The sequence below is a fragment of the Gordonia otitidis NBRC 100426 genome, assembly GCF_000248075.1.
Taxonomy (GTDB): domain Bacteria; phylum Actinomycetota; class Actinomycetes; order Mycobacteriales; family Mycobacteriaceae; genus Gordonia; species Gordonia otitidis.
Genome location: NZ_BAFB01000123.1, coordinates 1 through 41,328 on the forward strand (window position 1 = coordinate 1; position 41,328 = coordinate 41,328).

Annotated in this window: 39 protein-coding genes and 1 pseudogene; 22 read left to right on the top strand and 18 right to left on the bottom strand. The window is 65.9% G+C overall.

From position 1 onward, the window contains the following. The 3 genes from sepH to GOOTI_RS12815 form a co-directional block, all read right to left on the bottom strand. The coding region (gene sepH, locus GOOTI_RS12805) for a septation protein SepH (RefSeq protein WP_138985275.1) at positions 1-350 on the bottom strand (350 nt) is incomplete at its 3' end. 199 nt (positions 351-549) lie between these two features. Next, positions 550-1,695: a phosphoserine transaminase gene (serC, locus tag GOOTI_RS12810; RefSeq protein WP_007239017.1), complete on the bottom strand. Its 1,146-nt coding sequence runs from the start codon at positions 1,693-1,695 to the stop codon at positions 550-552. Positions 1,696-1,805: 110 nt separating this feature from the next. Continuing rightward, the gene (locus GOOTI_RS12815) at positions 1,806-2,933 is read right to left on the bottom strand and encodes a citrate synthase 2 (RefSeq protein WP_007239018.1); all 1,128 of its coding nucleotides are present in this window, start codon (positions 2,931-2,933) and stop codon (positions 1,806-1,808) included. 176 nt (positions 2,934-3,109) lie between these two features. Here GOOTI_RS12815 and pdxH point away from each other — a divergent pair, with 176 nt between their 5' ends. Beyond that, a complete protein-coding gene (pdxH, locus tag GOOTI_RS12820; protein ID WP_051997966.1) occupies positions 3,110-3,805 on the top strand; it encodes a pyridoxamine 5'-phosphate oxidase in 696 nt (231 codons plus the stop codon). A gap of 29 nt (positions 3,806-3,834) precedes the next feature. Here pdxH and GOOTI_RS12825 read toward each other — a convergent pair whose 3' ends face one another. Then, positions 3,835-4,245 carry a hypothetical protein gene (locus GOOTI_RS12825; RefSeq protein WP_007239020.1) on the bottom strand — a complete coding sequence of 137 codons (411 nt, stop codon included), beginning with the start codon at positions 4,243-4,245 and terminating at the stop codon, positions 3,835-3,837. A 212-nt stretch (positions 4,246-4,457) separates the two neighbouring features. On the opposite strand from GOOTI_RS12825, the gene GOOTI_RS12830 reads away from it, so the two are divergent. The 7 genes and pseudogenes from GOOTI_RS12830 to GOOTI_RS27355 form a co-directional block, all read left to right on the top strand. Further along, complete coding sequence (locus tag GOOTI_RS12830; protein ID WP_007239021.1) at positions 4,458-5,300, top strand: DUF8176 domain-containing protein; 843 nt, start codon at positions 4,458-4,460, stop codon at positions 5,298-5,300. 139 nt (positions 5,301-5,439) lie between these two features. Further along, positions 5,440-6,846 (top strand): hypothetical protein, encoded by a 1,407-nt coding sequence (locus GOOTI_RS12835; protein WP_007239022.1) that lies wholly within the window; start codon positions 5,440-5,442, stop codon positions 6,844-6,846. Positions 6,847-6,851: 5 nt separating this feature from the next. After that, complete coding sequence (locus GOOTI_RS12840; protein WP_007239023.1) at positions 6,852-7,568, top strand: hypothetical protein; 717 nt, start codon at positions 6,852-6,854, stop codon at positions 7,566-7,568. A gap of 53 nt (positions 7,569-7,621) precedes the next feature. Then, positions 7,622-8,911, top strand: coding sequence for an MFS transporter (locus GOOTI_RS12845; protein ID WP_007239024.1), 1,290 nt, complete (start codon positions 7,622-7,624; stop codon positions 8,909-8,911). Positions 8,912-8,968: 57 nt separating this feature from the next. Next, positions 8,969-10,054, top strand: coding sequence for an isopenicillin N synthase family dioxygenase (locus tag GOOTI_RS12850; RefSeq protein WP_007239025.1), 1,086 nt, complete (start codon positions 8,969-8,971; stop codon positions 10,052-10,054). Between the two features lie 244 nt (positions 10,055-10,298). After that, complete coding sequence (gene adhP / locus GOOTI_RS12855; protein ID WP_007239026.1) at positions 10,299-11,363, top strand: alcohol dehydrogenase AdhP; 1,065 nt, start codon at positions 10,299-10,301, stop codon at positions 11,361-11,363. Positions 11,364-11,460: 97 nt separating this feature from the next. Further along, a pseudogene (locus tag GOOTI_RS27355) lies at positions 11,461-11,667 on the top strand (hypothetical protein); the annotation flags it as partial. On the opposite strand, the gene GOOTI_RS12860 reads toward GOOTI_RS27355, so the two are convergent. Genes GOOTI_RS12860 through GOOTI_RS12870 form a run of 3 tightly spaced genes read right to left on the bottom strand, consistent with a single transcriptional unit; the run spans position 11,651 to position 14,364 of the window. After that, on the bottom strand, positions 11,651-12,748 hold the full coding sequence (locus tag GOOTI_RS12860; protein ID WP_039994064.1) for an oxygenase MpaB family protein: 1,098 nt from the start codon (positions 12,746-12,748) through the stop codon (positions 11,651-11,653). The pseudogene GOOTI_RS27355 and the gene GOOTI_RS12860 overlap by 17 nt on opposite strands. Positions 12,749-12,802: 54 nt before the next feature. After that, complete coding sequence (locus GOOTI_RS12865; protein WP_007239028.1) at positions 12,803-13,675, bottom strand: 5-oxoprolinase subunit C family protein; 873 nt, start codon at positions 13,673-13,675, stop codon at positions 12,803-12,805. After that, positions 13,672-14,364, bottom strand: coding sequence for a 5-oxoprolinase subunit B family protein (locus tag GOOTI_RS12870; protein ID WP_007239029.1), 693 nt, complete (start codon positions 14,362-14,364; stop codon positions 13,672-13,674). Before GOOTI_RS12870 ends, GOOTI_RS12865 begins: the two co-directional genes overlap by 4 nt. Positions 14,365-14,436: 72 nt before the next feature. On the opposite strand from GOOTI_RS12870, the gene GOOTI_RS12875 reads away from it, so the two are divergent. The 4 genes from GOOTI_RS12875 to GOOTI_RS12890 all read left to right on the top strand — a co-directional run bounded on the left by GOOTI_RS12875 (position 14,437) and on the right by GOOTI_RS12890 (position 18,850). Further along, entirely contained in the window at positions 14,437-15,381 is a 945-nt protein-coding gene (locus GOOTI_RS12875; RefSeq protein WP_007239030.1) for a carbohydrate kinase family protein, read from the top strand. Between the two features lie 387 nt (positions 15,382-15,768). After that, on the top strand, positions 15,769-17,091 hold the full coding sequence (locus GOOTI_RS12880; RefSeq protein WP_007239031.1) for a citrate synthase: 1,323 nt from the start codon (positions 15,769-15,771) through the stop codon (positions 17,089-17,091). Between the two features lie 46 nt (positions 17,092-17,137). After that, on the top strand, positions 17,138-17,506 hold the full coding sequence (locus GOOTI_RS12885; protein ID WP_007239032.1) for an FKBP-type peptidyl-prolyl cis-trans isomerase: 369 nt from the start codon (positions 17,138-17,140) through the stop codon (positions 17,504-17,506). Between the two features lie 60 nt (positions 17,507-17,566). Then, positions 17,567-18,850, top strand: a complete 1,284-nt coding sequence (locus GOOTI_RS12890; RefSeq protein ID WP_007239033.1) for a cryptochrome/photolyase family protein — start codon at positions 17,567-17,569, stop codon at positions 18,848-18,850. On the opposite strand, the gene GOOTI_RS26805 is transcribed toward GOOTI_RS12890, so the two are convergent. Together GOOTI_RS26805 and GOOTI_RS26810 are read right to left on the bottom strand one after the other, a co-directional pair. Continuing rightward, positions 18,802-19,221: an Lrp/AsnC family transcriptional regulator gene (locus GOOTI_RS26805; protein ID WP_007239034.1), complete on the bottom strand. Its 420-nt coding sequence runs from the start codon at positions 19,219-19,221 to the stop codon at positions 18,802-18,804. The two genes, GOOTI_RS12890 and GOOTI_RS26805, sit on opposite strands and share 49 nt — an antisense overlap. 40 nt (positions 19,222-19,261) lie before the next feature. Then, positions 19,262-19,885 (bottom strand): Lrp/AsnC family transcriptional regulator, encoded by a 624-nt coding sequence (locus GOOTI_RS26810; RefSeq protein ID WP_227921951.1) that lies wholly within the window; start codon positions 19,883-19,885, stop codon positions 19,262-19,264. A 128-nt stretch (positions 19,886-20,013) separates the two neighbouring features. On the opposite strand from GOOTI_RS26810, the gene GOOTI_RS12900 reads away from it, so the two are divergent. Next, entirely contained in the window at positions 20,014-21,477 is a 1,464-nt protein-coding gene (locus GOOTI_RS12900) for an MFS transporter (RefSeq protein ID WP_007239036.1), read from the top strand. Between the two features lie 614 nt (positions 21,478-22,091). Here the strand turns inward: GOOTI_RS12900 and GOOTI_RS12905 are convergent. From GOOTI_RS12905 to GOOTI_RS12925, 5 genes are all read right to left on the bottom strand, one after another. Beyond that, entirely contained in the window at positions 22,092-23,339 is a 1,248-nt protein-coding gene (locus GOOTI_RS12905; RefSeq protein ID WP_007239037.1) for an ABC transporter permease, read from the bottom strand. Further along, a complete protein-coding gene (locus GOOTI_RS12910) occupies positions 23,336-24,238 on the bottom strand; it encodes an ABC transporter ATP-binding protein (protein ID WP_007239038.1) in 903 nt (300 codons plus the stop codon). The genes GOOTI_RS12905 and GOOTI_RS12910 overlap by 4 nt, the downstream gene beginning before the upstream one ends. Continuing rightward, a complete protein-coding gene (locus tag GOOTI_RS12915; RefSeq protein ID WP_007239039.1) occupies positions 24,235-24,867 on the bottom strand; it encodes a hypothetical protein in 633 nt (210 codons plus the stop codon). The genes GOOTI_RS12910 and GOOTI_RS12915 overlap by 4 nt, the downstream gene beginning before the upstream one ends. 3 nt (positions 24,868-24,870) lie before the next feature. Continuing rightward, complete coding sequence (locus GOOTI_RS12920; RefSeq protein ID WP_039994065.1) at positions 24,871-25,221, bottom strand: helix-turn-helix transcriptional regulator; 351 nt, start codon at positions 25,219-25,221, stop codon at positions 24,871-24,873. A 61-nt stretch (positions 25,222-25,282) separates the two neighbouring features. Continuing rightward, a complete protein-coding gene (locus tag GOOTI_RS12925; RefSeq protein WP_007239041.1) occupies positions 25,283-26,455 on the bottom strand; it encodes an NAD(P)-binding domain-containing protein in 1,173 nt (390 codons plus the stop codon). 158 nt (positions 26,456-26,613) lie between these two features. Between GOOTI_RS12925 and GOOTI_RS12930 the strand changes: the two genes are divergently transcribed. Both GOOTI_RS12930 and GOOTI_RS12935 read left to right on the top strand, forming a co-directional pair. Next, complete coding sequence (locus tag GOOTI_RS12930; RefSeq protein ID WP_039994067.1) at positions 26,614-27,345, top strand: enoyl-CoA hydratase; 732 nt, start codon at positions 26,614-26,616, stop codon at positions 27,343-27,345. A gap of 176 nt (positions 27,346-27,521) precedes the next feature. Then, positions 27,522-29,348 carry a purine-cytosine permease family protein gene (locus tag GOOTI_RS12935; protein WP_007239043.1) on the top strand — a complete coding sequence of 609 codons (1,827 nt, stop codon included), beginning with the start codon at positions 27,522-27,524 and terminating at the stop codon, positions 29,346-29,348. A gap of 39 nt (positions 29,349-29,387) precedes the next feature. Here the strand turns inward: GOOTI_RS12935 and GOOTI_RS12940 are convergent, their stop codons facing one another. Beyond that, the gene (locus tag GOOTI_RS12940) at positions 29,388-30,479 is read right to left on the bottom strand and encodes an XdhC family protein (RefSeq protein ID WP_039994068.1); all 1,092 of its coding nucleotides are present in this window, start codon (positions 30,477-30,479) and stop codon (positions 29,388-29,390) included. Positions 30,480-30,533: 54 nt separating this feature from the next. Further along, positions 30,534-31,145: a TetR/AcrR family transcriptional regulator gene (locus GOOTI_RS12945; RefSeq protein ID WP_007239045.1), complete on the bottom strand. Its 612-nt coding sequence runs from the start codon at positions 31,143-31,145 to the stop codon at positions 30,534-30,536. Positions 31,146-31,398: 253 nt separating this feature from the next. On the opposite strand from GOOTI_RS12945, the gene GOOTI_RS12950 reads away from it, so the two are divergent. From GOOTI_RS12950 to GOOTI_RS12960, 3 genes are all read left to right on the top strand, one after another. Beyond that, on the top strand, positions 31,399-32,541 hold the full coding sequence (locus GOOTI_RS12950; protein ID WP_007239046.1) for an MBL fold metallo-hydrolase: 1,143 nt from the start codon (positions 31,399-31,401) through the stop codon (positions 32,539-32,541). Continuing rightward, entirely contained in the window at positions 32,538-35,069 is a 2,532-nt protein-coding gene (locus GOOTI_RS12955) for an HAD-IC family P-type ATPase (RefSeq protein WP_007239047.1), read from the top strand. Before GOOTI_RS12950 ends, GOOTI_RS12955 begins: the two co-directional genes overlap by 4 nt. Before the next feature lie 108 nt (positions 35,070-35,177). Beyond that, positions 35,178-35,471, top strand: a complete 294-nt coding sequence (locus GOOTI_RS12960; protein ID WP_007239048.1) for an antitoxin — start codon at positions 35,178-35,180, stop codon at positions 35,469-35,471. 83 nt (positions 35,472-35,554) lie between these two features. Here the strand turns inward: GOOTI_RS12960 and GOOTI_RS12965 are convergent, their stop codons facing one another. Next, positions 35,555-36,166 carry a DNA-3-methyladenine glycosylase gene (locus GOOTI_RS12965; protein ID WP_007239049.1) on the bottom strand — a complete coding sequence of 204 codons (612 nt, stop codon included), beginning with the start codon at positions 36,164-36,166 and terminating at the stop codon, positions 35,555-35,557. Between GOOTI_RS12965 and GOOTI_RS12970 the strand changes: the two genes are divergently transcribed. Further along, positions 36,144-36,581, top strand: coding sequence for a type II toxin-antitoxin system Rv0910 family toxin (locus GOOTI_RS12970; RefSeq protein WP_007239050.1), 438 nt, complete (start codon positions 36,144-36,146; stop codon positions 36,579-36,581). The two genes, GOOTI_RS12965 and GOOTI_RS12970, sit on opposite strands and share 23 nt — an antisense overlap. 69 nt (positions 36,582-36,650) lie before the next feature. Continuing rightward, on the top strand, positions 36,651-38,549 hold the full coding sequence (locus GOOTI_RS12975) for a VWA domain-containing protein (RefSeq protein ID WP_007239051.1): 1,899 nt from the start codon (positions 36,651-36,653) through the stop codon (positions 38,547-38,549). A gap of 8 nt (positions 38,550-38,557) precedes the next feature. Here the strand turns inward: GOOTI_RS12975 and GOOTI_RS12980 are convergent, their stop codons facing one another. Beyond that, on the bottom strand, positions 38,558-39,463 hold the full coding sequence (locus GOOTI_RS12980; RefSeq protein WP_007239052.1) for a LysR substrate-binding domain-containing protein: 906 nt from the start codon (positions 39,461-39,463) through the stop codon (positions 38,558-38,560). A gap of 93 nt (positions 39,464-39,556) precedes the next feature. Here GOOTI_RS12980 and GOOTI_RS12985 point away from each other — a divergent pair, with 93 nt between their 5' ends. Further along, on the top strand, positions 39,557-40,780 hold the full coding sequence (locus GOOTI_RS12985; protein WP_039994069.1) for an acetyl-CoA C-acetyltransferase: 1,224 nt from the start codon (positions 39,557-39,559) through the stop codon (positions 40,778-40,780). After that, a partial coding sequence (locus tag GOOTI_RS12990; RefSeq protein WP_007239054.1) for an alpha/beta fold hydrolase occupies positions 40,777-41,328 on the top strand: 552 nt, incomplete at its 3' end. The genes GOOTI_RS12985 and GOOTI_RS12990, both read left to right, overlap by 4 nt.

A 41,328-nucleotide genomic window follows, 5' to 3' on the forward strand; every position in this document is an offset into this window, starting at 1 on the left:
GTCGACGGCCCGTCGTGGCGTATCGGATGTGCGAGTGCTCCGAGTTCGGTTGCCCGCTGACGTTCGAGCAACACGGGGTGGGCGAAGCGTTCGATCTTGTCCGTCGGCACTCCGGCGACCGCCGCGACCTCCTGGACGCTCGCTCCCGCACGGATGCGGGACTGGATTTCGCGGGGGCGCAGCGACGATTCCATTTCGATCTCGATCTGTCCGAGGCGGGAGAGGTCACCGCGTGCGGCAGCGCGGAGCCGCTCGTCGGCGTCGAGCTTGAATCGCTCACCGGATTCGGTGTCCTGGCAGATGACATGCGCGCCGTCGACATCAACGCCGACGACCCGAAGTTCACGCATCATCTGCTCCTCCTCTGGTGGCCATGAGTGCGGGCATTGTCGTCAGGTTAGACCACCCATCCGCCCGAGACGGCCGGGACACGCGGCAAATCCGCAGGTCGTACCCGAACGGGGCGTCAATCGCCAAACGCGGCCCGGACCGGCAGACGCGGTCGGTGTACCAACCGCGTCTGCCGACTCGAGCCGCGTTCGGCGAATTTCAGAGCTTGCCTACGACGTAGTCGATCGCGGCGGTCAGGGTGCTGACGTCGTCGGGCTCGATCGCCGGGAACATGCCGATGCGCAACTGGTTGCGGCCCAGCTTGCGGTACGGCTCGGTATCGACGATTCCGTTGGCGCGCAAGACCTTCGCGACCGCTGCGGCGTCGACGTCGTCAGAGAAGTCGATGGTTCCGACCACCTGGCTGCGCAGTGCGGGATCGGTGACGAACGGCGTCGCGAACTCGCTGGCCTCGGCCCAGGAGTACAGCCGCGAACTCGAGTCGGCGGTGCGTGCGACGCACCAGTCGAGGCCGCCGTTGCCCAGCATCCACTGGATCTGGTTGTCCAAGAGCAGCAGGGTCGCCAGTGCCGGGGTGTTGTAGGTCTGGTTCTTCGCGCTGTTGTCGACGGCCGTCGGCAGCGACAGGAACTCCGGGCACCAACGATCGGTGTGTGCGATCTGGTCGACCCGCTCGAGTGCCGCAGGACTCATCACCGCGATCCACAGACCGCCGTCGGAGGCGAAGCACTTCTGCGGCGCGAAGTAGTAGACATCGGTGTCGGCGATGTTGACCGGCAGGCCGCCTGCACCCGACGTCGCGTCGATGGCGATCAGCGCGTCGTCCGAACCTGCGGGACGGATGACGGGGACCGCGACACCGGTCGACGTCTCGTTGTGCGCCCAGCCGATGAGGTCGACGCCGCCGAAGTCGTCCACCGTCAGCGCGGCGGGATCCGGGGCGGTGCCCGGATCGGTCGAGATCACGGCCGGGGAATCCAGGAACGGAGCCTTCTTGGCGACGGTCGCGAACTTCGAGCTGAACTCGCCGTAGGTCAGGTGCAGCGAACGCTGCTTGATCAGCCCGAACGCCGCGGCATCCCAGAAGGCCGTGGTACCGCCGTTGGACAGCACCACCTCGTAGCCCTCGGGCAGCGAGAACAGCTCGGCCAGACCGGCGCGGATCGAGCCCACGACGTTCTTCACCGGTGCCTGGCGGTGGGAGGTACCCATCACCGAGGCGCCGATGTCGACCAGCGACTGCAGTTGTTCGGGGCGCACCTTCGACGGTCCGCAGCCGAACCGGCCGTCGGAGGGCAGCAGTTCTGCGGGGATGGTGATGGATTCGATGGCGACGTCGCTCATGGGCGCAATTCTAGGGTTGTGGCCTCGGCCACTACGCTGCGCCCCTGCTACGCGTGCTGCTGGTGCCTCCGTGCGGCGCGCCGATCTGGCCTCGCGTAAGCCCCTGCTCTCTACAACCCGGGCTTGACCACATCTCCCCAGCCCTCGACGTCCTCAGGTCGACGCGGGGCTGCTCCGGTGTAGAGCGCGGCGGGGCGGACCAGTTTGCCGAGGCGCTTCTGCTCGAGGATGTGCGCACACCACCCGGCCGTGCGGCCGCAGGTGAACATGGCGGGCATCATGTGCGGCGGGACCTCGGCGAAGTCGAGGATCACCGCAGCCCAGAACTCGACGTTGGTCTCGATCGCGCGGTCGGGTCGACGTTCGCGCAGTTCGGTCAGCGCCGCCTGCTCGAGTGCCGAAGCCACCTCGTACCGCGGAACGTCGAGTTCGGATGCGGTGCGGCGCAATACGCGCGCTCGCGGGTCCTCGGCTCGGTAGACGCGATGCCCGAAGCCCATCAGCTTCTCTTTGCGGTCGAGGATTCCCCTGACCAAACCCCTTGCATCACCGGTCTTTTCGACCTCTTCGATCATGGGCAACACCCGTGCCGGTGCGCCGCCGTGAAGCGGTCCCGACATTGCGCCGATCGCGCCCGAGAGCGCGGCTGCGACGTCGGCTCCGGTCGATGCGATCACGCGCGCGGTGAAGGTCGACGCGTTGAGGCCGTGCTCGGCAGCGCTCACCCAGTAGGCGTCGATCGCGGCGATGTGTCTGGGGTCGGGCTCGCCCTTCCAGCGCGTCATGAAACGTGCTGTGACGGTGGGGCACTCGTCGATGATGCGTTGCGGGACGGCGGGCTGGTGGATGCCGCGTGCCGACTGCGCGACGTACGACAGCGCCATCACCGATGCTCGCGCGAGGTTGGCGCGGGCCGTGGCGTCGTTGATGTCGAGCAGCGGCTGGTAGCCCCAGATCGGAGCGAGCATGGCGAGTGCGGCCTGCACGTCGACGCGGACGTCGCCGGTATGAATCGGCAGTGGGAAGGGTTCGGCGGGAGGCAGGCCGTCGCCGAATCGTCCGTCGACCAGCAGTGCCCAGACGTCGGCGAAAGTGACGCCGTTCTCGACGAGATCCTCGATGTCGACGCCGCGATACCGCAGGTTGCCACCGTTCTTGTCGGGTTCGGCGATCTCGGTCGTGAAGGCTGTGACGCCTTCGAGGCCGGGTACGAAGTCGTCGGGGATTCTGCTGGCCATCTCTAGCCCACCTCTCTCCACACCACACCTGAGGCGCCGGGCGCGGGCGCCGTCACCTGCACTCTAGGGCACCCGTGGGTGCCGGGCACCCGGGCGTCTGAGCCATCGGTGGGAGACGGGATCGTCTCCGGAGTAGCGTCTGCAGGGTGGACAACGACCCCATCGACCTGCCCGGAATGCGCGTCGGTTACGGCGGTGGCATTCCACCCAATGTCGGCGACGGTGATCGCGCGGCAGGCGCTGACGGTGTGCGCGACAACCTCGATCCGAGCTGGCTCGAGGGTGACCCGCCCTGGCTGGAGTTGTTCATGGTGTGGCTGCGGGAAGCCGTCGCGGCGCGCATCCCCGAACCCAACGCGATGGTCGTGGGCACAGTGGACCTCAACGGACTTCCGGCGACGCGCACCGTGCTGTGCAAGGGAGTCGACGCCGAGGGCGTCGTCTTCTTCACCGGATACGACTCCGACAAAGGTCATGATCTGGAGGCCAACCCCTTCGCTGCGGTGACATTTCCGTGGATCGCTCTGGAACGGCAAGTGCATTTCCGGGGGCCCGTCAACAAGGTGAGTGACGCCGAGACGCTGGCGTACTGGAACAACCGACCGCGGGGATCACAACTGTCTGCATATGCGTCGGCGCAGTCGCGCGAGATCGACAGTCGCGCCGACCTGGAGGCGAAGGCTGCGGCAGTGGCCGAACAGTTCGGGGGCTTCGACGACGGCGATCCGGTGCCCGTGCCCGAGAACTGGGGCGGCTACCGCATCGAGCCGGTCTTCGTGGAGTTCTGGCAGGGCCGCGCGAATCGTCTGCACAATCGCGTGCGCGTGACGATGGTTGACGGCTGTTGGCGGGTGGTTCGGCTGCAGCCGTAGCGGTTGGCTGGTGAGATGCTGCGGGTTGCTCAGCGCGGCTGGTTTGCGTGGCGGGTTGTCTTCTTGAGGTAGACGGTGCCGGTCGGGATGCCGCCATACGCGAATTGGCGTCCGACGTAACCGTTTCGAGTCTTGCGAAACTCCGTGCGGGTGAACCACTGTGACGCCGGATTGGTGTCGCCATACGAAATTATGCCGCCATTCTTGGTGGAGGCTATTCCGTAGGTGTAGGTATTTTGCGGCCCCACGCCGTAGTAGTCGGCAAACAGCTTGTTACCCACCACTTTTACGTTGGATTCGGGGGAGGGGACTGCACCGTAGACGATTGTTTGCATGACGTAGTGACCTGGCTCGATCTTGGCTTCGGCGTGACCGGCGCCGAGTCCGAGGCCCATGAGCGAGGCTCCACCGACGAGGACGCCTGCGATGATCTTCTTCACAGGAAGCGGAGCGTAGCCGATAGGACGACGAGAGTGAAGCCGCGTCGGCAATCCAACCGTGTCCACATGAGCAAGTTCTTCGCATGCGTTAAGCTTCCCGTCAGCATGACGGGGATGTCAGACTTCGGCGGTCCCACGCACCCTGATGGGCGTGGCTGAGGGGATCACGGCACTCCGACGAATCAGGCGCGCGCGCGGGGAGAGGAGGCCGATTGAGCGAGAGTGATGTCGAGCAGTGGTTCGCCGACCTCCCGCCCCGGCCTTCTCCGGGCACCACCCCCATGCATGATCTGGCCCGCGAGTCCTCCCGTGCGCTGGTGGGATCACACGCCGTTGGTCGAACCGAGTGGCCTGCCGAAGTTGCGCCGGACGCGCAGACGACCCGGCTCAGCGCAGCGACTCCGCAGCCGTCGGCAGCATCCCCATCGGGCGCTGATGATCTCGACTCGTTTCTCGACTCACAGGCGGAGCTCTGGCGCGAGAAGACCCGTCAGAAGCGGAAGGACTCAGATGTTTCGGCCGCTTGGCACACCAGGCGGGGAACACTCGTTGCGGCGGCCGCAGCGATTGCCGCGGTTGCCGTCGTTGCCACGGTCCTCGCTGTCACACTTTCCGGGTCCGACCCGTCCGAGTCGACCGTCGCGCAGCCGTCCTCAGTGGCGCCCACGCAAACCGGTTCGGCTACGGCGAAATGTCCCTCTTCGGTGAGTGGCTCGGTCACGACGGGTGCGGATGCGGGCGGCCAGACGTCGGGCCCGGGCGTGATCAAGGCGTTCAACTACGCGTATTACGTCGAGAGGTCTGCGGCGAAGGCGAAAGCGGTCACGACACCGAATGCGGTTGCCACCGAGGACGTGATGCAGAAATTCATTAACCAGCGCGGGGTGGGAACCACCCACTGCCTCTCGATCGCCGACCGTGGAAACAACACTTACGGTGTGACACTCACGGAATCGCCGCCCAACGGCGGGGCACCGATCGTGTACCAACAGACCATCAGTACTGTGCAGGCCGGTGGGAAGTACTGGATCTCCTCGATCAAATCCGAGAACTGATCGTCAACGCCACCAGGGGCTTCCCGGTCTTGGGGCCGGGAAGCGGAACGAAAGGGACAACACGACGATGACACGGTCGGCAAAGAACCGCGCTCGTGAGACGGCGGTGGACGTACGTCGGCCTTCGATGAAGGCGGCCATGACATCCGCGGTTCTTGTGGCCTCCATCGCAACGGCGATGGGAGCGGGCTCGGCGGCGGCTGTCGAACAAGGCGGCACCAACCCCAACGACTCCGCACCACAGCAAGGTGGCACCGCGCCGACGGACACTGCGCCTCAGCAAGGCGGCACAGCGCCCACTCCCGCCCCAGAGCCTTCGGAGCCTTCAGCACCGGCCTACGTTCCCGGGCCGGGATCGATTCCCGCGCCTCCTCAGGAAGCGCCGTACCAGCCGTACACCGCTGCGCCGCAGTACGAGGAGTCCGGCTACTCGGATCCCGGATACTCGACCTACTACAGCCCCGTTCCGGACGCTCCGTTGCAGGCTCCGAAGCCTGTTGCGCCGGTGCGTCCGATTGCGCCGCCGCCCAACAAGATTCGTGTCGGCAACTTCGTCACCGACATTCCGAAGGGGATGTCGAACAAGGACGTCAACTCCATCAACGCGTGGTCGGCCTACGGCGAAGCGAAGATCGCACAGAACCTGATCGCACTCGGCGTGCCCAAGGACAAGGCGTCCCGCCAGGCGGCTGCGACGATCATCGGTGTTGCACTCGGTGGCGCCACAGGTGCCGCGGTTGGCGCCGTGCCGGGTGCTATCGCCGGGGTATTGCCCGGTGCGATCGTGGGCGCGGGTGCTGGTGCAGGAATTGGCTTTGTCGTCGGTGGTGGCCTGATATCTCCACCTACCGCCGCGACCTCCACTGCTGGCGGCGCGCTCATCGGACTCGGTGTCGGTGCAGTCGGCGGAGCCGCGGCCGGCGCCCTTGGCGGCGCCGCACTCGGCGCAACGATCGGTGGCACGATCGGTGGCATCGCCGCGTACACGCTCGGCGCGGGCGACCCCGGTGCTCATCCGCAGGAACCGTGGAAGCTCGACGAGAACGGCAATCCCAGGCAGCCCAAGCACGCCAAGCCTGCTCCCGTCGACCCCAGCGTCAACCAGTTCGAGCTGTCGGTGCCCGCAGAGGCAGCGTCGAAGAAGGGGCTTCCCTCGGTCGACTACGTCGTCAACTACCGCGGCGACGTCACTGTCAAGGTCGGTGCGCAGACCGCGAAGTGGTCGGCTGAGCAGGCGCAGGCTCCGTACAAGGCACTCGGACCGCTCGGTGCGCAACTCGAGCAGCACTTCCGCGAGATGACCAAGCAGATGACCGGCGATCTCGACGCGCAGGTCCCCGGCTCTGAGGTCGTCTGGCCGCAGGAGGCTGCCGGTCGTCACGCACTGCCCGACGATGCAACGGCCACGGAAGCCGGTGCGCCGCAGTCGACTCCGGCAGCGGTCGCCGTCGATCTCCCTGCAGGCGCGAACCAGGCAGACACACCGACGGCCGACGATTCCGCTCCCACCGTCACCAAGGTGGGCCGGCACGCAGCCGACCACTGACCGTCATGACCGACAACCTGCAGGGAGCCACACCCCGAGCGGCTGCGCAATCCAGCGCAGTCGTCGTGGTGGGTTCTGCGGGTGGAGTCGGCACATCGGTGATTTCCGCGCTCCTCGCGGAGTACCGCGCAGCGACGACACTGGGCGCGGCATCCTGGTGGGTTGATGCATCAGGTAACGACTGCGACATCGAATTGCGCCTCCAGGGTCGCGGCGATCCGGCTCTGCTTCGTACCGAGCTCGGGACCGGGCTGCATCTGGCGCCCGAGGGCGTTCCACTGGTCGACACGGTCGAGGATGTCTGGCGCGTCGGGGCGTCGCCGGTCGTCGACGCTGGTGCCCGACTGCTCACGACGTTGGCCGACCTCACCGACGAGGTCTTCACGGCGAACACGGTCACTCCCGTCATCGTGCTCGGGCCGCGGCCCGATCTGCTCAACCGCGCGCGCCCCTTCCTCGGAGAGTGGCGCAAGGCGGGGGTGCTCGAGCGGGCAGTGGTCGTCATCAACAACCCTCTGCCCATCCCCGATCAGGGATCGCTGGGAAAGCTGGTGATCGACACTGTCGGCGCAAGTGTGGCGGCGGTCATCGGTTTCGAGTACGAGCCCGTGCTCGCCAGCGGGCTGTCCATGGGTCGTCCGGCGCAGGAGAAGTTCTCGCCCAGTACCTGGGTGTCGCTGCGCGAGCTCGCCGACGCGGTACAGGCTCCCGCTGTGCCGTAGCGCGAGCGTCGCCTCGATTCTGTTCCGGTCATACGTGCCGCTAAACTGCTTCGGTGCCCCGTCTGCTCGCCGATACTGCGCCCTTGCGCAACATCTACTTTCGGCGTCTGTGGGTGGCCAACATCGTCACCGTCATCGGTGCACAGCTGACGATCGTCGCGGTACCCGCCCAGATCTATGCCATCACGGGAAGTTCGGCGTACGTAGGACTGACCGGAGTCTTCGGTCTGGTACCGCTTGTCATCTTCGGTCTCTGGGGCGGTGCGCTTGCCGACGTTCTGGATCGTCGAATCCTGTTGATCTGCACGACGATCGGCTTGATCGCTTGTAGCGCGGCGTTCTGGGCACAGTCGGCCTTCGGTGTCGGAAATGTCTGGATAATCCTGTCACTCTTCGCCATTCAGCAAGCCTTCTTCGCGGTGAACCAGCCCACCCGGACGGCGGTTCTGCCGAGACTGCTGTCCGACGAGGAGCTACCCGCGGCACTGTCGTTGAACATGACGGTCATGCAGGCGGGAGCGATCGCCGGTCCGCTCGTCGGTGGCGCGCTGATACCGATCCTCGGCTACCCGCTCCTGTATCTGCTGGACACCATCTTTCTGATTCCGACGTTGGCTGCTGTCGTGATGTTGCCGGCGCTGCGACCGCTCAGCGGCGACGCGCCCAAGGTCCCCGGACTGCGTTCGGTGGTCGATGGTCTCCGCTATCTGGGTGCGCACAAGATCCTCATGGTGTCGTTCGTGGTGGATCTCATCGCCATGATCTTCGGCATGCCCCGGGCGTTGTTCCCGCAGATGGCGCACGAGAACTTCGGCGGTCCCATCGATGGCGGCTGGGCCTTCGCGCTGCTGTTCGCGTCGATCCCCGCGGGCGCGGTACTCGGCGGTGTGTTCTCCGGTTGGGTGAGCAGGGTGCAACGGCAAGGACTTGCCGTGATCGTCTGTGTGATCATCTGGGGTGTCGCGATCGCGGGCGCGGGCGTCGCCGTCGGATTCGCGAATGGCCACGCGTTGCCCATGCTGCCGATCGCGCTCGTCCTCCTCATGATCGGGGGTGCGGCCGACATGGCGTCGGCCGCATTCCGGCAGTCGATCCTTCTGGCCGCTGCCAACGACGATGTGCGCGGACGGCTGCAGGGTGTGTTCATCGTCGTGGTCGCGGGTGGCCCACGGATCGCCGACGTCGTCCACGGCGCGGTGGCGGTCTCGATCGGCGTCTCACTCACCACAACCGGCGGTGGCGTTTTCGTGGTGATCGGCACAGTCCTTGCCGCGCTTGCCGTTCCGGCATTCGTTCGGTACCGCATCGCGAGTCGGGTCACCGAGCAGGCCGCGGGACAGTAGTAGCGCCGAGGTCGCCGACGGTGCGCTGATCAGCGCACCTGGGGTTTCGATGCCAAGATGGAGCGCATGACTGCCACCGTCGAGGAATCCCGCAGCGACTTTCGGGTTCCGCTGATCGACATCACGCCCTACATCACAGGCGGGAGCGCAGCCGAACGGGCTGCCGTCGCCGCGCAGATCGATGATGCGGCGAGTTCTGTCGGGTTCATGCAGATCGTCGGTCACGAGATCCCCGCTGCGGTGATCGACGAGTTCACCGCAGTCCTCGACGACTTTTTCGCGCTCCCTCTCGACGAGAAGAAGGCGTACCGAACACCGCCTGAGATCAACCGCGGCTACGCGCCGCCGAAGTCGGAGTCGCTGTCGTTGTCGCTCGGCGTCGAATCGGCGAACCGCATGAACGACTTCTTCGAGGCATACAACGTGGGTGTCGAGGCCAAGGAGTACCCGGATCTCGAGCTTCCAGACGACCAGTACGCCGACAACACCTGGCCGCAGGTCGACCACTTCCAGGCGGCAGTATCGACCTACTTCGCCGAGGCGCGTCGGGTTGCACACACGCTGACCAGGATCTTCGCCGACGCGCTCGACCTTCCACCCGACTTCTTCGACGGCTACACCGATCACTCACTCGACGTACTCCGGATGAACAACTACGCGCTCCCGCCCGGCGAGGTGGAGATCGACGGTGAGTTGACGGGCATGGGGGAGCACACCGACTACGGCATCGTCACCGTGCTCTGGGCCGACCAGGTCCGCGGACTTCAGGTCCTCGACAGCACCGGGCAGTGGCACGACGTCGCACCCGAACAGGGGGCGTTGCTGATCAACCTCGGTGACCTCATGGCGCGCTGGACAAACGAGCGCTGGATGTCGACGCTGCACCGCGTGAAACCGCCGATCGTCGACGGCACAATCGAACGACGACGCTCCGCCGCGTATTTCCACGACGGCAACATCGACGCGACGATCTCGACGTTGCCGTCGTGTGTCGGTGCCGGTAGCCGATACTCACCGATCACCGTCGGCGAGCACATCGGCGCCAAGCTTGCGGGATCGCGTGCAGGACAAGCTAATCCGTACGCAAAACGCGAAGCTGCCCGAGTGCAGCGCGCGATGCAGCGGGGACTCGGGCAGCAGTGAGAGCTTGCTGGAGTCCGAGTTGACGGACACCTGCGATCGTCGGTGGGAACCCTGCCGAAGGGCTTCGCGTCGTGCCTGTGGCTGATATAACGGTCACGAGGGTTACGCACGTCGGGGTGAGTTGGTGACCGGGTGGTCACCGATCCGGATAGTCGGTCGGCGCGCACCTTCTGGGGCGGGAGATCAGGACGATACGGCCACGCCACCACGTCCGGACGCTGACGCGAGATCGCGCAGGAGAATCATGAACGCACCGTCGGAGACCACCCCCACCACCATGCAGGCCGCTGTCGTCCACGACTTCGGCAAACCACTGAGCGTCGACTCGATCGATGTCCCGAGCCCAACCGGCTACGAGGCGCTTGTCCGTGTCGACTACACCGGTGTCTGCCATACAGATTTGCATGCGGCCCATGGTGATTGGCCGGTCAAGCCTGAACCTCCATTCGTTCCCGGGCACGAGGGTGTCGGTACGGTGGTGGCCGTCGGTGATGACGTGACGCGCATCAAGGTCGGCGACGTCGTCGGTAACGCATGGCTGTGGAGTGCGTGCGGCGAATGCGAATGGTGTGAAACCGGCTGGGAGACACTGTGCCCCTACCAGAAGAACGGCGGCTACTCCGTCGACGGTTCCTTCGGTCGCTATATGCTGGTGGACTCCCGCTACTGCCCGATCATCCCCGAAGGCGCCGACCTGGCCGCCGTGGGACCGATCCTCTGCGCAGGCGTCACGGTGTACAAGGGTCTGAAATGCACGGACACGAAACCCGGTGAGTGGGTGCTCATCTCCGGGATCGGTGGACTCGGGCATATCGCCGTGCAATACGCGATCGCGATGGGCCGTCGGGTGGCGGCTGTCGACGTCGACGACGAGAAGCTCGAACTGGCCCGACACCACGGTGCCGAGATCACCGTCAACGCCGCAACGGCCGCCGACCCCGCAGCCGAACTACAAGAGGCAACGGGCGGAGGAGTGCATGGTGCGTTGGTGACCGCGGTCAACAAGCATGCGTTTCCGCAGGCGGTGGGATCGCTACGGCGCGGCGGCACCGTTGTTCTTGTCGGCCTGCCGCCAGATCAGTTCCCCCTCGACATCTTCAGCACGGTGCTCCTGGGACTCACCGTCCGCGGGTCGATCGTCGGTACCCGCAAGGACATGAGCGAGGCCCTCGACTTCTACGCCCGGGGGAAGATCACGCCGACGTACTCGGTGCGCAAGCTCGGCGACATCAACAACGTGTTCGACGAGATGGAACACGGGAAGATCGAGGGCCGCGTGGTGATGAACATGGCCGAGAGCGACATCTAGCAGAGCCCGAAGTGACGACCTCACCTCGCATCTCGACGCCGTCCATGTTGGCTCTGCACTCGGGCGCAGCGTCAGGGCACTGAACCACCGCGGCAAAGGGGCGCTGCTGTGCCCACGATGCCACGACGACGTGCATCACCGCGGGTGGGAGATCAATCTCGGTAGCGACAATCACCCGTGGCTCGTTCCGCCTGCCACCCGCGTGAGTGCCCGGACGCGGGACTCGTCGGGCAAGGCCCCTCGACCCCGCCCGACGAGTCCCGCCCGCGGCTCTCAGTCGGCGGCACTCAATCGGCGGGGGTAACCCGCCCCGGATACGTTGCGGTCCTTGCGGCGTGGACTGGGCAGTAGTGCATGGACTTCCCATGCTCGGATTCCGGGGGCAGGTTGCGTGAAGGCGTTTCGACCAGCGGAGCGTCGACCGGGACGCGACCATTGACCCTGTCCCACGCGTCCCGCCCGCGTGGATGTCGCCAGAGGCGCGTGGGCATCAACCGATGGAAGACCAGGTTGTAGCCCTTGCCGAGAATGCGGAAGAGTTTCTCGTCGCGGTCGCTCCAGGGTAGTGCCATCATCTCGCGGATGGCCTCGTCGTAGAAGCCGGTGGTGAGCCAGATGAGGTTGCGAGCCACCACCGGTGCAATCACCGTGCGCCAGATGCGGTCGGGAATGAAGGACAGGGATGGCGGGGCAGGCAGCGTCGAGATGTCGAGGACGGTCCGTACGGACTCATGGTCGCGTAACACGTTGCGACACATGTGGTCCCAGTAGTCGAGAAACTCCTCGTAGGTGTCGGGCACGGGACGCATACTGACCCCGTACATGGCATACCAGTTCTTGGACTCCTCGAACAGCTGTCGCTTCTGGTCCTCGGAGAGCCAGGGACCGAACCGTTCACACAGACGCACATTTCCGTACCAGAACGTCGCATGGGCCCAGTAGAAGACATCGGGGTCGAGTGCGTGATATCGAGAGCCGTCGGGCATCGTGCCCTTGATCTGGCGGTGATAGTCGCGGACCTCTTTGCCGGTCTCGAAACCGAAGTACTCGTCATAGACGACGCCGCCGATGGGATACAGCGACCGCATCAATCGCTGCCATCGTTCGCCGAAGAAGTCGGAGTGATCCCAGACGGCCTGGCCGAGCTTCGGGTGCATGTTCTGCATCGACCCCGCCCACAGTCCCTGGATCATCCCGGTCCAGGTTCCCCACACCTGCCAGGTCAGGGAGTCGGGGCCGAGCGGCGGGTACTCCTGCCGCTGGGGGTGCGCTCCTGTGCCGGGATCACCATCGACAGCAAGGCGGTCGGAGGTGCTCGAGTTGTCGAGATCGACGCGGGCGCCGGGGTCGAGGGGCGCGGTGTTGGTGTCTGTGACGTGCGTCATGAGACTAAACACTAGGTTCGTCTCACCGAGTGTGTCAACGGCACGTGTGTGGGATCAGGCGCTGCGGAAGCGAACCCGGTTGCCTGCGACGAGTTGAGCGGCGCCAGACACTGCCGGCGCCGACAGCACGGCGACGACGGGATAACCGCCGGTCACGGGGTGATCTGCCAGGAAGATCACTGGTTCGCCCGCTGGTGGCACTTGTATCGAGCCGTGGGCAACGCCCTCGGAGAGGAGTTCGGCGAGGTCGTCGCGATGGCGGAGGGTCGGGGACGAGTCGTCGTCGGGGCGTCGAAGTCGGACGCCCACGCGATTGCTGGCAGGGGTCACCTCCCACGTACCGGCGAAAAGGTTGTTGGGGGCGACGAGGCGAGGGGCGCGAGGTCCCGGATATGTCTCGAGCTCGACGACCGGGCGAGCACGGTTGTCGGTGGGCGCGACCAGTGTCGCGGGCCACGGACCGAATTCCCCACCGACGTCGAGTACATCGCCGGCTGACAGCGGGTCCGGGCCGGTTCCCGACAGTGTGTCCGTCGAACAGGAGCCCAAAGTCGGGGATGCGGCGATTCCGCCACGCAGCGCAACGTAGTTGCGGCATCCCTGCGACGGGGTACCCACTGAGACCTCCGACCCCGCGTGTGCCACCACCGCGGTGTTCACGCCCACGGCGACGCCGTTGACGACGACGTCCGTCAGGGCGCCGGTGACGGCGATCAGTATGTCGGTGTCGCAACGGAATACGAGGCCGCCAAGCGTCGATTCGATCGTCGGAGCACCCTCGGCATTTCCGACGAGTCTGTTGGCGAGGGTCATCGCCGAACGGTCCGCGGCACCCGACCGTGGAACGCCGAGGTGCTGGTAGCCCGGACGACCGAGATCCTGGATCGTCGACAGCGGACCGGGTGCCACGATCGTGACGGCTCTCATCGCTGCTCCCCGGTGTCGTCGGCGCGCGGAGCGTCGTCGATCTCGGCGTCGGTGAAGCGCACGACGGTTCCGGGCGCGAGGAGCGCCGGGGGTTCGCCAGATTCATTCCAGAGCTCGACATCGGTGCGTCCCAACAGATTCCATCCTCCGGGGCTGTCGCGTGGGTAGATCGCACTGTAGCCCGCTGCGATCGCGACCGAGCCGGTCGGTACCCGCGTCCTGGCGTGGGAACGTCGTGCGACCGACAGCAGGGGATTGGTGGTGTCCTCGGCGGGTACCAGGTAGCCGAAACCCGGTGCGAATCCCATGAATTGGACTCGCCACCGTGACCCGCGATGCGCCTCGATCACGTCGTCGACGCTCAGGCCGAGCGTTGCGGCTACGTCGTCGAGGTCCTCGCCGTCGTAGTGCACCGGTATTTCGACGTGGCGCACGGCTTCGTCTGCGGTGCTTGGTCGGTCCGCCGCTCGAAGGACCCGATGGATTCCGAGTACATCGACGCCACCACCGGTGCTGCCTTGCACCAGGATTGACGTCGCGCTAGGGATCAGGTCTTCGACTCCGACCAGATGCCCGTCGTTCATGGCACCGCGTAGCGCGGCGGCAACATCGAGCGCAGTTCGTGCGGGATCGGCCTCGTCGGTGAAGTCGAGAAGCACCGCATCGGGGCCCGCGGACAACTCCTGCATAGCGATCGAATCTACCGCCGATGCCGCGTCGGGATGGCACACTGGGCGCGTGCCACACATGGGAGTCGCCCGGTGAGAGAAATCGTCGTTTGCGGTGAGGCGCTCGTCGACGTCGTCTCGACAGCCGCTCCCGGTGCTGATCCCGCGCACCTTCCGCCGCTGCAGCCCGCACTGGGCGGCGGCCCGTTCAACGTCGCGATAACACTAGGTCGACTCGGTAGCGCTGTCTCCTTCTGCTCGGCGGTGTCCACCGACACCTACGGTGACGCGATCATGGCTGCCCTCGCGGCGGGCGGTGTCGGCACCACCCTGGTCCAACGTCGGCCCGAACCGACGTCGCTCGCGTTGGCGACGATCGGCTCCGACGGCGGCGCGCACTACTCGTTCTATGTCGAGGGCACGGCCGACCGACTGGTCGCCGAGCCCGGCGACTTCGCGGCCACGGTCTCCGCGGTGTGCTTCGGGACGCTGTCGATGGTTCTCGAACCGGGAGCGAGTGTGTACGAGCTGGTGATGCGCAGAGCGCACGACGCCGGACGGCTCATCGCACTGGATCCCAACATTCGTCCGGCAGTCATCGACGATCCGGATTTCTATCGCCGACGGTTCCTCGACTGGTTGCCGATGATCGACGTCCTCAAACTCTCCGACGAGGACGTGGATTGGCTCGGCAACGGCGTCGACGGGTCGTCGGTCGACGATTGGCTGCGCGAAGGTGCGGGCGCTGTCGTGATCACGCATGGAGGCGACGGAATCTCCGTGCGCACAAGCGAATTCAGCGTATTGGCCCCGGCTCCCGCGACCGATGTGGTCGACACCATCGGCGCCGGCGACAGCGTTCTGGGCGGCCTGCTCCACTTCTTCGACGAGTCGGGAGACCTGTCCGCCGCCGCAGTCCGTGCACGCGACGCCGACTACTGGACGCGTGCTGCCGAGTACGCAGCACGGGTCGCCGCGGTGACCGTTTCCCGTCCGGGCGCCGACCCGCCATGGTCGAGCGAGCTCGACGCGTCCTGAGTGGCAGCGAATGCCTCGGCGCCGACGGTCCGGCGAGCCTCCGGTGCGGTGCAGAAACCCTCCGGTGCGGTGCAGAAACTAGGGGAAACAATCCTTCCGCTGGTTCCGTCCCCTTCCGCGAGTTTCTTCGCGGGGAAGGGGCAAAGAGTAGGGGAAGGACCGAGCCGGGCATGCTCGCATTCGTTCGCAGGTCACGGGTGGTTGTGCTGGAAACGTGAACCGTGCTGCGCCCCGGATGATGCGCAACCGGTGCCCGGCGATGGACCCGGCTTTGGACCCTCCGTGGGCGCGCATGTCGATAACCGACTACGTTTAGTAACGGAGAGTCCGACTCACAGTGCGTCACATGCACCTGTGGGTCTCATACCTGAGTAAAGGGGTTTTGGAGTGTCCGCTGAAACAGCTCCCGCCGACTCGGCATCGGATACCGCCTCGTCGACGTTTACTTACCCCGGTGGGCAGCTCGAGCTTCCCATTCTCAAGGCCACCGCGGGCAGTGATTCGGTTGCACTGGGTAAGTTCCTCGCAGAAACGAATCTCACGACGTTCGACGGCGGCTTTGTCAACACAGCAGCCTGCAAGTCCGCGATCACCTACATCGACGGCGAAGCAGGAATCCTGCGTTACCGGGGTATCCCGATCGACCAACTGGCTGAGAAGTCGACCTTCATCGAGGTCAGTTACCTGCTGATCTACGGCGAACTGCCGACACCGAGCCAGCTCGAGGAGTTCAACAACAAGATCCAGCGGCACACACTGTTGCACGAGGATCTGAAGCGCTTCTTCGACGGCTTCCCGCGCAACGCGCATCCGATGCCCGTGCTGTCGAGTGCGGTCAATGCGCTGAGTGCGTATTACCAGGACTCGCTCGATCCCAAGGATCCCGAGCAGGTCGAACTCTCGACGATCCGTCTGCTGGCCAAGCTGCCGACGATCGCCGCGTACGCCTACAAGAAGTCGGCGGGCCAGCCCTTCCTGTACCCCGACAACTCGCTGTCGTTGGTGGAGAACTTCCTGCGGATGACCTTCGGCTTCCCCGCTGAGCCCTACGTGGTCAATCCCGAGGTCGCCAAGGCCCTCGACATGCTGTTCATCCTGCACGCCGATCACGAGCAGAACTGCTCGACGTCGACGGTGCGCCTGGTCGGTTCGTCGCAGGCCAACCTGTTCACCTCGATCTCGGGTGGCATCAACGCACTGTGGGGACCGTTGCACGGCGGCGCCAACCAGGCTGTCCTCGAAATGCTCGAGGACATCAAGGCCTCCGGTGGCGACACCAAGGCGTTCATGACCAAGGTCAAGAACAAGGAAGACGGTGTGAAGCTCATGGGCTTCGGACACCGCGTCTACAAGAACTACGACCCGCGTGCCGCGATCGTGAAGAAGACGGCTGACACGATCCTCGAATCGCTCGGTGTCCAGGACGATCTGCTCGACATCGCCAAGGGACTCGAAGAAGTCGCCCTCAACGACGACTACTTCATCTCACGCAAGCTCTACCCGAACGTCGACTTCTACACCGGCGTCATCTACCGGGCGATGGGCTTCCCGACCCGCATGTTCACGGTGCTGTTCGCACTCGGACGGCTGCCGGGCTGGATCGCTCACTGGCGTGAGATGAACACCGATCCCGCAACCAAGATCGGCCGTCCGCGTCAGCTCTACACCGGATACCCCGAGCGCGACTACATCACGATGGGCGACCGCTGAGTTCGTCGCATCGACTTGACCGCCCGACGACTCAAAGGAGAGTCCCGTGACCAGCACCGAGAAGCCAGAAGTCGAGTTCCAGGAGGGCCCTGCGCCCACTGAGCTCGAGATCGCCGACATCATCGTCGGCGACGGCGAGGAGGCCAAGCCGAGCGACGTCGTCGACGTGCATTACGTGGGTGTCGACTTCGAGTCGGGTGAAGAGTTCGATTCGTCCTGGGATCGCGGCCAGTCGGCCAACTTCCCGCTCGACCGGCTCATCCCGGGCTGGCAGCAGGGCATTCCGGGGATGAAGGTCGGTGGCCGACGCCGACTGACCGTCCCGCCCGCGCTCGCCTACGGCCCCGAAGGCGCAGGTCACCGACTTTCGGGACGGACCCTGGTGTTCGTCATCGACCTTCTGGGCGTGGGTTAGATCGCCTCTCAACGCAAGAGCGCCGGTGCATCGGATGTCGATGCACCGGCGTTGTGCTGGTTGAGGCGAGATCTTCGTCTCAACGATCTGCCGGCACTCGGCGAGGCGATCGGTGACGGCAAGCGCCAGGTGCTCGTGTGTTTCGTGCTCGACCCTCGTCTCGAGAAGTCGTCGGGCGAGCGACGTCTCGCCTTCCTCTACGACTCGCTGCGCGAGTTGGACGCCAAGCTCGACGGCAACCTGCTTGTCGTACGTGGACGACCGGACGAGGAGATCCCGCGACTCGTCGACGCCGTGTCTGCGGAATCGGTGCACGTCAGCGAGGATTTCTCGCCTTTCGGTCGACGCCGAGACGATGCCGTCGCGCAGTCGCTGGAAGCGTCAGGGGCGTCGTGGCAGCCGGTCGGCTCGCCTTACCTCGTCTCGCCCGGCAGGGTGACGAAGTCCGACGGCACACCGTACAAGGTGTTCACACCGTTCTTCCGCGCCTGGGGCGACCACGGATGGCGGTCGCCCGCGACGACCGGCGCGCCGTCGAATCTGCTGAATCCCAGCGACATTCACCCGTCGGGCCGCATCAGGATTCCGGCCGCCCCCGTCGACCTCGACCTTCCGGCGGGCGAGGACGCGGCACTTGAACGCTGGCGTGCCTTCGTCGACGACGATCTCTCGGGATACGACTCCGACCGCGACCGTCCCGATCTCGACGCGTCGAGCAGGATGTCGGCATACCTGAAGTTCGGCAACATCCACCCGCGCACGATGGCCGACGACCTGGGCAGGTCCAAGTCCGCGCAGGCGTATCTCCGAGAACTGGCATTCCGCGACTTCTACGCCGACGTCCTCTATCACTGGCCGAAGAGCTTGTGGCACAACTGGAATGATCAGTTCGACGACATCTCGCTCGACACCGGTAAAGCCGCCGAGAAACGGTTCGATGCCTGGCGTGAAGGCCGAACCGGCTTTCCGCTCGTCGATGCCGGGATGCGTCAGTTGAGCGAAACCGGATTCATGCACAATCGGGTGCGCATGATCGCGGCGTCGTTCCTGGTCAAAGACCTGCATCTGCCGTGGTGGTGGGGTGCACGGCATTTCCTCGATCAGCTCACCGACGGCGACATGGCGTCGAACCAGCACGGGTGGCAGTGGGCGGCGGGCACGGGAACCGATGCGGCACCGTACTTTCGAGTGTTCAACCCGGAAACGCAGGCCAAGAAGTTCGATCCCGACGGGGACTACATCCGCCGCTGGATTCCGGAGTTCGAGACCGACGACTATCCCGACCCCATCGTCGATCACAAGGCGGAACGTGAAGAGGCGCTTCGGCGCTTCGGCGAGATCTGAGACGTCGACACCTTCGGCGGTGCAAGGCGATCCCCACTGACGAGCGAGCCGGCGTTCTTCACGCGTGCCAGAAGTGGAAGCATCTCGTATCCGGTGACGCCGTCGAGTGATCCGAGTACGTCGGTGACGAATTCGTACAGTTCGTCGGTGTTCCGCACCATCACGCTCGCCGACAGGTTGGCCTGTCCGGTCACGGCGACCGCGAACGGAACGTCGGGATGTGCTGCCAACGCTTCGCCAACGGCAGCCAGATGTCGGGGTTGGACCGTCAGCCAGATCGCGATGGCGTCCCGCCCCATCGCGGCGGCGGCGAGGTCGACGTCGAAGTAGGCGATACCCGCGAAGACGAGTCGTTCAACGCGGCGGGTCACCTTTCCCGGCGTCGAACCGACTGCTCGTGCGAGGTCGGTGTTACGACGTGCGGCCGTCGCGGCTCAGGACATCGATGATCGCGCGATCGGCGCGGTCGATGGTCGTCGACGACGCCCCGTCCTTGGGCCCTCGTGGAATCCTCGTCGCGGCAAGCGCATCCGCTTCCGGACGGGTCAGTGCGTCGTGCCAGCCCTCCCAATCCGTCGGTGCACCACCGGCATACGTGTGCAGCACGACTGCTGGGCGCACGTCGAGGACGGGTGCTGCCTTGGGGAGGGTGCGGGTCAGCAGTTCCATGCCTCCGTAGGGTTCCGCCGCGCGCAGGTTGAAGACGATCTCCCAGCCTGCCTCGTAGATCGAGACCCACGACACGTCGTCTCGTGCTGCGAGTGCCGCGGCGATCGCGTCGGCTCCCTCGGGGCGGCACCGGACCCGCACGAGCCACGTCGAGTTGCCGGTCGCGCGCGGATCGGTCGCCATGGTGACCCGCAGGAGGCCGTCGCGGCGTAATCGCCGATAGCGACGGGCGATCGTCTGCTCCGCCACTCCGAGGACGTCGGCGATCTCACGGAACGACGCGCGCGGAGACAGTTGGATTGCGCGAGCGATTCTCGTGTCGAGGCTGTCCAAGATGGAGGATTCCGGCGACGTTGTGGCTCCCACGTCCATGATTTTACGGAATCAAGGTGCCTTTGCGACTTACCGCCGAGTCGAGATCACACTTGAGTCATGCCGCTCGACGTGCGCTGACGCACGGATTTCGGGCCAACTTCTCGAAAGGGACTCAACTCATGGAACGTAAATGGTGGACGCTTGTCGTCGTCTGCGCGGCGACCTTCATGCTGCTGCTCGACGTGACGATCGTCGTCGTCGCTCTTCCTGACATCAAGACGGCACTCGGTGCGAGCTTCAGCCAGTTGCAGTGGGTCACCGATGCCTACGCACTCGCGCTGGCGTCGTTGCTGCTGACGTCGGGGTCGATCGCCGACAAGTTCGGTAGACGGCGGATCTTCTCGATCGGACTGGTGATCTTCACCCTCGGTTCGCTGCTGTGTGGCGTCGCCCAGGACCCGGTCATGCTGATCGTGTCGCGCGCGCTGCAGGGCGTCGGCGGAGCGGCACTGTTCTCGACGTCGCTCGCACTGCTCGCGTCGACCTTCCACGGTCGCGAACGCGGCGTCGCGTTCGGTGCGTGGGGAGCGGTCACGGGCGTGTCGACGGCTCTCGGCCCCATCCTCGGCGGCGTGCTGACCACCGGGGTCAGTTGGCGGGCCATCTTCCTGGTCAACCTGCCCATCGGTATAGTCGCGCTGCTGATCACCTGGAAGTTGGTTGACGAATCGCGCTCGCCTCATGCGCGACGGATCGACTGGCCGGGCGTCGTCTCGTTCACCGCGGGCCTGGTTGCTCTGGTGTACGGCTTCACCGAAGCCGGTCAGCACTCGTGGAGTGATGGCGTGGTGGTCGGTTCGTTCATCGCCGCGGCGGTGTTGCTGGTGGTGTTCGTCGTCATCGAGTTGCGAGTCGACGAGCCGATGTTCGACCTCTCGCTCCTGCGCATCCCGACCTTCACCGGCGGACTGATCGCCGCGTTCGCGATGAACGGCTCACTGTTCGCGATGCTGCTGTATGTGGTGCTCTACCTGCAGGACGGCCTCGGCTACTCCGCACTGCAAACGGGTCTGCGCCTGCTCGTGATGTCGGGCTGCACGATGGTCAGTGCCACGATCGCCGGGCGTCTGTCGGAGAAGATGCCGGTGCGCTGGCTGATCGGCCCCGGCCTGATCATCGTCGGCGTCGGCTTGTTCGTGATGGCCGGACTCGACCAGAACTCGTCGTGGACACATCTGATTCCCGGCCTGATCGTCGCGGGTATCGGCAGCGGCCTGGTCAACCCACCGCTCGCCGCGACCGCGGTCGGCGTCGTCGACGTGCACCGCTCCGGCATGGCGTCGGGCATCAACACGACCTTCCGTCAGATCGGCATCGCCGTCGGTATCGCGGTGTACGGCACGGCGTTCAGCTCGCAGCTGAGCTCCTCGATGCGCGAGAACCCCGCCGGCGGCAAGCACGCTGCCTACGCCGACGCCCTCAACACGCTGTTCTGGATCAGCGGCGCCGTCGCGCTCATCGGGGGTGTGGCAGCACTGCTGCTGATCCGCAGCCGCGACTTCGTACCGCACGGCCCGGCCCCGACCCCCGACGGCCGGGGCGACTCGTCGAGCGAGGGCGCCGGGGTGTCTGCCGTCGCGTGATGCCCCGCGTCCGGGCCGTCGTACGTGTTGGTGGGGACCTACGCCAGCTGCGGCGGAAGGTGGGGGGCGGGTCTGGGTGCGGAAAGTGGGGGGAGGGTCGGCTCGGGCTGCGGAAAGTGGGGGAAGGGGCGGCTCGGGCTGCGGAAAGTAGGGGAAGGGGCGGCTGTCGCCGCAGAAAGTAGGGGAGGGCCGGGCTCCGGCCGCAGAAAGTAGGGGAGGGATCTCTTCCGTGGGTTTCTGACCCTTCCGCGGGTTGTTTCTCGGGGAAGGGTCAGATTCTCGGGGAAGGATTCTTTCCGCGGGTTCTGGCGCCGCCCTGGGGTCCGCGCCGAGCCGAGAGTCGGCTCTGACCCGCGAGCCCCCGCCCGAGAGCTGCCCCGGGCCCGCGCCTAGCCGAGAGCCGGCTCTGACCCGCGAGGCCCCGCCCCGAGAGCTGCCCCGCGCCGACCTCGCCGGAGAGCCGGCTTTGACCCGCGAGCCCCCGCCCGAGAGCTGCCCCGCGCCGACTCCGCCGGAGAGCCGGCGAGCCCCCGCCCCGAGAGCTGCCCCGCGCCCACCCCGCAGCCAGCCGCCCACGCCCCGCCCGGAGCCCCGAAGCCCCGGAGCCTCGCGCCCTACCGCGCCATCGACAGCACCTCGGACCACTTGACGCGGCTGCCGGTGCGCAGGATCGACTGCTGGTAGATGCGCGCGGCGAACCAGGTCGCGGCGGCGCAGGCCAGCAGCATCAGGACCAGTGTGATGACGATCTGCATAACGTTGGTGTCCCCGGTGGCGATCCGGATCGGCATCAGCACCGCCGAGAACGGTGGAATCCACGTCAGTACCTCGATGAACGTCGACTGCAGCGCCTGCACCCCGAAGATGCCCGCGTACATCACGGCCAACGACAGCACGGTCAGCGGCATGATCGTCGAACCGAGTTCTTCCTGTCGGGAAACCAGTGCTCCCGCAGCGGCATACAGTGTCGCGAAGAACAGGTAACCGAGCAGGAACCACACCAGCACTGCGAGGAACATCCAGATGGCAGTGCCCGCGATCGTCAACATCCCGGTGGCCAGGCCGGCGATCAGCGCGGTCGCCCCGAGTATCACCACCTGTCCCAGCGCGACCGCACCGATCCCGAGGATCTTGCCCCACATCAGGTGCAGCGGTTTGACCGTCGCGAGTAGGAGCTCGACGATCCGCGACGTCTTCTCCTCGACGACACCCACCGCGATCATGTTGCCGCCCAACATGATCGCTGTGATGAGCAAAATGGCGCCGACGAGCGCGATCACGATCCGCTGTGCTTGGTCCGGTTTGTCAGGTGTGGTTTGGGCGGTGTCGACCTTCGGCGTCGGCAACGACGACGCGTCCACTCCGCGTGCGGCGAGTCCCTCCGACAACGCATTCTGCTGAATCGATCCCTGGAGAACACCGGAGAGAGCATCCGAGAGTCCCGTTTTGCTGACGACCGTGTACGAGTCGCCAGCGCCGCGCACCACAGCGGCGTCGAGGTCGCCCGACTCGACGCGGTCGCGCGCTTGCGTCAGCGTGTTGTCGCCGGAGATCGCGATGACGGTCACCGGTGTGCCGCTTGCCTGACCGGACTGCTGGATGGTCGACGACAGCGCGGCGTCGCCGGAGAGTCCCACGCGTTCGGGGTCGGTGCCGCCGCCGGCAATCGCCTTCCAGACGATCAATCCGACGACGATGACGAGCATCAGGACGACGGTGCTGATGACGAACGAGCGGGTCTTCGCGCGGGTGGCGATCTCACGTTGTGCCACGAGCCGAATCGACTGCAGCGCACCGGCCCCCTCGGACGACGACCGCGTGCTGTCGGTAGATGTGTGGTTGCTGGACGTGGGCGCGGTCATGCCGTCACCACCTCTCGGAACAGTTCGGTCAGATCGGGTGTGGTCCGGGCAAAGCGGTGAACCGGCCCGTTGTCGAGCGCACGACCGAGCACCGCCTGGTCATCGAGCGCAGTGGGGTCGACGCGGAGCCGGGCACCGCCGGTTTGATAGTCGGCTTCCAACACACCGGGGCAGTCGTCGGCCCAGCGCGTCGTCGAATCGGGGCCGTCGATTTCGAGGATGACACCGGCACGCGTGCGGAGATCGTCGACGGCGCCTTCCGCTCGCATCCTTCCCGTGGCGACGATGCCGACGCGGTCGCACAATCGCTGCACGAGATCGAGCTGGTGGGACGAGAAGATGACCGGAATACCTTCGGCTGCTTTCTCTTTCAGCACATCACTCATCACGTCGACGGCGACCGGGTCGAGTCCGGAGAACGGTTCGTCGAGGACGAGTACGTCCGGATCGTGTACCAGCGCGGCCGCAAGCTGCACACGTTGCTGATTGCCGAGCGACAGGTCGGCGACGTTGTCGTCGTAGCGTTGGTCGACGCCGAGGCGCTGAGTCCACCGTCGTGCGCTGTCTGCGGCGGCATCGGCGCTCATACCGTGCAGGCGCGCGAGAAAGACGAGCTGTTCGCCGACCTTCATCTTGGGATACAGTCCGCGTTCCTCCGGCATGTAACCGATTCGACGTCGGGTGCGCAGGTCTATCGGTGCGTCGCCGAGTGTTACCCGACCTGAATCCGGTTCGAGCACACCGAGGATGATGCGCATCGTCGTCGACTTGCCTGCACCATTGCTGCCGACGAAGCCGAAGATCTCGCCGGGGGCGACGGTGAAGGTCATGTCGTCGAGCGCGACGACGTCGCCGTATCGCTTGGACAATCTGTCCACCGTGAGCGCTCCTGCGTTCATGGCGAAGTCCTCCCTTGGTTGGTGTGAAATCCGGGGCCGCTGTAAAGGTCTGTGTCGCCGGGTAAGTCGAGATCCTCCGGGTCGGCGTCGGCCATCCACCACGCGGTGAGCATCGACGGGATGAAGACCGCACCGAGCACCAGTGCGATGAGCAACATGCCGGTCCCGTAGACGTACTGGCCACGCACCTGATCGAATCCACCGAGTGTGACGAGAATGGCGTACGGGATGAACATCAGCGTGAAGAGCGCGAAGTAGGCGATGGAACGTGCCGAATTGCGCTGCGCCAGTTGGATCTCGTCGAGCGCGGACACGGGCGCGTCACCAACAGAGCCGGTGACGATCCGCAGCAGCCGCTGGCAGACGAGTGCACCGATGATCCCTGTCGCCAGCGGGATGATGAACCATTCGCGTGACCAGAAGGCGACGAGTGCGCCGATCAGAACGAGTAGAGCGCAGATGGCCTGTACGACGACGAGCCGGCGATAGACAGTACGCCTGCGCCAGCCGACGAGCTTGCGCGCATTGCGTTCGTTGAAACGACGATGCCGTTCACCTCGCCATTCGTCGTAGCGCAGCCACAGTGCGGGTTTGGCGTCGTCGGGGATCGCGGAGTTGGGGTCGTGCATCGGTCAGACCTCCGTAGACGTGTGTGAAGTGGACGGGTCTGAAGCGGACGGATCGGGTCCGGGTGGGGCCGTGCCCCGGCGCGAACTGTCTGCCGGGCGGCCGTACAACTCCGCCGACATCGCGGTGAACTCGGTGCGGCTGAACACGGCCTCTACCGGTAGGCCGAAGACGTCGCAGATGCGGAAGGCGAGGTCGAGGCTCGGATAGTTGTCGCCCCGCTCGAGTGCCCCGACCGATTGGACGTTGACCCCGACCAGTGCTGCCAGGTCCGCACGCGACATCCTGCGCTCGGCGCGGAGCACGCCGATCCGGTTGTAGATGGGAAGCTTCTCTCCCCGTCGCACTGGGCTCACACGACATAGTGTTGTGAAAACACAACACTATGTCAAGAATTCACGATGAAACTCTGCGCGATCAGCCGGTGGCCAGGAGGTTGACGACGTTGCGCGCCGCCTCCCGGCCCGCTCGGTTGGCGCCGATCGTCGACGCCGACGGGCCGTACCCGAGCAGTTGGATACGCGGGTCGTCGGCCACGGTGGTCGCGAGCCGACCGGTCATCACGATCCCGCCTCCCGGACCCCGGAGATGAAGCGGGGCGAGATGATCCAGCGCGCTTCGAAACCCGGTGTTCCAGAAGATGACGTCGACCTCGAGATGCTCGCCCGCGGACACCTCGTCACCCGCCGACCCGCCCGCACAGTCCCAGCAGACTCCGGTCTCGGTGATCCGGGTGAACATCGGTCGCCAGCCGTCGAGAATGCCGTCGCGCTGGGCGGCCTCGATCGTGGGCGTCAGGGCGAGCCCGGTCACCGACACCACTGACGTCGGTGGCAGACCCGCACGGACACGACGCTCGACGCGCGCAACGGCTTCGCGTCCGAGCTCCGGCGAGAACGGATGCGGATCGAATCGCGGCTTGGTACGCGAACACCAGAACGTCCGCACACCGGGGGCGCGTCGAGCGATCTCGATCAGCAGCTGGACCGCCGAGATCCCTGCGCCGACGACCAGCACGCGTTGACCTGCGAACTCGTCGGGACCCGTGTAATCGTGGGTGTGCAGTTGCCTGCCGCGAAAGTCTGCGGCGCCGGGTATGTGCGGGATGAACGGCCGTTCCCACGTTCCGGTCGCATTGATCAACGTGCGCGTGGTGATTTCCCGCCCGCGCAGTCGGCCGCCGAGAGTCACCCGGAACATCTCGCCGTCGCACTCGACCGACCGCACGTCGACTGGCCGACGCACCCGCAGTCCGAACCTCTCCTCGTACTTCGAGAAGTATTCGGGCACCGTCGACGACGCCGGGTACTCACCGCGCCCATCGCCGACCGCCTCCTCGAGTCCGTATCCGGGAAGATCGTGGACCCTGTTGGTTCCGGCAAGCGTCAGCGTGGGCCACCGGAACTGCCAGGCGCCGCCGGGGCCCGGCGCGTGGTCGAGGAGTTGGTACCGCTCGTCGAGTCCGAAGCGCTGCAGGAAATACGCCGCCGACAGCCCGGCTTGCCCTCCGCCGATGACCAGCGCGTCGGAGTGCGGGTCCGGGAGGTGGTCGGCGTCGACGACCGTGCCATGCGATGCAGCGCTCACCACACTGACCGTACTTGGGTCGTATCGGCGGATTCGGGTTACAGCATTCACCGCACGCCGCGCGTGCCAGCCGTCCACCGCACGCCGCGCGTGCCAGCCGTCCACCCCGTCGTGACGGCCCACGTCCACCGCGTCGCGCCGGTCGTGGGTACTCTTCGCCCATGATCCACTCGCATGCAGAAGGTTCGGTGACGACGATCGAGCTAGATCGTCCGGACAAGCGCAACGCACTCAACGAGGACATGGTCTCCGGACTCGCCACGGCGTTCGCCGATGCCGTCGACGCGGGCAGTAGGGCCATCGTGGTCACCGGCCGCGGCAGTGTGTTCAGCGCGGGCGCCGACCTGTCGGGTCCGGTCTACGACCCGGGCTTCCTGGAAAAGCTCATCGCCACGCTCAGGCAGATCGAGTCGGTTCCCGTCCCCGTGATCGCCGCGCTCAACGGTTCCGCACTCGGCGCGGGACTGCAGTTGGCGATGGCCGCAGACCTGCGCGTCATGGCACCCGACGCCCTCGCGGGTATTCCGGCCGCGAAACTCGGTGTCGCCGTCGACGAGTGGACCATTCGACGCCTCGTCTCGCTCGTCGGGGCCGGCCAGGCACGCGGCATGCTGATCGGCTGCGATCCGCTCTCCGCCGATCGTGCACACGCGCTCGGGTTCGCCAACCGGATCGGTGACCTCACCGACGCTCAGCACTGGGCAGCCACCATCGCCGAATTCGCCCCGTTGACGCTGCAGCACTACAAGTTGGTGCTCAACGGCGACGGTGCCCGCGACGAGGCGCCGGCTGACCGCCAGGCCGCGATGCGACGAGCGTGGGAGAGTGCAGACCTCACCGAGGGGCGCGTCGCGCGCTCCGAGAAGAGAAAGCCGAGATTCACGGGAAAGTAGATCGGACAACACGTTTCGCCAACAGGGGCGACCTCCGCACGGTGCACGAAGTCGTGCCGCGGAGGCGTTCTGCGTGTGATGTCTAGTTTTCCTGCGTGAAACATTCCGAGTAACTCACCGAAACATGGCGTCCGTACGTTGGGCCGGTCTGTAACTCGGATCACGCAGGAGGGCCGATGGCCACCGATAAGCATCACGAACCCGTCGGCGAGGTCGCCGACGAGGTCGGCGAGATTGAGAACGCCGAACACAGCATCATCGCCACAGGCGCGCAGGCCGCGGCCATGCGTGAAACCCTGGAGGACTACACACTTCGTTTCGCCCCCCGCAGCTACCGTAAGTGGGGACCGGGCGTCGTCGCCATCTCCGCGCTCGGTGGCATCGCCTACCTCGCCGACTTCGCGATCGGCGCCAACATCGGCATCGCCAACGGAACCGGAAATGCCCTGTGGGGCATCCTGTTCTTCGCCGTGGTCATCGTGGTCACCGGTTACCCGCTTGCCTTCTACGCGGCGCGGTACAACATCGATCTCGACCTCATCACGCGCGGAAGCGGTTTCGGCTACTACGGCTCAGTGCTGACGAATGTCATCTTCGCGTCGTTCACCTTCATCTTCTTCGCCCTCGAGGGCTCGATCATGGCGCAGGGCCTCGAGCTGGGGCTGCACATTCCGCTGTGGATCGGCTATCTGCTCTCCTCGGTGCTGATCATCCCGCTCGTGATCTACGGCATGAACACCCTTGCGAAACTGCAGGTGTGGACCACCCCGCTGTGGCTGGTCATGATGGTGCTGCCGTTCATCTATCTGGTCATCAAGCACCCGTCGGCCATCGGCGACTTCTTCGCATTCAGCGGTGTCGACGGTGACGGTAACCCGGCGGGCAAGGGCGTCAGCTTCGCGGGCACGATGCTTGCCGCCGGTGTCTGTCTGTCCCTCATCGCGCAGATCGCCGAGCAGGTCGACTACCTGCGCTTCATGCCGCCCCGCACCCCCGACAACAAGCGGAAGTGGTGGGCCGCAACGCTCATCGCCGGTCCGGGCTGGGTGTTCTTCGGTGCTCTCAAGCAGATCGTGGGCCTGTTCCTCGCCGTCTACCTGATCGGCATCAGCGTCGACAATGCAGGCATCGCGAACCAGCCCGTCCATCAGTTCGTCGAGATCTACCAGGACTTCCTGCCGCACTGGCTCGCCTTGACCCTCGCCGTCATCCTCGTGGTGATCAGCCAGGTCAAGATCAATGTGACCAATGCCTACTCGGGCTCGCTGGCATGGACCAATGCGTTCACACGCGTCACCAAGACCTACCCCGGCCGACTGGTCTTCCTGTTCTTCAATGTGATCATCGCGATCATCCTGATGGAAGCCAACATGTTCAGCTTCCTCAACAACCTGCTGAACTTCTACGCCAACTGCGGTATCGCGTGGATCGCGGTGGTCGCCTCCGACATCGTGATCAACAAGTACATCCTGGGCATCTCGCCCAAGCAGCCCGAGTTCCGGCGCGGCATGATCTACAGCGTCAACCCGGTCGGATTCGGTTCGCTCCTGATCTCGGCGGGTGCGTCGATCCTGGTGTACTTCCATGTGTTCGGCGACGCGATCCAGCCGTACTCGCCGCTGGTGGCGCTGGTGCTCGCGATCGTTCTTCCTCCGATCTTCGCGATCGCGACGAAGGGCAAGTACTACCTGCGCCGCGTCGACGACGGCATCGACATCCCGATGTACGACGAACACGGCAACCCCACCGACGAGAAGCTGCTGTGCTGCGTCACCAACATCGAGTTCGAGCGTCCGGACATGATCGCCTCGGCGGTACCGGGACCGAACGGTGAGAAGCAATACATCAGTTCGCTTGCGCTCTCGTGCGACAAGACCGGTAAGCATGTGCTGCCCGCACAGGACGTGATGTCGATGACCACCGACATTCCGGCGTCGAGCACCGAGAGTGCGACATCGTCGACGTCGGGCACGCCCGCGGAGGCTCCGAAGGAAGACGCGTAGAACCACTGCGCTGTCGATCAACTCGACGTCGGGTCCGCTTCAGCGATGGAGCGGACCCGACGTCGTGTGCAAGGCTCTCGTCGAGGCGTCGTGACGCTCGGCGATCAGTTGTGCTGCGATCGACACGGCGACCTCGGCAGGTGTGTGTCCACCGAGATCGAGTCCGAGCGGCGATCGTAGACGCGCCAACTGTGCTGCGGTGACTCCTGATTCGACGAGTCGCGAGTTGCGATCGGTGACCGTCCTACGTGATCCCAGGGCTCCGACGAACCCCACGTCTGTACCAGCGAGGGCAACCCGCAGTGTCGGGACGTCGAACTTGGGATCATGCGTCATCACGCACACTGCAGTGGTCGCATCGACTGCCCCGGAACGGATTTCGGACTCCAGGTAGCGGTGCGGCCAGTCGACGACTATTTCGTCGGCATCGGGAAAGCGTGCGCGTGTGGCAAAGACGGGGCGAGCGTCGACGACGGTCACCCGGTAGCCGAGTGCCCGACCGACACCGCACGTCGCCCGCACGAAGTCGTTGGCGCCCACCAGGATAAGCCGTGGTGGGGCGGCGAAGGTGTGTACGAACGTCCGCGGCCGGGAGCCCTCGAACGGTTCTCCGGGTGGTTCATCGCAGTCGTCGACGCCGATGATTCCGCTCCGTCCCGACGCGAGCAGATCGGCGACGTCGCGGTCGAGTCGACGCCACGGGGGGCTGGTCGGCGACGTCACGAAGTGCCACTCGGGCGCGGCTGCGAGAGTTGTCGCCCATGCCACCCGACGGTCGGCTGCGAGGTGTCCGACGAGTTGTTGCACTGCTGGACGACGGAGAGCATCGACCCGTTCGACGAGCACATCGAGCGTTCCGCCGCAGGTCAGGCCTATTTCGATACCGTCGGCATCGGCGATACCGAAGTGCTCTACGACGGCTTCGCCATCGTCGAGCACGGCGGTGCAGGTGTGCACCAGCGCAGACTCGACGCATCCACCGGAGATCGACCCGATGACCTCTCCGTCGGCTGTCACGACCATCGCCGCACCGACACCCCGCGGAGTCGGTCCACTCGTGCTGATGATGCGGGCCAGGGCCACCGGCCCTCGGCTCAGCCCGTCGAGCATCCTCGCCAGCACATCACGCATCGTTCCAGTGTCGGCGTCGATACGGCGTTGCGCCAATCGAGACCGGCGGAATACTCAGCGAGGTGCCACGTGTGTCATCACCTCACGCACCAGTGACTCGGTGATCGTGCCCAGCGCGCTGTCGTCGGCTGTGGACAGGTAGACGAGCGTGATTGCGATGATGTTCGCGATGAAGGCGGGGGCGATCTGCTCCACCGGAGTCCGCCACGCAATCTGCGCATGCTCGCCGGCCGCGCGCAGTCCTTGCGCCGTAAGGCCATAGAGGTGCTCGTACATCTGCTTGCCTGCGGGCTGCAATTCCGGATGATTGTGCGCGTAGATGCCGAGCGAGATGGTGGCTTGCAGTCGTCCCGGGTCCGCTTTGAGGAGCATGTAGAACGCGTCGAGTTGTTCGAACATCTTCGCTCGCATGGCGTCGACCCCCGTCGCCGTCGACCCCCCGACCGGCAGCAGCGACTCCAGCATCAACGAAACATCTTCGGGCACAGCCTTTTCCATCACCGCCCAGAGCAGTGCGGTGCGGCTCTCGAAGACGTAGTGGAAGCTGGCGAGTGGCATTCCCGCGTGTGCGCAGATGCGTCTGGTTGTTGCGCCTTCGACGCCGTGGTCGGCGATCACGCGATACGCGGATTCGACCAGTGCTGTGCGTCTGTCGTCGACGGACATCCGAGCCAACGGACCGTTCACTCCCCAGTTGAAACGGATAGATGTCCCGAAGCCTATCAGTGACGTCGTCGGGTCGACACCGTTTGCTGCGGTCGGTGAATCCGGTGACCAGCGCTGACCTCGGAGGTCGGGACGGTCTGGTTCCCGTGGATCGCGTCTGCGGACGATAGTGTGGCGGAATGGTCGCTAGGAGCGTTCGCCCGATGACGGATTCGATGAGCGTTGGCATCCGCGTATGTAGGTTGGTGGTCCGATGATCGGTCGCCTCGTCGAGACGGGTAACCGCGTCGCCGACACCGCGACCGGGGCGTTGGCCGCGGCGGGCCTTCCCGCGGCCCGTGCGCTCGGTGCCGACCGTGACGCGATCGCACCGTTCGTGGCGTCGTCGGATCATCTCGTCGACGGCGTCTTCGCGAATCCTGAGCCGTCGGCATTCGGCGTGTCACCCGACACGAATGTGTTCCTCGAGATGGCACGCGGTCCGGGCCGCCCGAGTCGTCCCGTTCTCGTCACGGTGCCCAGGTTCGACGCCGAGGCGGGCGCACTCACCGTGACGTGGCTCGGGCACGCGTCGGCACTCGTCGAACTCGACGGCATGCGCATCCTCACCGATCCCGTGTTCAGCGAGCGGTGCTCGCCGACGAAGTTCGTCGGACCTGCGCGGATGCACCCGTCACCCGTCACTGTCGCCGACCTCCCGGTCATCGACGTCGTGCTCCTCAGCCACGACCACTACGACCACCTCGACATGGAGTCGGTGGTCGCGCTGGCGGCGGCGTCACCCGACGCCGTGTTCGTCGCACCGATCGGTGTGGGCGCCCACCTCCTCTCATGGGGCATTCCGCTGGAGAGAATCCTGCAGGCCGACGTCGGTGAGAATGTCTCGGTACGGCGCGGTACGTCGGGCGAGCATGTGGAGTTCTTCTGCGGTCCCGCGCGACATTTCTCCGGACGTGCGCTGGTCCGCAACATGACCCAGTGGGCCAGTTGGGCAGTCGTGGGGCCGCGCCACCGCTTCTTCTTCTCCGGAGACACCGGTTACACCGAACGATTCGAAGAACTCGGTGCCGAGCACGGTCCGTTCGACCTGACGCTCATCGCCGTCGGTGCCTACGATCCCGTCTGGCCGGACGTCCACGTGGACCCGGAAGAAGCTCTCGCCGTGCACAGCATGGTGTCGTCGGCCGCGGGTGCCGATTCCGTGTTCCTCCCCATCCACTGGGGCACGTTCAGTCTGGCCCGGCACTCGTGGGCCGACCCGATCACCCGCCTACTTCCTGCCGCGCAACGGCAAGGCACCACCGTCGTCGTGCCGCAGCCCGGCGGCACCGTCGACGTCGTCAACCGTGAGGGCACGGGCACGCGCACTCCGAACTGGTGGGAGAGGTCCGCGTGAGCGAGCAGAGCGCCACGACACCCGAGCGCGGGCTCACCGCCGACGAGGTCGCGCAGCGGGTCGCCGACGGCAAGGTCAACGATATGCCCGACCGCTCGGGACGTTCGGTCGGCGACATCATCCGGTCCAACGTCTTCACGCGGATCAACGCCATCCTCGGCGTGCTGTTCGCGATCGTCGTCTTCACCGGGTCGCTCATCAACGGACTCTTCGGCCTGCTGATCATCGCCAACAGCGGTATCGGCATCATCCAGGAGATCCGCGCCAAGAGGACCCTCGACAAACTCGCCATCGTCGGACAGGCCAAACCACGCGTGCGACGCGATGGCGAGGTCTCCGAGATCCCGCCCAACGAGGTCGTCCTCGACGACATCATCGAGATCGGTGCGGGCGACCAGATCGTCGTCGACGGCGAGATCGTCGAGTCGTATGTCCTCGACGTCGACGAGTCGCTGCTGACCGGCGAGGCCGATCCCATCGACAAATCCGTCGGCGACAAGGTGCTCTCGGGAAGTTTTGCGGTGTCGGGTGCCGGGGCCTACCGCGCGACCAAGGTCGGTTCGGATGCCTACGCGGCTCAATTGGCGTCCGAGGCGTCGAAGTTCACGCTGGTCAAGTCGGAGCTGCGTTCAGGGATCAACCAGATCCTTCGGGTCATCACCTGGCTACTGATTCCCGCCGGCTTGCTGACCATCGTCAACCAGTTGTTCATCAGCAACAACGGACTACGCGCGTCGCTGCTGGGCATGGTGGCCGCGCTCGTGCCGATGGTCCCCGAGGGGCTCGTGCTGATGATGTCGATCGCGTTCGCTGTCGGTGTCATCCGGCTCGGCCAGCGACAGTGCCTGGTCAACGAGCTGCCGGCGATCGAAGGGCTGGCCCGCGTCAACATCGTGTGCGCCGACAAGACCGGCACCCTCACCGAGAACGGGATGCGCCTGTCCGAGCTGCGGACGATCGACGAGAACGGTCACGTCGACGACGGCACGGCCCCCACTGAGCGTCGAACCCGGGCCGAGCAGGCGCTCGCGGCACTGGCGAAGAACGACCGCAGCCCCAACGCGAGCATGCAGGCCATCGGCGAGGCCTACGCCGACGCCCCAGAGTGGTCGACGTCGGCCGTCGAACCGTTCACCTCCGCCAAGAAGTGGAGTGGCATGTCGTTCGTGGATACCGACGGCCACGACGCGGGCAACTGGGTCCTCGGTGCGCCCGACGTGCTGCTCGACGACGAATCCGAACCCGCGCGGGTCGCGAGCGAACTCGGCTCGCAAGGGTTGCGCATCCTGCTCCTCGCACGCCTCGACGTCCCGGTCGACACCGAACCCGAGTCGGGCTCTGCCACTCCGGGCCACCTGACACCGGTCGCGCTCGTCGTTCTCGAGCAGCGCGTGCGATCCGACGCGCGACCTACCCTCGACTACTTCGAGGAGCAGGACGTCGCCGTCAAGATCATCTCCGGTGACAATGCCCGCTCCGTCGGGGCCGTCGCGGAGTCCCTCGGCCTCGGCTCGCCCGACACCTCCGTCGACGCCCGCGAACTGCCGACCGAACCGAACCAACTCGCGCACGCCGTCGAACAGGGTGTGACGTTCGGTCGGGTCAGGCCCGACCAGAAACGTGCCATGGTGCGCGCGCTGCAATCCGACGGCAACAACGTCGCGATGACCGGCGACGGTGTCAACGACGTGCTGGCCCTCAAGGACGCCGACATCGGGGTCGCGATGGGTTCGGGCAGTTCGGCTGCTCGGGCGGTGGCGCAGATCGTGTTGTTGGACAACAAGTTCGCCACCCTGCCGTACGTGGTCGGGGAGGGCCGGAGGGTCATCGGCAACATCGAGCGCGTCTCCAACCTGTTCCTCACCAAGACCGTCTACGCCGTGCTGCTCGCACTGTTCGTCGGCATTGCCGGGCTCGGGGCGAAGCTGTTCGGCACACCGTCGATCAGCTACCCGTTCCAGCCGATCCACGTGACGATCGCCGCGTGGTTCACCATCGGTATCCCCGCGTTCATCCTTTCGCTGGCACCCAACAACGAGCGGGCGCGTCCTGGTTTCGTGCGGCGTGTGCTCACGCAGGCGGTGCCGAACGGCATCATCGTCGGACTCTGTGCCTTCGTCACGTATCTGATCGTCAATCCCGGTGGTGAGGGCAACTCGCTCGGCGGCGACTCGGTGGAGCTGTCGCCGCATCAGACACAGGCCGCGACCGCAACGCTGATCACGTTGATCGCGATCGCGGTGTACGTCCTTGCCGTGGTGGCCCGCCCGTACACGTGGTGGAAAGTGCTGCTCATCGCGGCCTCGGCGGGTGCCTACGTGCTGATCTTCTCGTGGCCGTTCACCCAGCACATGTTCAAGCTCGACTCGTCGAATTGGCAGATGAACTCCGTGGCGTTCATCTCGGCGGCGGTCGGCATCGTCGCCGTCGAGATCATGTCGCGCATCGGGCCGCGCATCGTCGCGAAACAGGAGGCTGCCCGTATGGAAGCCGAGGAGGTCGCCGCGGGCAGCCTTGCGGGGTCATAGCCTCGCCGCCTCGATGGTCCTAGACTCGACGGCACTGTGACGTGGCCGACCGGGCTGCGCGAACCCGACCCGCAGAGCGATGACGCAGAGCGGTGACGAGGAGAAGACATGGATCTCAAAGGACTCGTGGACAAGGCCAAGGAAGCGCTGCGGGGTAACCCGAGCCTGATCGACAAGGGCGGCGACGCCATCGACAAGGCGACCGGTGGCAAGTACGCCGACAAGGTCGACAAGGCGCAGGAAGCAGCGCGCAAGGCTGTCGGCGCCGAGGAGGACAAGCCCGCGCAGCAGAACCCGGCCCCGCAGAACCAGAACCCCCAGAGTCCGGCCCCCCAGAACTCAGCCCCGCAGAACCCGGCGGAACAGAAGCCCACGAACGAGCAGCCCCCGGCCAACGGCTGAGCGTCTTCGAACCAGGTTGCGGTTGCGATCGGTGTCACCACGGGTGACCGATCGCAACCGCAACTTTTGTCTCTGCGCTCGCTCTAGTCGGCCCGGGGATGACGTCGGTAGGCCGACACCGTCGGATCGTCGGTGATCCAGTAGCGCCACGCGACGTGGGCATTGCGTCGCACCCCGACGCGCGGACCCGAGCTGATCGCGAGCGGTGTCGACACGGGGCCGTCGATCTCACCAGGGGTGAGGAGTCGGACGCCGCGTGACCCGACAGCGTCGAGGTCGACGCCGAGATCGGCCATCGTGATCCCGAGCGCCCGGGTCAGATTCCCGGGGCCGCGAGCGAGTTTCGACGCCGCGATTTGTTCGCCGCGTCGGCGAAGCGCGACGTCGAGGCCGTCGACGACCTCACCCGCACGAAGCAGCACGGCCGACGCCTCGCCGTCTGGTCCGGTCACCACGTTGGCGCAGTGATGCCCATGGATGCGGTACACGTACAGCCGCGACGGCGGTCCGTACATGATCTCGGAGCGGGGCGTGCGGACGTAGGCGTGCGACGCAGGGTCGTGCGGGCCGGCGTAAGCCTCGACCTCGGTGATCCTGATGGTCACGTCGTGTGCGCGCAGAAATCGGCCCAGTAGGCACCGGGCTGCGGTGGTGACGCTAGGCTGACGAACCATGGCTAAGACGAGCGGCTCCATCGAGGTCGATCTCTCTCCGGAAGATACCTGGTCAGCAGCATCGGATCTGAGTCGGTACTCGGAGTGGCTGATCCTGCACGACGCCTGGCGCTCGCCGCTTCCCGAGCCGGGTGAACTCGCGAAGGGCACCGAGATCTCGTCCGTCGTCATCGTGAAGGGAACCCGGATTCGATTCGACTGGGTCGTCGACGCCTTCGAACCCACCCGCCAGGTCCGGCTCAAGGGCAGTGGCAAGGGTGGGATCAAAGCAAAACTCGATCTCGCCATTTCTCCCACGGACGCCGGTTCGTCAGTAGTCTTCACTGTTGATCTGGGCGGTCTGCCGTTGATCGGACCCGCGGGTAAAGCCGCGGCCATGGCGGTCTCGGGCGACCTGAACAAGTCACTGGCGACGTTTCGTGAGGTGTTTGCGTAGCGGCCGGACGGGGTCGGCCGCACACAGACCCGGCGCGGTGGCGCCGATGACACAGGGGGACGCACGACCATGGGGCGGCATTTTTCCGACTCCGATTCCGAGTTCGACGGTTCTCGGTCCGACAGCTCTGGGCTGAGCGACTCCGGGCACGGCGCCGATGATCGACGCCAGAGCCCTGGTGCGCCTGCCCAGGGCACGGTTGGCCCGGGCGGGCCAAGCCGGCTACGCGCAGGACAGACGCCGTCGGGCCGGCAGGCGGCTCAGCCCGGGTCGGGCCGAGCCGCCGCGGGTGGCCGGGGCGAGCAGTCGACGTCTCGCGGTAACAGGGCGACGCGCAAGGCGGGTTCGGGTGACGGCTTCGGATTCGAGCATCGTGAGGCGCGCAGTGGGCGTCGCGGGGTGTGGCTGTGGAGCGCTGCGGCGCTGCTGGTGATCATCGCGATCGTCGGCGGGATCGCGATCTGGAAGTCGGGAGTCGTCGGCGGATGCGGCGACCGGACACCGGTGAACATCGCAGCCGATCCGTCGATCAGGGACGCGGTGGCCGACGCGACGTCGAAGATGTCGTCGGATTCCTGCTACGACTACACCGTCACCGCGGTGGCGGGCGCCGACGTCCCCGGGCTGCTGACGAGCGGCGACAAAACACCCGACCTGTGGGTGCCCGATTCCAGCCAGCAGGCACGGCGGGTGACCACGCAGGTGCGCCGAGAGCTCGACACCGTGTCGCCGTCGATCGCCGCGACACCGACGGTCGTGGCGGGAACGCGGGTCGGGCGCCTGTCCAACTGGGTCGAGGTGATGAAGCTCGACGGTCTGCGCGCAGGCAACCCGATCGACACCAGCACCGGAGACGCACCCATTGTCGGCGCGCTCGCCGAGGTCGACGCGGGCAAGCTCACCAACGACGATCTCGTCGACGCGATGACCGTCCTCGCGGTCCAGCAGAACAACGCTCGTCTCGCCAACGACAACGAGGGCACCCGTCTCAACCTGGCCAACACGTCGTCGACGCCTGTCGTCACCACCGAGCAGCAATTGACGCTGTTCACCCGAACCCATCCAGGCTCGAAGCTCACGTCGTCGATCCCCGCTGACGGCACCGTGATGCTCGACTATCCGCTTGTGAACACCGCACCGTCGTCGCGCTCGGAGACTGCGACGGCAGCCGGGAAAGAGCTCGCCGACACGCTCACGTCGGGCGACGGCGCGTCGTCGATCACCGACGCGGGATTCCGAAAGCCCGGGGACACCAAGGGTTTGACGGTGTTGGCGCTCAAGGACCCCTCACAGGTCGACAAGGCGCTACGCCAATGGCAGGTGCTCGGTGTGCCGATCCGCACGCTCGTCGTGGAGGACACATCCGGATCGATGGCCGAGAAGGACGGCGACGAAACCCGTGCCCAACTGACGATCGGCGCGTCGCTGATGGGCCTCAAGCTCTTCCCCAACAACACCGAGATCGGTGGTTGGGCATTCGGCGTCAACAAGGGCGGACCGGGCCAGGACTGGAAGGAACTCTCGCCCATTCGTCGTCTCGACGCGACGTCGGCAAGCGGGGGAACTCACCGCGACGAACTGGCCGCCGCGGTGCGAGCCGGTCTCGCACCGTCGGAACTCGGAGGTGGCACCGGCCTCTACGACACGACGCTCGCGGCATTCAAGAAGGTCCAGGACAGCTACGACCCGAGTTACTCGAACAGCGTCATCATTCTGACCGACGGCCAGAACGAGGACCCCAACAGCATCACCCTCCGGCAGTTGCTGTCGCAGCTGAAGCGCCTCGAGGACCCGGCCCGTCCGGTACTCGTGCTCACCATCGGGATCTCCGAGGACGCCGACACCGAGTCGCTCGAGCAGATCGCGCGGGCGACCGGCGGGACGTCGTATGTGGCGAAGACGGCCAACGACATCCAGACGGTGTTCGTCGACGCCATCCGCGCCCGCGTGGAGGCTGCCGGGCGGTGACCCGACGCTCAGGTCGGTAGCGAGGAACCGTCGTCGGCGACATCGTGCAGTACGCGCAGTGCGCGGTCGACGAGCGGTGCGTCGGCTCTCACAAGTCTGGCGGCGGCGAGGTCGACGGGCTCGGGTTCGGGTGTCAGCGGGCGATAGCAGACACCAGCGACGCCCAGCGCCGCGGTCGGCGCGGGTACGACCGCGACGCCGAGTCCGGCGGCGACGAGTGTGACCAGCGTCGAGGTCTCCTGCACCTCGTGTCGGATCTGCGGGACGAAACCTGCCGCCGCGCACAGCGCCGCCAACTGTGTGTGCATCACCGAACGTCCTTGTCCCGCATGGGAGATGAAGTCGTCGTCGTTCAGGTCGGCAAGGGCGACGGCGGGCTGCTCGGCGCGTGCGTGACTGTCGGGGAGGGCGATCAGGAGTCGATCGCGACGTACGGGTGTGACGGTGACCTCGGGAGCTGTGATGGGAGGGCGCAGCAGCGCGAGATCGATGTCGCCGGCCAACAGTGCCGCGATTTGCGCAGGTGCGAGCATCTCACCGCGGACACTGACGTCGACGTCGGGAAGCTCCTCGCGCAGAGCTCGCACCAGGCGGGGAAGCAGTGAGTACGTCGCCGATCCGACGCATCCGATCGCGAGACGTCCCTGTGTGCCCTCGGCGATTCGCTTGGCATGTGCGCCCGCGTGGTCGACGGCGTCGAGAATCGCGACGGCTCGTTCGAGGTATGCCTTACCCGCGGGGGTGAGTTCGACCGTGCGGGTGGTGCGCACCAGCAGTCGGAATCCGAGTTCGTCTTCGAGCTGTCTGATCTGCTGCGACAGCGGTGGCTGTGCGATGTGCAGGCGTTCGGCGGCGCGTCCGAAGTGCAGTTCCTCCGCGACGGTGCGGAAGTACCTGAGGTGGCGGAGTTCCATGCGCTCAGGCTATCCCAATTGATATCTGTGAAGTCTTATTCGATCGCAAATGAATACTTCTCAATATGGCTGTCGGTTCGTAGGGTTGACGACATGAACGCCCCCACAGATGTCGTGATCTGCTCCCCGCTGCGAACGCCGGTCGGCCGCATGGGAGGTGCTCTCTCGTCGATGTCGGTCGCCGATCTCGCCACCGGATTGCTCCGTGAACTGACCACGCGTACCGGCCTCGGCGAGGGCGATGTCGACGACGTGATCCTTGGGCAGGGCTATTCGAACGGTGAGTCGCCGGCTCTGGGCAGAATCGCGGCGCTCGACGCGGGCCTCGGCGTCGGAGTCCCCGGCATGCAGGTCGATCGACGCTGCGGTTCGGGCCTGCAAGCGGTGCTGAACGGTGCCGCGCAGGTCGCCACCGGAGGCGCAGGCCTCGTGATCGCGGGCGGCGCCGAGTCGATGTCAAACGTCGAGCACTACGCCCTCGGCCTGCGCACCGGTGTGCGCGCGGGAGGCGTCGAGCTGATGGACCGTCTCGAGCGTGGACGACTGACCGCGGGCGGGCAGTCGCATCCCGTGCCCGGCGGAATGATCGAGACCGCGGAGAATCTGCGTCGTGAGTACCGGATCGGTCGGGACGAACAGGACGAGTTGGCAGTGCGCTCCCACCATCGTGCGGTGGCCGCCCAACAGGACGGCAAGTTCGACGACGAGATCGTCGCCGTGACCGTGCCGGGGCGGCGCGGCAAGCCCGACGTGACAGTCGATCGTGACGAACACCCGCGCGCAGATGCCAGCGTGGAATCGCTTGCCGGACTTCGCCCTATCCGACAGCGCATCGACTCCGAGGCGACAGTCACGGCGGGTAACGCGTCAGGTCAGAATGACGGCGCGGCCATGTGCGTCGTCACGACACGGGCCGAAGCGGAGCGTCGTGGCCTCGATCCCATGCTCACCCTGCGTTCGTGGGCGGTCACCGGCTGCGCGCCGGAGACGATGGGCATCGGGCCCGTCGCCGCCACCGCAGCCGCTCTCGCCCGCGCCGACCTCACACTCGACGAGATCGACCTCATCGAACTCAACGAGGCATTCGCAGCCCAGGTGCTCGCCGTTCTCGCCGAGTGGAAGGTCGACGCCGAGGACGACCGCCTCAATCCCAACGGATCCGGCATCTCCCTGGGCCATCCGATCGGCGCGACCGGTGGCCGCATCCTCGCGACGGCCGCTCACGAGGCGCGGCGTCGCGACGCCCGCTATGTGTTGGAAACCATGTGCATCGGTGGCGGGCAGGGGATCGCCGCGATCTTCGAGGCCACCCGATGAGCGCCGTCGAGGTCAGCGCGCACCTCTCGGGTAAGCCGGGAGCACCGGTGGTGGTGCTGTCGAATTCGCTGGGATCCACACATCGGATGTGGGACCCGCAATTGAGTGCTCTCGAGGAGCGATTCGCCGTGTTGCGCTACGACACGCGCGGTCACGGAGCGTCGCCGGTGCCGACGGGGCCGTACACCATCGACGACCTCGCCGACGACCTCGTCGGGGTACTCGACAGATTCGACGTCGCGTCGGCGCATGTCGTCGGACTCTCCCTGGGCGGGCTGACCGCGATGCGAGTGGCGATCCGCAATCCCGAACGCGTGAACAACCTGGCCCTGCTGTGTACCTCAGCCCATTTCGCGCCCGCGCAACCGTGGATCGATCGGGCCGCGACGGTGCGCGCCGACGGGGTCGGCGCCATCGCCGACGGCATCCTCACCCGCTGGTTCACCGCGGAATACCTCGCGGACGAGCGTCACGCCGAGTCGATCGCGTGGTATCGCACGATGATCGCCGACACGCCTGCCGAGGGATACGCGGCCTGCTGTGAGGCG

Excerpts from the sequence above, each read along its gene's own strand:
- serC (WP_007239017.1), bottom strand. The coding sequence starts at position 1,695 with ATGAGCGACGTCGCCATCGAATCCATCACCATCCCCGCAGAACTGCTG.
- GOOTI_RS12815 (WP_007239018.1), bottom strand. The coding sequence starts at position 2,933 with ATGGCCAGCAGAATCCCCGACGACTTCGTACCCGGCCTCGAAGGCGTC.
- pdxH (WP_051997966.1), top strand. The coding sequence starts at position 3,110 with ATGCGCGTCGGTTACGGCGGTGGCATTCCACCCAATGTCGGCGACGGT.
- GOOTI_RS12835 (WP_007239022.1), top strand. The coding sequence starts at position 5,440 with ATGACATCCGCGGTTCTTGTGGCCTCCATCGCAACGGCGATGGGAGCG.
- GOOTI_RS12840 (WP_007239023.1), top strand. The coding sequence starts at position 6,852 with ATGACCGACAACCTGCAGGGAGCCACACCCCGAGCGGCTGCGCAATCC.
- GOOTI_RS12850 (WP_007239025.1), top strand. The coding sequence starts at position 8,969 with ATGGAGCGCATGACTGCCACCGTCGAGGAATCCCGCAGCGACTTTCGG.
- adhP (WP_007239026.1), top strand. The coding sequence starts at position 10,299 with ATGAACGCACCGTCGGAGACCACCCCCACCACCATGCAGGCCGCTGTC.
- GOOTI_RS12860 (WP_039994064.1), bottom strand. The coding sequence starts at position 12,748 with ATGACGCACGTCACAGACACCAACACCGCGCCCCTCGACCCCGGCGCC.
- GOOTI_RS12865 (WP_007239028.1), bottom strand. The coding sequence starts at position 13,675 with ATGAGAGCCGTCACGATCGTGGCACCCGGTCCGCTGTCGACGATCCAG.
- GOOTI_RS12870 (WP_007239029.1), bottom strand. The coding sequence starts at position 14,364 with ATGCAGGAGTTGTCCGCGGGCCCCGATGCGGTGCTTCTCGACTTCACC.
- GOOTI_RS12900 (WP_007239036.1), top strand. The coding sequence starts at position 20,014 with ATGGAACGTAAATGGTGGACGCTTGTCGTCGTCTGCGCGGCGACCTTC.
- GOOTI_RS12905 (WP_007239037.1), bottom strand. The coding sequence starts at position 23,339 with ATGACCGCGCCCACGTCCAGCAACCACACATCTACCGACAGCACGCGG.
- GOOTI_RS12910 (WP_007239038.1), bottom strand. The coding sequence starts at position 24,238 with ATGAACGCAGGAGCGCTCACGGTGGACAGATTGTCCAAGCGATACGGC.
- GOOTI_RS12915 (WP_007239039.1), bottom strand. The coding sequence starts at position 24,867 with ATGCACGACCCCAACTCCGCGATCCCCGACGACGCCAAACCCGCACTG.
- GOOTI_RS12930 (WP_039994067.1), top strand. The coding sequence starts at position 26,614 with ATGATCCACTCGCATGCAGAAGGTTCGGTGACGACGATCGAGCTAGAT.
- GOOTI_RS12935 (WP_007239043.1), top strand. The coding sequence starts at position 27,522 with ATGGCCACCGATAAGCATCACGAACCCGTCGGCGAGGTCGCCGACGAG.
- GOOTI_RS12940 (WP_039994068.1), bottom strand. The coding sequence starts at position 30,479 with ATGCGTGATGTGCTGGCGAGGATGCTCGACGGGCTGAGCCGAGGGCCG.
- GOOTI_RS12945 (WP_007239045.1), bottom strand. The coding sequence starts at position 31,145 with ATGTCCGTCGACGACAGACGCACAGCACTGGTCGAATCCGCGTATCGC.
- GOOTI_RS12950 (WP_007239046.1), top strand. The coding sequence starts at position 31,399 with ATGATCGGTCGCCTCGTCGAGACGGGTAACCGCGTCGCCGACACCGCG.
- GOOTI_RS12960 (WP_007239048.1), top strand. The coding sequence starts at position 35,178 with ATGGATCTCAAAGGACTCGTGGACAAGGCCAAGGAAGCGCTGCGGGGT.
- GOOTI_RS12970 (WP_007239050.1), top strand. The coding sequence starts at position 36,144 with ATGGCTAAGACGAGCGGCTCCATCGAGGTCGATCTCTCTCCGGAAGAT.
- GOOTI_RS12965 (WP_007239049.1), bottom strand. The coding sequence starts at position 36,166 with ATGGAGCCGCTCGTCTTAGCCATGGTTCGTCAGCCTAGCGTCACCACC.
- GOOTI_RS12975 (WP_007239051.1), top strand. The coding sequence starts at position 36,651 with ATGGGGCGGCATTTTTCCGACTCCGATTCCGAGTTCGACGGTTCTCGG.
- GOOTI_RS12980 (WP_007239052.1), bottom strand. The coding sequence starts at position 39,463 with ATGGAACTCCGCCACCTCAGGTACTTCCGCACCGTCGCGGAGGAACTG.
- GOOTI_RS12985 (WP_039994069.1), top strand. The coding sequence starts at position 39,557 with ATGAACGCCCCCACAGATGTCGTGATCTGCTCCCCGCTGCGAACGCCG.